This is a genomic window from Leclercia sp. 1548 (assembly GCF_050435045.1).
In the GTDB taxonomy this organism is placed as follows: domain Bacteria; phylum Pseudomonadota; class Gammaproteobacteria; order Enterobacterales; family Enterobacteriaceae; genus Enterobacter; species Enterobacter adecarboxylatus.
In genome coordinates, this window is the sequence record NZ_JBNDJP010000002.1 from 859738 (window position 1) to 902559 (window position 42822).

37 protein-coding genes and 2 pseudogenes (1 of these 39 only partly in view) are annotated in these 42822 nt (G+C 54.3%); 33 read left to right on the forward strand and 6 right to left on the reverse strand.

The annotated features are described in order from the left end of the window. A protein-coding gene (pspF, locus tag ABIE02_RS09395) for a phage shock protein operon transcriptional activator (RefSeq protein ID WP_164540546.1) crosses the window boundary here: on the reverse strand, positions 1-493 show its start. Its footprint begins 500 nt before the window's first position; 493 of the gene's 993 nt are visible here — the first part of the coding sequence; it begins with the start codon at positions 491-493; its stop codon lies off the left edge, out of view. Positions 494-644: 151 nt separating this feature from the next. On the opposite strand from pspF, the gene pspA reads away from it, so the two are divergent. The 15 genes from pspA to ABIE02_RS09470 all read left to right on the forward strand — a co-directional run bounded on the left by pspA (position 645) and on the right by ABIE02_RS09470 (position 15072). After that, positions 645-1313, forward strand: a complete 669-nt coding sequence (gene pspA / locus ABIE02_RS09400; RefSeq protein WP_336994528.1) for a phage shock protein PspA — start codon at positions 645-647, stop codon at positions 1311-1313. A gap of 54 nt (positions 1314-1367) precedes the next feature. Further along, on the forward strand, positions 1368-1592 hold the full coding sequence (pspB, locus tag ABIE02_RS09405) for an envelope stress response membrane protein PspB (RefSeq protein ID WP_032611139.1): 225 nt from the start codon (positions 1368-1370) through the stop codon (positions 1590-1592). Next, positions 1592-1951 (forward strand): envelope stress response membrane protein PspC, encoded by a 360-nt coding sequence (gene pspC / locus ABIE02_RS09410; protein WP_059307726.1) that lies wholly within the window; start codon positions 1592-1594, stop codon positions 1949-1951. The genes pspB and pspC overlap by 1 nt, the downstream gene beginning before the upstream one ends. A gap of 14 nt (positions 1952-1965) precedes the next feature. Next, positions 1966-2187: a phage shock protein PspD gene (pspD, locus tag ABIE02_RS09415; RefSeq protein WP_032611137.1), complete on the forward strand. Its 222-nt coding sequence runs from the start codon at positions 1966-1968 to the stop codon at positions 2185-2187. A 185-nt stretch (positions 2188-2372) separates the two neighbouring features. Beyond that, entirely contained in the window at positions 2373-4070 is a 1698-nt protein-coding gene (locus ABIE02_RS09420; RefSeq protein WP_336994529.1) for a sugar phosphorylase, read from the forward strand. Between the two features lie 14 nt (positions 4071-4084). Next, the gene (locus tag ABIE02_RS09425; RefSeq protein WP_336994530.1) at positions 4085-5377 is read left to right on the forward strand and encodes an ABC transporter substrate-binding protein; all 1293 of its coding nucleotides are present in this window, start codon (positions 4085-4087) and stop codon (positions 5375-5377) included. 22 nt (positions 5378-5399) lie between these two features. Beyond that, positions 5400-6281 carry a carbohydrate ABC transporter permease gene (locus tag ABIE02_RS09430; RefSeq protein ID WP_032611134.1) on the forward strand — a complete coding sequence of 294 codons (882 nt, stop codon included), beginning with the start codon at positions 5400-5402 and terminating at the stop codon, positions 6279-6281. Then, positions 6268-7110, forward strand: coding sequence for a carbohydrate ABC transporter permease (locus ABIE02_RS09435; protein ID WP_032611132.1), 843 nt, complete (start codon positions 6268-6270; stop codon positions 7108-7110). Before ABIE02_RS09430 ends, ABIE02_RS09435 begins: the two co-directional genes overlap by 14 nt. A 28-nt stretch (positions 7111-7138) precedes the next feature. Then, entirely contained in the window at positions 7139-8191 is a 1053-nt protein-coding gene (locus ABIE02_RS09440; protein ID WP_270735400.1) for a zinc-dependent alcohol dehydrogenase, read from the forward strand. A gap of 17 nt (positions 8192-8208) precedes the next feature. Further along, positions 8209-8997 (forward strand): sugar phosphate isomerase/epimerase family protein, encoded by a 789-nt coding sequence (locus ABIE02_RS09445; protein WP_336994531.1) that lies wholly within the window; start codon positions 8209-8211, stop codon positions 8995-8997. Positions 8998-9008: 11 nt separating this feature from the next. Next, the gene (locus ABIE02_RS09450; RefSeq protein ID WP_336994532.1) at positions 9009-10067 is read left to right on the forward strand and encodes a Gfo/Idh/MocA family protein; all 1059 of its coding nucleotides are present in this window, start codon (positions 9009-9011) and stop codon (positions 10065-10067) included. After that, positions 10061-12340, forward strand: a complete 2280-nt coding sequence (locus ABIE02_RS09455) for a glycoside hydrolase family 65 protein (protein ID WP_336994533.1) — start codon at positions 10061-10063, stop codon at positions 12338-12340. Before ABIE02_RS09450 ends, ABIE02_RS09455 begins: the two co-directional genes overlap by 7 nt. Further along, the gene (gene pgmB, locus ABIE02_RS09460; RefSeq protein ID WP_191152565.1) at positions 12330-13007 is read left to right on the forward strand and encodes a beta-phosphoglucomutase; all 678 of its coding nucleotides are present in this window, start codon (positions 12330-12332) and stop codon (positions 13005-13007) included. Before ABIE02_RS09455 ends, pgmB begins: the two co-directional genes overlap by 11 nt. A 2-nt stretch (positions 13008-13009) precedes the next feature. Beyond that, positions 13010-14092, forward strand: coding sequence for an ABC transporter ATP-binding protein (locus ABIE02_RS09465; protein WP_059307732.1), 1083 nt, complete (start codon positions 13010-13012; stop codon positions 14090-14092). A 65-nt stretch (positions 14093-14157) separates the two neighbouring features. Continuing rightward, positions 14158-15072 carry an OmpG family monomeric porin gene (locus ABIE02_RS09470; RefSeq protein ID WP_155166878.1) on the forward strand — a complete coding sequence of 305 codons (915 nt, stop codon included), beginning with the start codon at positions 14158-14160 and terminating at the stop codon, positions 15070-15072. A 33-nt stretch (positions 15073-15105) separates the two neighbouring features. Here the strand turns inward: ABIE02_RS09470 and ABIE02_RS09475 are convergent, their stop codons facing one another. Then, entirely contained in the window at positions 15106-16116 is a 1011-nt protein-coding gene (locus ABIE02_RS09475; protein ID WP_117385517.1) for a LacI family DNA-binding transcriptional regulator, read from the reverse strand. Between the two features lie 154 nt (positions 16117-16270). Here ABIE02_RS09475 and ABIE02_RS09480 point away from each other — a divergent pair, with 154 nt between their 5' ends. From ABIE02_RS09480 to tyrR, 3 genes are all read left to right on the forward strand, one after another. Then, positions 16271-17668, forward strand: coding sequence for a YcjX family protein (locus ABIE02_RS09480; RefSeq protein ID WP_130588727.1), 1398 nt, complete (start codon positions 16271-16273; stop codon positions 17666-17668). Next, entirely contained in the window at positions 17665-18714 is a 1050-nt protein-coding gene (locus ABIE02_RS09485) for a YcjF family protein (protein ID WP_059307736.1), read from the forward strand. The genes ABIE02_RS09480 and ABIE02_RS09485 overlap by 4 nt, the downstream gene beginning before the upstream one ends. Positions 18715-18842: 128 nt before the next feature. Continuing rightward, the gene (gene tyrR, locus ABIE02_RS09490; RefSeq protein ID WP_059307737.1) at positions 18843-20384 is read left to right on the forward strand and encodes a transcriptional regulator TyrR; all 1542 of its coding nucleotides are present in this window, start codon (positions 18843-18845) and stop codon (positions 20382-20384) included. Between the two features lie 39 nt (positions 20385-20423). Here tyrR and tpx read toward each other — a convergent pair whose 3' ends face one another. Then, positions 20424-20930, reverse strand: a complete 507-nt coding sequence (gene tpx, locus ABIE02_RS09495) for a thiol peroxidase (RefSeq protein WP_032611112.1) — start codon at positions 20928-20930, stop codon at positions 20424-20426. A gap of 105 nt (positions 20931-21035) precedes the next feature. On the opposite strand from tpx, the gene ycjG reads away from it, so the two are divergent. Next, complete coding sequence (gene ycjG, locus ABIE02_RS09500; RefSeq protein WP_032611111.1) at positions 21036-22001, forward strand: L-Ala-D/L-Glu epimerase; 966 nt, start codon at positions 21036-21038, stop codon at positions 21999-22001. On the opposite strand, the gene mpaA is transcribed toward ycjG, so the two are convergent. Continuing rightward, positions 21992-22705 carry a murein tripeptide amidase MpaA gene (mpaA, locus tag ABIE02_RS09505; protein WP_059307738.1) on the reverse strand — a complete coding sequence of 238 codons (714 nt, stop codon included), beginning with the start codon at positions 22703-22705 and terminating at the stop codon, positions 21992-21994. The two genes, ycjG and mpaA, sit on opposite strands and share 10 nt — an antisense overlap. Positions 22706-22890: 185 nt before the next feature. Between mpaA and ABIE02_RS09510 the strand changes: the two genes are divergently transcribed. Beyond that, positions 22891-24507, forward strand: a complete 1617-nt coding sequence (locus tag ABIE02_RS09510; protein ID WP_032611109.1) for a peptide ABC transporter substrate-binding protein — start codon at positions 22891-22893, stop codon at positions 24505-24507. Positions 24508-24780: 273 nt separating this feature from the next. Here ABIE02_RS09510 and ABIE02_RS09515 read toward each other — a convergent pair whose 3' ends face one another. Continuing rightward, positions 24781-25686 (reverse strand): SDR family oxidoreductase, encoded by a 906-nt coding sequence (locus tag ABIE02_RS09515; protein ID WP_059307739.1) that lies wholly within the window; start codon positions 25684-25686, stop codon positions 24781-24783. Between the two features lie 96 nt (positions 25687-25782). Between ABIE02_RS09515 and ABIE02_RS09520 the strand changes: the two genes are divergently transcribed. Beyond that, a complete protein-coding gene (locus tag ABIE02_RS09520; protein ID WP_059307740.1) occupies positions 25783-26652 on the forward strand; it encodes a helix-turn-helix transcriptional regulator in 870 nt (289 codons plus the stop codon). On the opposite strand, the gene ABIE02_RS09525 is transcribed toward ABIE02_RS09520, so the two are convergent. Continuing rightward, entirely contained in the window at positions 26620-26781 is a 162-nt protein-coding gene (locus ABIE02_RS09525; protein WP_390614024.1) for an SDR family oxidoreductase, read from the reverse strand. The two genes, ABIE02_RS09520 and ABIE02_RS09525, sit on opposite strands and share 33 nt — an antisense overlap. An 857-nt stretch (positions 26782-27638) precedes the next feature. On the opposite strand from ABIE02_RS09525, the gene tssB reads away from it, so the two are divergent. The 12 genes and pseudogenes from tssB to ABIE02_RS09585 all read left to right on the forward strand — a co-directional run. Next, complete coding sequence (tssB, locus tag ABIE02_RS09530; RefSeq protein WP_032611104.1) at positions 27639-28130, forward strand: type VI secretion system contractile sheath small subunit; 492 nt, start codon at positions 27639-27641, stop codon at positions 28128-28130. Between the two features lie 42 nt (positions 28131-28172). Further along, positions 28173-29708 carry a type VI secretion system contractile sheath large subunit gene (tssC, locus tag ABIE02_RS09535; RefSeq protein WP_032611125.1) on the forward strand — a complete coding sequence of 512 codons (1536 nt, stop codon included), beginning with the start codon at positions 28173-28175 and terminating at the stop codon, positions 29706-29708. 13 nt (positions 29709-29721) lie between these two features. Continuing rightward, positions 29722-31062, forward strand: coding sequence for a type VI secretion system baseplate subunit TssK (gene tssK, locus ABIE02_RS09540; protein WP_059307742.1), 1341 nt, complete (start codon positions 29722-29724; stop codon positions 31060-31062). After that, positions 31059-31712 carry a type VI secretion system protein TssL, short form gene (tssL, locus tag ABIE02_RS09545; RefSeq protein WP_032611102.1) on the forward strand — a complete coding sequence of 218 codons (654 nt, stop codon included), beginning with the start codon at positions 31059-31061 and terminating at the stop codon, positions 31710-31712. Before tssK ends, tssL begins: the two co-directional genes overlap by 4 nt. A 3-nt stretch (positions 31713-31715) precedes the next feature. Continuing rightward, a pseudogene (locus ABIE02_RS09550) lies at positions 31716-33431 on the forward strand (OmpA family protein). A gap of 5 nt (positions 33432-33436) precedes the next feature. Further along, on the forward strand, positions 33437-33928 hold the full coding sequence (gene hcp, locus ABIE02_RS09555; protein ID WP_032611100.1) for a type VI secretion system effector Hcp: 492 nt from the start codon (positions 33437-33439) through the stop codon (positions 33926-33928). A gap of 160 nt (positions 33929-34088) precedes the next feature. Further along, a complete protein-coding gene (tssH, locus tag ABIE02_RS09560) occupies positions 34089-36728 on the forward strand; it encodes a type VI secretion system ATPase TssH (RefSeq protein ID WP_336994535.1) in 2640 nt (879 codons plus the stop codon). Beyond that, positions 36728-37288 carry a hypothetical protein gene (locus ABIE02_RS09565; RefSeq protein ID WP_059307745.1) on the forward strand — a complete coding sequence of 187 codons (561 nt, stop codon included), beginning with the start codon at positions 36728-36730 and terminating at the stop codon, positions 37286-37288. Before tssH ends, ABIE02_RS09565 begins: the two co-directional genes overlap by 1 nt. Continuing rightward, complete coding sequence (locus tag ABIE02_RS09570) at positions 37282-37824, forward strand: putative T6SS immunity periplasmic lipoprotein (RefSeq protein WP_071886442.1); 543 nt, start codon at positions 37282-37284, stop codon at positions 37822-37824. The genes ABIE02_RS09565 and ABIE02_RS09570 overlap by 7 nt, the downstream gene beginning before the upstream one ends. Next, a complete protein-coding gene (locus tag ABIE02_RS09575; RefSeq protein WP_130588733.1) occupies positions 37811-40333 on the forward strand; it encodes a type VI secretion system Vgr family protein in 2523 nt (840 codons plus the stop codon). The genes ABIE02_RS09570 and ABIE02_RS09575 overlap by 14 nt, the downstream gene beginning before the upstream one ends. A gap of 17 nt (positions 40334-40350) precedes the next feature. Beyond that, entirely contained in the window at positions 40351-42585 is a 2235-nt protein-coding gene (locus ABIE02_RS09580) for a hypothetical protein (RefSeq protein ID WP_059307746.1), read from the forward strand. A gap of 10 nt (positions 42586-42595) precedes the next feature. After that, a pseudogene (locus ABIE02_RS09585) lies at positions 42596-42822 on the forward strand (formylglycine-generating enzyme family protein); the annotation flags it as partial.

Genomic DNA, 42822 nt, shown 5'->3' on the forward strand with positions numbered 1-42822 from the left:
GCTCCTGCTCGACCATCTCCGGCAGGTTGGCGTTGGTGGCGCAGACCAGACGAACATTGACCTGCAACGGCTGACTGCCGCCCACGCGCTCCAGCTCGCCGTATTCAATCACGCGCAGCAGTTTTTCCTGCACCAGCATCGGGGCGGTGGCCAGCTCATCGAGGAACAGCGTACCGCCATCGGCGCGCTCGAAACGTCCGGGGTGACGACGCTGCGCCCCGGTAAAGGCCCCCGCCTCATGACCGAACAGTTCGGTATCAAGCAGGTTTTCGTTCAGTGCGGCGCAGTTCAGGGAGATAAAGGGGCCGTCCCAGCGCCCGGATAAGTAATGCAGGCGGTTGGCAATCAGCTCTTTCCCGGTGCCGCGCTCCCCGATGATCAATACCGGTTTATTCAGCGGTGCCAGGCGGGAAACCTGCTCCAGGACTTCAAGAAAGCTGTTCGCTTCCCCTAATAAAGTATCTTTAAATTCAGACATGATGAAATTAACCATTTAGTGGTGTGATTCACTAAGCGAGAGTAGAGTGGAACGGGTGAAAAAGCAATCACCTCTCATAAAATCAATAAGATAAAAAACTGGCACGGGAATTGTATTAGCTATGCAGCAGGGCTTAGCCCGATAACAGAAATGTGAGGATTCAATTATGGGTATTTTTTCTCGTTTTGCCGACATCGTGAACGCCAACATCAACTCGCTGCTGGAAAAAGCGGAAGATCCACAGAAGCTGGTGCGCCTGATGATTCAGGAGATGGAAGATACGCTGGTGGAAGTACGTTCAAACTCCGCCCGTGGGCTGGCAGAGAAGAAGCAACTTTCTCGCCGCATTGAACAAGCGACTGCCCAACAAAGCGAATGGCAGGAAAAAGCCGAACTGGCGCTGCGTAAAGATAAAGACGATCTGGCCCGTTCGGCGCTGATCGAAAAACAGAAGCTGACTGACATCGTCGCGACGCTGGAGCAGGAAGTTACGCTGGTAGATGACACGCTCACCCGCATGAAAAAAGAGATTGCGGAGCTGGAGAACAAACTGAGCGAAACCCGCGCCCGCCAGCAGGCTCTGGCGCTGCGTCACCAGGCAGCCAGCTCTTCACGCGATGTGCGCCGTCAATTGGACAGCGGCAAGATCGATGAAGCCATGGCCCGTTTCGAGTCATTTGAGCGTCGTATCGATCAGATGGAAGCCGAAGCCGAAAGCCACAGCTTTGGCAAACAGAAGACGCTGGATCAGCAGTTTGCCGATCTGAAAGCGGATGATGAAATCAGCGAGCAACTGGCCGCGCTGAAGGCCAGAATGAAACAAGACAATCAATAATAATACCTGCGGCGCCAGCTGGCGCCGCCACTCATCGTAAGACAAGGAGTAGACATGAGCGCGCTTTTTCTTGCCATTCCGCTAACCATTTTTGTGCTGTTTGTATTGCCGATCTGGTTATGGCTGCATTACAGCAACCGTTCTTCCCGGGGCGAGCTGTCGCAAGGCGAACAACAGCGTCTGGCGCAACTGACCCAGGAAGCGAATAAAATGCGTGAACGTATTCAGGCGCTGGAAGCGATCCTGGATGCGGAACATCCGAACTGGAGGGATCGCTAATGGCCGGACTGAACCTGAATAAAAAATTGTGGCGTATCCCCCAGCAGGGGATGGTACGCGGCGTCTGCGCCGGCCTGGCGCACTACCTCGACGTGCCGGTAAAGCTGGTACGCGTGGTGACGGTGCTCTCCATTTTCTTTGGTCTGGCGTTTATTACCCTGGTGGCCTACATCATTTTATCTTTCGTGCTGGACCCTATGCCTGACAGCGCGATGAGCGATGAGAATGCCCCAACCAGCAGTGAACTGCTGGACGCGGTGGATGCCCAACTGTCGGCAGGCGAGCAACGCCTGCGTGAGATGGAGCGGTATGTCACCTCTGACACTTTCTCGCTGCGAAGCCGTTTTCGTCAGCTTTAACTGAGAGAACTCATATGAATCAACGCTGGCAACAGGCCGGACAGCAGGTTAAGCCGGGCCTGAAATTCGCAGGGAAGCTGGTTTTACTGACTGCACTGCGTTACGGCCCGGCAGGCGTCGCGGGCTGGGCCATTAAGTCTGTTGCGCGTAAGCCGGTAAGAATGTTACTGGCTGTGGCGCTGGAGCCCATGCTGAAGAAGCTGGCAAACCGCGTTTCCCGTCGTTACTTCTCCTGATCTCCCTATTACCTGAGCCCTTTCCTTTATATGGAGAGGGCAGGTAGCATTTCTCTGATTTCCTGCTTTCTTTGCGGCAGTTCACAATAATGCGCTGAGCTGCTTTGCGAATCCCTTTTTCTCCTTGCTTGTCCGTTGACAGATATTTTTCATGGGAGTAGATTGCCCTCCGTGGGACCGCTACCATGGAAAACAATGTGAACGCTAAAATTAAGAGTTTAATAAACTTTGTTTACGGAGAGTCTTTTTCTGAGGCGCATTTAAAGGTGCTGCTTGAGAAAATTGACAACGCTGGGTCTGTAATTACGGGAAAGAGTAAAGCAGGCTGGGATGAAAAAGATATCGTCCTGATTACTTATGCCGATCAGTTCTCTGCGCCAGGGGAGAAAGCTCTCCCGGTTTTTACCCGATTTTATAATGAGTGGCTCTCTCGCTCATTTTCTCATGTCCATCTTCTGCCTTTTTACCCCTGGTCTTCTGACGATGGTTTTTCCGTCATCGATTATCATGAAGTTGCACCTGAGACGGGTTCGTGGCGTGATGTCGCGGAATTAAAAAAGTCAGCCAGCTTGATGTTTGACTTCGTTTGCAATCATATGTCGGCGAAAAGTAAATGGTTTGAAAATTATATTAACCAGACGCCGGGGTATGAAGATTTCTTTATTTCCGTCGATCCTGAAACCGATTTGTCCGCAGTGACACGGCCCCGGGCTTTACCCCTTCTGACACCTTTCACGCTTCATGATGGCAGCGTCCGCCATCTCTGGACCACCTTCAGCGAAGATCAGATCGATCTCAATTTCGCCTCTCCTGAAGTGCTGATTGCGATGGTGGATGTGCTGCTGCATTACCTTATGGAAGGGGCTCGTTATATCCGCCTGGATGCCGTCGGCTTTATGTGGAAAATCCCTGGAACAAACTGCATTCATCTGGAACAAACGCATCGCCTTATTCAGCTTTTCCGCGCCATCACGGACAGGGTGGCTCCAGGTACGGTGCTGATTACGGAGACAAACGTTCCGCATAAAGACAACATCTCTTACTTTGGTGATGGTGAAAATGAAGCGCAGATGGTTTATCAGTTCTCTCTGCCTCCGCTTGTGCTGCACGCCGTCCATTGTCAGGATGTCCGGGCGCTCTGTCAGTGGGCGTCATCGCTGAAGCTGCCTTCCATGAAAACCACCTGGTTTAACTTCCTGGCTTCGCATGACGGCATCGGCCTTAATCCTTTACGCGGAATTTTACCGGAGTCAGAGATCCTCTCGCTGGTAGAGAAATTGCAACAAGAAGGGGCGCTGGTTAACTGGAAAAATAATCCTGATGGCACCCGAAGCCCCTATGAAATTAATGTGACCTATCTCGATGCGTTAAGTGCGAAGGAGAGTGAGGATAATGAGCGCATCGCCCGATTTATTCTTGCTCATGCTGTTCTGTTAAGTTTCCCGGGCGTGCCTGCAGTGTATATCCAAAGTATTCTGGGTTCACGTAACGATTATGACGGGGTAGAGCGGCTGGGGTATAACCGCGCCATCAACCGGAAAAAATACCGCGTCGGTGAAATAGATGCCGAACTTGAGGATAACAAGAGCCTTCGCCATAGCATTTACCATCGACTGACACAATTGATTGCGATTCGTCGGACAGAAAAAGCCTTCCATCCAGACAGTCAGACGATTTTCGAAACGTCAGGCGCGCATGTTTTCAAAATTATTCGTACTGCGGATAATGGCGAGCGCATTACTGCATTATTTAATTTCAGCAATCACCAGCAAAATATTCATTCAGATATTGAAACCGGAAGGGAGTTAATCGCCGGAGAGGATATTCGTAGTACGACTCTGTCCCTAAATCCATGGCAGGTCATGTGGATTAAAGAAAACTAAAAAGGACCTAAAAAATGAAAATGCCCAGAATTGTGCTGATATCAGCACTGGTTTCGTGCGCCCTGTTATCAGGTTGCAAGGAAGACCAACAGTCTAACGTCACCATTGAGTTTATGCACTCGTCTGTCGAACAGGAGCGACAGGCGGTTATTACAAAACTGATTGAGAAATTCGAGAAAGAGAATCCGACCATCAAGGTGAAACAGGTGCCGGTGGAAGAGGATGCCTATAACACCAAGGTGATTACGCTGGCCCGTACCGGCGCCCTGCCTGAAGTAATCGAAGTCAGCCACGATTACGCCAAAGTCATGGATAAAGAGCAGCTGCTGGATCGTGCTGCTATTAGCGAAGCCATTAATGCCGTGGGCGAAAACACCTTCTACGACGGGATCCTGCGCGTCGTTCGCACTGAAGATGGCGAAGCCTGGACGGGTGTGCCGATCAGCGCCTGGCTTTCCGGCGTCTGGTACCACAAGGACGTACTTGCGGCAGCGGGTCTTGAAGAGCCGAAAAACTGGGAACAGCTGCTGAAAACCAGCCAGATGTTGAACAATCCGGCCAGTAAACATTACGGCATTGCCCTGCCTACTGCTGAAAGCGTGATGACTGAGCAAGCGTTCTCGCAGTTTGCTCTGTCGGGTGGTGCAAACGTGTTTAATGCCAAAGGTGATGTCGAAATTAACACGCCGGAAATGGCCAAAGCGCTGGCGTTTTATAAAGAGCTGGCGGCGACCACCATGCCGGGATCGAACGATGTTATGGAGATCAAAGACGCCTTTATGAATGGCTCTGCGCCAATGGCCGTCTACTCCACCTACATCCTGCCGGCTGTCTTCAAAGACGGAAATCCCGCCAATCTGGGATTCGTCGTCCCGACTGAAACCTCCTCTGCGGTCTACGGCATGGTCACTTCGCTGACCATCACTACCGGTCAAACCGAAGAAGAAACCAAAGCGGCAGAGAAATTTGTTACCTGGATGGAACAGGCTCAAACCGCCACCGACTGGGTCATGATGTCCCCGGGCGCGGCATTGCCGGTGAACAAGCTGGTGGTCGGCACCGAAACCTGGAAAAACAACGAGGTGATCAAGGCCTTTGGGCAACTGCCTTATGAGCTGATCGCGCAGTTCCCGAATGTGCAGGTGTTTGGCGCCGTGGGAGATAAAAATTTCACCCGCATGGGCGACGTGACGGGTTCCGGCATCATCAGTTCCATGGTGCATAACGTGACGGTGGGGCAACAGGATCTCAGCGAAACGTTAAGCAATAGCCAGACGCGACTGACTGACCTGATTTCACAACGATAGGAGCGCACTGCGGAAGGGAATTATGAAGACGTTGTTTTCTGGTCGATCAGATATGCCTTTCGCCATGCTGCTGTTGGCCCCCAGCCTGATTTTGCTGGGGGGCCTTGTGGCCTGGCCGATGATTTCCAACATTGAAATCAGTTTTTTACGCTTGCCCTTAAACCCGCGAGTCAGTGCGGTGTTTGTCGGGTTCGATAACTACATCCGTATTTTGAGTGACGCGGCGTTCTGGCATTCGCTGTGGATGACCTTCTGGTATACGGCGCTGGTGGTCATAGGTAGCACCGGGTTAGGGCTGGCCGTTGCCATCTTCTTTAATCGGGAGTTTCGCCTGCGCAAAACGGCGCGTTCTCTGGTGATCCTCTCTTACGTAACACCGTCGATCTCACTGGTGTTTGCCTGGAAGTACATGTTCAACAACGGCTATGGGATTGTGAACTATCTGGGCGTGGATCTGCTGCATCTGTATGACCAGGCGCCGCTGTGGTTCGACAACCCAGGCAGCAGTTTTGTCCTGGTGGTGCTGTTCGCCATCTGGCGCTACTTCCCGTACGCGTTTATCTCGTTCCTCGCGATATTGCAGACCATTGATAAGTCGCTGTACGAAGCGGCTGAAATGGACGGCGCGAATGCATGGCAGCGTTTTCGCATCGTCACATTGCCCGCGATTATGCCGGTACTGGCCACGGTTATCACACTGCGAACCATCTGGATGTTCTACATGTTTGCGGATGTGTATCTGCTCACCACCAAGGTCGATATCCTGGGCGTCTATCTCTACAAGACCGCCTTTGCATTCAATGATCTGGGTAAAGCCGCCGCAATTTCTGTCGTGCTGTTCGTGATCATCTTCACCGTCATTTTGCTCACCAGAAAAAGGGTAAATCTCAATGGCAACAAATAAACGCGTCCTGGGCCGGATTGGTTTCTACCTGGGGCTGGCGGTATTCCTGATTATCACGCTGTTCCCGTTCTTCGTGATGCTGATGACCTCGTTCAAGAGCGCGAAAGAGGCGATATCGCTCCATCCGACCATTCTGCCGCAGGCGTGGACGCTACAGCATTATGTCGACATCTTTAATCCGCTGATCTTCCCGTTTGTGGATTACTTTCGGAACAGCATGGTGGTGTCGTTAACCTCGTCGGTCATTGCCGTTTTCCTCGGCACGCTGGGCGCTTACGCACTCTCCAAACTGCGTTTCAAAGGGCGCGCGACGATCAACGCGAGCTTTTACACCGTCTACATGTTCTCCGGGATTTTGTTGGTGGTACCGCTGTTCAAAATCATTACCGCATTAGGCATTTATGACACCGAACTGGCGCTCATCATCACCATGGTGACCCAGACCTTACCGACGGCGGTATTTATGCTGCGCAGCTATTTCGACACCATCCCGGACGAAATAGAAGAAGCCGCGATGATGGATGGCCTGAACCGCCTGCAAATCATCTTCCGCATCACCGTGCCGCTGGCGATTTCCGGGCTGGTGTCGGTCTTTGTCTACTGCTTTATGGTGGCGTGGAACGACTATCTGTTTGCCTCCATTTTCCTGTCCAGCGCCAGCAACTTCACCTTGCCTGTCGGGCTGAACACCCTCTTCAGTACGCCGGATTACATCTGGGGTCGCATGATGGCGGCATCGCTGGTGACGGCACTGCCGGTGGTCATCATGTACGCGCTGTCTGAACGTTTTATTAAAAGTGGTTTGACCGCCGGTGGCGTTAAGGGCTAAGGCGGCCGATTTTAACAAGGAGTGAATCATGAAGAAGTTAGTTGCGATCGCGCCGCGCGTGGCGGCGCTGGTGGACTATGAAGATCGTCCTGTGGCGGCACATGAAGTCAAAATTCGCGTCCGTTTCGGCGCGCCGAAACACGGCACCGAAGTGGTGGATTTTCGTGCGGCGAGTCCCTTTATCGACGAAGAGTTTAACGCGGAATGGCAGATGTTTACCCCGCGTGAAGAGGGCGCAGCCCGCGGGATCGAGTTCGGCAAGTTCCAGTTAGGCAATATGGTCGTGGGCGAAATCATTGAATGCGGCGAGGATGTGACGGAGTACCAGATCGGCGACAGCGTCTGCTGCTACGGTCCGCTGCAGGAGACGGTGATCGTCAATGCCGTAGACAACTACAAACTGCGCAAAATGCCGCAGGGCGCCTCCTGGAAAAACGCCGTTTGCTACGATCCGGCGCAGTTCGCCATGAGCGGTGTGCGCGATGCCAACGTCCGTGTGGGCGACTTTGTCGTTGTGGTCGGTCTGGGTGCCATCGGACAGATTGCCATTCAGCTGGCAAAAAAAGCCGGGGCGTCAGTCGTCATCGGTGTCGATCCTATCGAACATCGTTGTGAGATCGCACGCCGTCATGGCGCGGATCACTGTCTGAACCCAATCGGTACCGATGTTGGCCTGGAAATCAAAAAACTGACCGGTAAGCAGGGCGCGGACGTAATCATTGAGACCAGCGGTTTTGCGGATGCGTTGCAGTCTGCGCTGCGCGGACTCGCCTACGGCGGAACGATCTCTTACGTTGCGTTCGCTAAGCCGTTTGCCGCGGGTTTCAACCTCGGTCGCGAAGCGCATTTCAACAACGCAAAGATTGTCTTCTCCCGCGCCTGCAGTGAACCCAACCCGGATTACCCGCGCTGGAGCCGTAAGCGTATCGAAGAGACCTGCTGGGAATTGCTGATGAACGGCTATCTGAATTGTGAAGATCTGATCGACCCGGTCGTGACCTTCACCACCAGCCCGGAAAGCTATATGAAGTATGTCGATCAGCACCCGGAACTCAGTATCAAAATGGGCGTCACTTTTTAAGCTAAGGACAGCAAATAATGAAGATCGCAACACAAAACCAGGCCTTTTTCCCGACCAACATTATGGAGAAATTTCAGTTCATCAAAGCGATGGGTTTTGATGGCTACGAAATTGACGGCAAACTGCTGGTCGATAACCTCGATGAAGTGAAAGCCGCAATCAAAGCCACGGGTCTGCCGGTGACGACGGCCTGCGGCGGCTACGACGGCTGGATTGGTGACTTCATTGAAGAGCGTCGTCTGAACGGCTTACAGCAGATTGAACGCATTCTTGAAGCGCTCGCTGACGTGGGCGGGAAGGGCATTATCGTTCCGGCGGCCTGGGGGATGTTTACCTTCCGCCTGCCACCGATGACTTCACCGCGCAGCCTCGACGGCGATCGCAAAGCGGTAAACGCTTCCCTGCGCTGGCTGGACGAGGTGGCTGCGCGCACCGGGACCACCGTCTACCTGGAGCCGCTAAACCGCTATCAGGACCACATGATCAACACCCTGGCCGATGCCCGTCGCTACATCGAAGAGAATGCCCTGAAGCACGTGCAGATCATCGGCGATTTCTATCATATGAACATTGAAGAAGATTCGCTAACCGATGCGCTGCACCACAACCGCGATCTGCTGGGGCATGTGCATATCGCGGATAACCATCGCTATCAGCCGGGAAGCGGCAACCTGGATTTTGCCAGCCTGTTCGATCAGTTGCGTGCCGATAACTACCAGGGTTATGTGGTGTATGAGTGCCGTGTTCGTGCCGACGATCCTGCGCAGGCTTATCAGGATTCCCTCACTTATTTGCGTGAATGCTAAGGATGACGAGCGTGATGAGTGCTTCAACACCTTCGCCCCTGCGCGTCGCCATCATTGGTGCCGGGCAGGTCGCGGATAAAGTGCATGCCTCGTATTACGCCACGCGCAGCGATGTTCAGATGGTGGCTGTCATGGACAGCCGCCTGGAGCAGGCACAGGCGTTCGCGGAACATCATGCTATCCCTGCGGCATGGCAGGACGCACAAGAGATGCTACAGGCGGTTAAACCGGATGTGGTGAGCGTTTGTTCCCCCAACCGCTTTCATTTTGAACATGTCATGATGTCGCTGAATGCCGGGTGTCATGTGATGTGTGAAAAACCACCCGCCATGACGCCACAAGAGGCCGATGAAATGCGCGTCGCGGCCCGCCGGGCGGGCAAAGTGCTGGCGTATGATTTTCACCATCGTTTTGCACTCGATACGCAACTGCTGCGTGAGGCGGTGCTGAGCGGAACATTCGGTGAAATTTACTTCACCACGGCGCAGGCGCTGCGCCGCTGCGGTGTACCCGGATGGGGCGTTTTTACCAACAAATCGCTGCAGGGGGGCGGCCCCCTGATTGATATCGGTATTCATATGCTGGATGCCGCGATGTATGTGCTGGGTTTCCCGCAGGTAAAACGCGTCACGGCGCACAGCTTTCAGAAGCTGGGCACCCATAAAAACAGCGGCCAGTTCGGCGCGTGGGATCCTGCGCAATTTACCGTTGAGGATGCCCTGTTTGGCACGATCGAATTCTGCAACGGCGGCATCCTGCGTCTGGATACCTCCTTTGCCCTGAATATCCGCGAGCAGTCGATCATGAATGTCGCCTTCTGCGGTGAGAAGGCAGGTGCAACGCTGTTTCCGGCCCATATCTACCAGGATGACGCTGGTGTGTTACAGACCCTTACCCAGCGTGAAGAGGCTGACGACCAGCGGCATTTACGCAGCATGGATGCCTTTGTTCGTCACGTGCTGGGGGAGCCGGTCATGATCGCCGATGCGGAGCAGGGGCTGGTGATCCAGCAATTAGTTGCCGCACTGTATGAATCCGCCGAAAAAGGGGAAAGCGTGACGTTATGCTGAACCTGTCTGTATTAACCGATCCGGGCTTCTGCCCGCACAGCCTGAATAAATACGCGTCCATTATGGCCTGCGGTAACGGCTATATGGGCATTCGCGCCACGCATGAGGAAGATTACACCCGGCAAACCAGAGGGATGTACCTTGCTGGCCTCTACCATCGCGCGGGTCGTAACGAGACCAACGAACTGGTTAATCTCCCGGATGTTATCGGTTTTGATATCGAGCTGGATGGCAAGAACTTCAGCCTGTTATCCGGTGAGATCCTGAGCTGGCAACGCGAGCTGGCTTTTGCCAACGGCGAGCTGCGTCGCAGCGTCGTCTGGCGCTCGCCTGAAGGGAAAGACTACCGGCTGGAAAGCCGCCGTTTTGTTGCGCTGGATCCTCTGCCGTTAGTGGCAATGCAACTCGCCATCACGCCACTGGATGCCTCCGCGCAGGTGGGTTTGAAAACTGGCATCGACGCCACTCAAACCAACAGCGGCAGGCAGCATCTGGATGAGATGTCGGTGAGGGTATTTGACCAGCACTATATGCAGGGGATTTACGAAACACAGGACCATGCATCTGATGTGGTGATCTCCGCGTTCTGTCGCCTTTCAGCAGACAGCGACAGTTGCTTCACCGCCAAAAATCGCCGCGTCCAGGTTCACCATGCGCTGACGGTTCCCCGCGGGGAGACCGTCACGCTCGAGAAACTGGTGTGGGTGGCTCACCGCAGCGACAGGGCGCTCTCCGTGGAAACCTTCGCCCGTCATGCGCTGGCCGAACTTAAAGCCTGTGCCAACAGCGGTTACGCCTCTTTGCTGGCGCGTTCAGCCTGCGCCTGGGAGAAGGTCTGGCGCAATTGCCGGGTGGAGGTGGCATCCACGGAACACCAGGACCAGATGGCGCTGGATTACGCGGTCTGGCATTTGACAGCCATGACGCCTTCCCATGACGAACGATGCAGCATCGCGGCCAAAGGGTTGACCGGTGAGGGCTATAAAGGCCACGTCTTCTGGGATACCGAAATATTCCTTCTGCCTTTCCATCTGTTCAACCGTCCGCAGACAGCACGCAGTCTGCTGCGTTACCGCTGGCTGAACCTCCCGGGCGCACGCGCGAAGGCCCGTCGTAACGGCTGGCCTGGTGCGCTGTTCCCCTGGGAAAGCGCAGCAAGCGGGGAGGAAGAGACGCCAGAGTTCGCGGCGATCAATATTCGCACGGGGGTACGCCAGAAGGTGGCCTCCGCGCTGGCCGAACATCACATCGTGGCAGATATTGCCTGGGCCGTCGTCGCTTACTGGCAGGCGACGCAGGATGACGCCTTTATGCGTAATGAAGGGGTGACGCTGCTGATGGAAACCGCGTCGTTCTGGATGGGGCGGGCCACCGACGTCAAAGGGCGTCTCGAAATCCATGACGTGATTGGGCCGGATGAATACACGGAACACGTGAACAACAACGCTTATACCAACTACCTGGCCTGGCATAACGTCGCCAGCGCTTGCCGGTTTATGTCGATGTTTAACCGTGAAGATGTGCGTTTTACGGAAAAGGCCGCCGATTTTCTGACGCGCTTATGGCTACCGGAAGCCAATGCCGACGGTGTAATCCCACAGGATGATACCTTTATGGCAAAACCGGCTATCGACCTGAGCCGCTACAAAGCGCAGGCGGGGAAACAGACCATCCTGCTGGACTATTCACGCGCTGAAGTGAACGAGATGCAGATCCTTAAGCAGGCGGATGTGGTCATGCTCAACTACCTGTTGCCGGAACGCTTTACCTCACAACAGTGTGCCGCCAATCTGGCGTTTTACGAGTCGCGCACCATCCACGACTCGTCGCTCAGTAAAACCATCCACGGGATTGTCACCGCGCGTTGCGGGGATACGGAAGGGGCTTACGCCTTCTGGCGTGACGGTGTTGCTATCGATCTGGGTGACGATCCGCACAGCAGCGATGACGGTATTCATGCCGCCGCGACCGGTGCTATCTGGTCTGGCGTCGTTCAGGGATTTGCGGGTGTACAGATTGTGGACGGGGAACTGCATCTGGCGCCGAAACTTCCTGCCCACTGGCAAAAACTCATTTTCCCGTTGCGCTGGCGGAACGCAAACATGCGCTTCACCGTTGAAAATGAGGCGTTAACGGTTGAGACCTCGGCACCTGTCACCTTAACGCTATGGGGCAAAAACCTTAGCGTAACGGGGGCGCAGGCTTTTGCTTACATGGACTTTATGACATCTGTTACTGGGACCGCTACCACGGAGGGAAGCCATGATGCTTAAGGCGGTTGTATTCGATCTGGATGGCGTGATTACCGACACTGCGCACCTCCACTTTCTGGCCTGGCGTACCGTGGCGCAGGAGATTGGCATATCCATTGACGAAACCTTCAATGAAGAGCTCAAGGGAATTAGCCGCATGGACTCCTTGCAGCGGATCCTGCGCTATGGCGGGAAAGAGGGGGCGTTTAACGAACAGCAACGCCTGGCGCTGGCGGCTAAAAAGAACGCTCTCTATGTCCGGTCGTTAGCCTCGCTGACGCAGGACTCGCTGCTGCCGGGGATCCGCGAGGTGCTTGCCGGGATCCGGGCGGCGAATGTCAAAACGGGCCTCGCCTCCGTGTCTCTGAATGCCCCGGGAATATTGCAGGCGCTGGGTATAGACCATGCGTTTGATTTTTGCGCCGATGCTTCCCGCATTGCCCGTTCCAAACCGGACCCGGAGATTTTCCTTGCCGCCTGTGCGGGACTGAATGTCTCTCCACGGGAGGCCATCGGTATTGAAGATGCCGCCGCGGGTATTCAGGCAATCAACGCGGCAGGAATGTTGTCGGTGGGGATTGGGCCTGGCCTCGATGAGGCGGGAATACAACTTCATTCAACGCGGGAACTGACCTGGAAATGCCTGACAGATTTCTGGGCCTCGCGGACGGTACTGATAAGGAACTAACAATGGCTCAACTCTCCCTGAAACACATTCAGAAAATCTATGACAACCACGTTCACGTGGTGAAGGATTTCAACCTCGAAATTGAGGACAAAGAGTTTATTGTCTTCGTCGGACCTTCAGGATGCGGCAAATCGACGACGCTGCGCATGATTGCCGGGCTGGAGGAGATCAGCGCTGGCGAGCTGGTGATCGACGGCGTGTGCATGAACGATGTTCCGGCTAAATCCCGTGATATCGCCATGGTTTTCCAGAACTACGCGCTCTATCCGCATATGACGGTCTACGACAACATGGCGTTTGGCCTGAAGATGCAAAAAATCGCGCCAGCGGTGATCGAGGAGCGGGTTAACTGGGCAGCCCAGATCCTGGGCTTACGCGACTACCTCAAGCGCAAGCCTGGGGCCTTGTCCGGTGGCCAGCGGCAGCGCGTGGCGTTAGGCCGGGCGATCGTCCGGGAAGCCGGGGTGTTCCTGATGGATGAACCGCTCTCAAACCTCGACGCCAAGCTCCGTGTACAGATGCGTGCTGAAATCAGCAAATTACACCAGAAGCTTAACACCACCGTGATTTACGTCACCCACGATCAGACGGAAGCCATGACCATGGCGACCCGTATTGTGATCCTGAAGGACGGTATCATTCAGCAGGTTGGGGCGCCAAAGCAGGTGTATAACGAGCCGGCCAATATGTTCGTGGCTGGCTTTATCGGCTCCCCCGCGATGAATTTCATTCGCGGTGCGATAGACGATGGTTATTTCGTGACCGAAACATTACGTATGGCTATACCTGAGGACAAGCTTGCGGCTCTGAATACGGGAGGTTATCAGCGTAAAGCCGTGGTATTTGGCATCCGGCCGGAAGATATTGTTACCCCTCAAAGCGGACATGAAAGCATTAACGCCAAAGTCAGCGTAGCTGAACTGACCGGGGCTGAGTTTATGCTTTATGCCAGCGTCGGCGGGCATGAGCTGGTTGTCCGCGCCGGTGCGGCGAATGACTATGCGGCAGGAGATAATATCGGTATCCAGTTCGATATGAATAAGTGCCATTTCTTTGACGCTGAGACTGAAATGGCTATTCGATAATAAGCGTGTTGGCCGGAAATGCGAATTTCCGGTTTTTTTCTGTTAATAATGAGGGAATATTTTTAATGAGTACTCTACTAAAAAGTGCTGCGCTTGTTCTCTGCGCAGGGGTTAGCTACGCACAAGCAACCGAAACGGCGAAACAGTGGGAATTTAATATTGGGGCCATGTACGAAATTGAAAACGTCGAAGGCCAGGGCGAAGATAAAGATGGGTTATATGAACCATCCGTATGGTTTAATGCAACCTGGGATGCATGGACGTTCTCGCTTGCCATGTATCAGGAGGGCACGGTTGAGTATAGTAGCATGACACGCGGCAGTTATTTTGATCGTCCAGAATTCGAATTGCGCTATCGTTTTATCGGTACCGATGATTTGACGCTCGGCCTGACCGGCGGTTTTCGTAATTATGGCTACCACTTTAAAGATGAGCACGGCGCTAAAGACGGCAGCGCGAATATGCAGCGCTATAAAATCCAGCCTGACTGGGATGTAAAATTAACCGATGACTGGCGTTTTAGCGGCTGGTTAGCCATGTATCAGTTTGCTAACGATCTTGAAAAAACAGGCTATGCTGACAGCCGTGTTGAAACGGAAACCGGCTTTACCTGGACCATTAACGATATTTTCTCCGCGAAAATAAATTATTATTTAGAACGCGGATTTAATATGGATGGTTCGCGTAATAATGGTGAATTTGCTACCCAGGAGATTCGCGCCTATCTGCCTGTTTCAATGGGGCAAACCACGTTAACGCCTTATACTCGCCTGGGTCTGGACCGCTGGTCGAACTGGGACTGGCAGGACGATCCTTCCCGTGAAGGGCATGATTTTAACCGGCTGGGTCTCTTGTATGCCTATGATTTCAACAATGGTTTATCCATGACGCTGGAATATGCCTATGAGTGGCAAAACCACGATGAAGGCAAGAACGATCGTTTCCACTACGCTGGTGTTGGCGTAAATTACGCGTTCTGACAGGCTGCTTACCAGGGGCTACGGCCCCTGGTTTTAACGAACGGAGTCAGCAAATGAAAAGTGGGTTTCAACCAACACTTTATGGGAGGCGGGTTTACCTGCAATACGGTTGAACAGCAGATTGCAACTCTCTTCACCCAGTCTGCGGGTTGGGATATCAAACCCCCCGGGAGCAGGTGTCAAAATGAGAGAGAGCATGGGATCACTGTAACCCGCCACTGCAACCTGTTCCGGGAGGGCCACATTTAACGCCTCCGCTGCACGATAAAGACTGAGCAACTTCATGCTGTCGGTGGCAAATACCGCATCCGGTGGCGTAGCTGATGAAAGTAATTCCCGGGCGGCCGACAGGGCACTCTCGTGAGTATATCCCCCATCAACGATCCACGCCGGGTTAATAGCAATATGATTTTTTTCCAGGCTGGCTTTATAACCTGCCAGACGATCAATAGAAACGTGGTAATCAAGCGGCGCGTGCAGGCAGGCTATTTTGCGTCGGCCGGCCTTAATAAAGGCCTCTGTCAAGGTGGCACTGTCGTGAAAATTATCGGTATCGACAGAGTAGATATTTTGAAATTCACCCACGACTTTACCGATTACCACCACCGGTACGCCATACGCGTCCAGCGTTGAGAAAAAGGATTCATTGGCCGGAGAACTTAGCATGATGATCCCTTTAATCATCTTTTGTTTTATTTTGTTCACGCATTTCAACAGATCGTCTTCACTGCTTTTGGACGTTTGCAAAATGACGTCAAACCCTTCCTCTTCTGCTTTTGCCGTAATGGCATGAAGGACATCTGAGAAAAAAGGATTGCCTGCAGTCGTTTTCGTTGAGCGGGTCGAAATAACCATGATGGCGTCAAAGCCAGAAGAGGTGAGAGCGCGGGCAACCTTATTAGGCTGATAATTTAATTCTTCAATCGCCTTCAACACTTTTTCCCTGGCTTCAGGGGAAATATTCGTTTGCTTATTCAGTACCCGGGACACGGTTGATTTCGAAACGCCAGCAACTCGCGCAATATCATAAATGGTGGGTGACATACACCTTACTCGCTCCGATAGACGGCAATGCGGGTCATCTTACTGGAGAAAAAACGGCAATAGCAATAATTATGAATTGATAATCAACGATCTGCCCCAATTTACTGTATTCTGAAGCAAGTTATTCCATACTGTCAGGCAATGAAGGACCGAGATGAAGCGATTTAAAAGTGAACTCAATTCTCTGATCAATCGTGGGGTTGACCGTCATTTGCGCCTCGCGGTCACCGGCCTGAGCCGCAGCGGTAAAACGGCTTTTATTACGGCGATGGTCAATCAGCTCCTTAACCTGCATGCCGGGGCGCGTTTACCCTTGCTCAGCGCCGTGCGCGAAGAGCGTCTTCTTGGCGTGAAGCGTGTGCCGCAGCGTGATTTTGGCATACCCCGGTTTACTTACGATGAAGGGTTGGCCCAGCTGTATGGCTCTCCGCCCACCTGGCCAACGCCGACCCGTGGCGTGAGCGAAATCCGCCTGGCGCTGCGCTATCGTTCGAACGATTCGCTGCTGCGTCACTTTACAGAGACCTCCACCCTCTATCTGGAGATTGTCGATTATCCTGGCGAATGGCTGCTCGATCTGCCGATGCTGACGCAGGATTACCTGAGCTGGTCGCGGCAGATGACCGGTTTATTACAGGGACAACGCGCGGCCTGGTCAGCCCGCTGGCGTACCCTGTGTGAGGGACTGGATCCACTGGCACCCGCCGACGAAAACCGACTGGCGGCCATCTCGGAAGCCTGGACCGATTACCTGCATCAATGCAAGAAAGAGGGGCTGCACTTTATCCAGCCGGGCCGCTTTGTGCTGCCAGGGGATATGGCAGGCGCCCCGGCGCTGCAATTTTTCCCATGGCCGGACGTGGACGCCTTCGGTGAATCGAAGCTCGCCCAGGCGGATAAACAGACCAACGTCGGGATGCTGCGCGAGCGTTTCAACTATTACTGTGAAAAAGTGGTGAAAGGGTTCTATACCAACCATTTTTTACGCTTCGACCGCCAGATTGTGCTGGTGGATTGCCTGCAGCCGCTCAACAGCGGGCCGCAGGCCTTCAACGATATGCGCCTTGCGCTCACCCAGCTGATGCAAAGTTTCCACTATGGACAGCGCACGCTGTTCCGCCGCCTGTTCTCGCCAGTCATCGACAAGCTGCTGTTTGCCGCCACCAAGGCGGACCACGTTACGGTGGATCAGCATGCCAATATGGTCTCGCTGTTACAGCAACTGGTGCAGGATGCATGGCAAAACGCGGCGTTTGAAGGTATCAGCATGGATTGTCTGGGACTGGCCTCGGTGCAGGCTACCCAGAGCGGATTGATTGACGTCAATGGCGACAAGATCCCGGCGCTGCGCGGTCATCGTCTGAGTGATGGTGCGCCGTTAACAGTCTATCCCGGCGAGGTGCCTGCCCGGCTGCCCGGCCAGGCGTTCTGGGAAAAGCAGGGCTTCCAGTTCGAAGCCTTTCGCCCGCAGGTTATGACGGTCGATCAGCCGCTACCGCACATTCGCCTCGATGCCGCGCTGGAGTTTTTAATTGGAGATAAATTGCGATGACCGAACCCTTAAAACCGCGTATGGATTTTAGCGGTACGCTGGAGCAGGAACAGCAGGAGGCCTTCAAGGCCGCCCAAACCTTCAATACGACCCAGGCAGAACAGTTTTCCCCGGTCGTTTCCGATATGCTCCCCGCCGAAGAGGGGCAAGCTGAAGCCGTGGTCGAAGCGGCGCTACGTCCTAAACGCAGCCTGTGGCGCAGAATGGTGAGCGCCGGGTTGGTAGTTGCCGGTGTCACGGTTGTCGGGCAGGGCGTGCAGTGGGCGATGAATGCCTGGCAAACCCAGGATTGGGTGGCGCTGGGCGGTTGTGCGGCCGGGGCATTGATCGTCGGGGCAGGCGTAGGCTCCATCGCCACCGAGTGGCGCCGCTTATGGCGACTGCGCCAGCGCGCACACGAACGTGATGAAGCCCGTGATTTGATGCAGAGCCACGGCACCGGCCACGGACGGGTGTTTTGCGAAAAACTGGCGAAGCAGGCCGGGCTGGATCAGTCTCATCCGGCACTGCAACGCTGGTATGCCGCTATTCATGAAACGCAGAATGACCGGGAAGTGGTCTCGCTGTATGCCCATCTGGTCCAGCCGGTGCTGGACAGCCAGGCGCGGCGGGAGATTAGCCGCTCGGCGGCTGAGTCGACCCTGATGATTGCCGTCAGCCCGTTGGCGCTGGTGGACATGGCCTTTATCGCCTGGCGCAACCTGCGTCTCATCAATCGTATCGCCGCCCTGTACGGCATTGAGTTGGGCTATTACAGCCGTCTGCGTCTGTTTCGCCTCGTGCTGCTGAATATGGCCTTTGCCGGAGCCAGTGAGGTGGTACGTGAAGTAGGCATGGACTGGATGTCGCAGGATCTGGCCGCACGTCTCTCGGCCCGCGCTGCCCAGGGAATTGGCGCCGGATTGCTGACTGCAAGACTTGGGATCAAAGCGATGGAGTTGTGCCGTCCTCTGCCGTGGACAGCGGAGGATAAACCACGCCTGGGCGATTTCCGCCGGGAATTGATTGGTCAGCTGAAAGAAACCCTCAACAAAAAACCGCAGTAGTTACATCTTCTCGCACAATATTCCGTCATGAGGTTCACAAGCTGTCAATATTTGTTGACAGCTATCTTCCCGATTACCAATATCTGGCTTATCATTTCAGGGTTACTGGCTTATAGAGTGATTTTCCCATGCGTCTGGAAGTATTTTGTAAGGACCGTCTCGGCCTGACTCGCGAGTTACTTGATCTCCTTGTTTTGCGTAGCATTGATCTGCGTGGCATCGAGATCGACCCAATCGGGAAGATTTACCTGAACTTTGCCGAAATTGCATTCGATACCTTCAGCAGCTTAATGGCCGAAATTCGCCGTATCGCTGGCGTTACGGATGTGCGCACCGTACCCTGGATGCCCTCCGAGCGTGAACATCTGGCCCTCAGCGCGCTGCTGGAAGCGATGCCGGAGCCGTTCTTATCATTGGATTTGAAAGGCAAAATCGACCGGGCTAACCTGGCGAGCTGCCAGCTGTTTGCCCAGGAGCAGGACAAGCTCAGCAGCCACAATGCCGCCCAGTTGATCCCCGGCTTTAACTTCCAGCGTTGGCTGGAGAGCAACCCGCGATCCACCCACAGCGAGCATGTGATCATCAACGGGCAGAACTTCCTGATGGAACTCACCCCGGTCTATCTGCAGGGCGACAACGACGACCGCACCCTGACCGGCTCAGTGATCATGCTGCGCTCGACGGTTCGCATGGGGCGTCAGCTGCAAAACCTGTCCAGCCAGGATGTCAGCGCCTTCAGCCAGATCATCGCCGTCAGCCCGAAAATGCGCCACGTGGTGGAGCAGGCGCGTAAGCTGGCGAATCTGACGGCACCTTTGCTCATCACCGGAGAAACTGGCACCGGCAAAGATCTGCTGGCTCATGCGGTGCATCAGGCAGGCCCGCGCGCGGGCAAACCCTATCTGGCGCTGAACTGTGCTTCCATCCCGGAAGATGCTGTTGAAAGCGAGCTGTTCGGCCACGCCCCGGAAGGCAAAAAAGGCTTCTTTGAACAGGCCAACGGCGGCTCAGTGCTGCTGGATGAAATTGGCGAAATGTCGCCGCGGATGCAGGCCAAACTCCTGCGTTTCCTTAACGACGGCACATTCCGCCGGGTGGGGGAAGATCATGAGGTGCATGTGGATGTGCGTGTGATCTGTGCCACTCAGAAGAACCTGGTTGAGCTGGTGCAGAAGGGCGTCTTCCGTGAAGATCTCTATTATCGCCTTAACGTACTGACGTTGAATATTCCGCCGCTGCGCGATTGCCCGCAGGACATCATGCCGCTCACCGAGCTGTTTGTGGCGCGCTTTGCCGATGAACAAGGCATCCCGCGACCGAAGTTTTCAGCCGATCTCAACACCGTTCTTACCCGCTACGGCTGGCCGGGCAATATTCGACAGCTGAAAAATGCGATCTATCGCGCGCTGACCCAGCTTGAAGGCTATGAGCTGCGGCCGCAGGACATTTTGCTGCCGGATTATGACGCCGGTACGGTGGCGGTGGGCGAAGAGGCGATGGAAGGCTCGCTGGATGACATTACCAGCCGTTTTGAACGTTCGGTATTGACGCAGCTGTATCGTAACTACCCTAGCACGCGTAAGCTGGCGAAAAGGTTGGGCGTTTCCCATACCGCCATTGCCAATAAACTGCGCGAGTACGGTCTGAGCCAGAAGAAAGGCGACGAGTAAAAACAAAAAAGCCTCCGCAGGGAGGCTTTCTTTTTGGTCTTACGCTTTCAGCGCTTCCAGCGCAGCAGCATAGTCCGGCTCGGTGGTGATTTCATTCACCAGGTGACTGAACACGACAGTGTCGTTTTCGTCGATTACCACAACCGCGCGAGCAGCCAGGCCTTTCAGGGCGCCTTCAGCGATGCCCACACCGTACTGCTCCAGGAATTCCGGGTTGCGCAGGGTGGAAAGGGTAATAACGTTGCTCAGGCCTTCTGCACCGCAGAAACGGGACTGGGCGAACGGCAGGTCAGCGGAAATGCACAGCACAACAGTGTTGTCCATCTCAGTCGCCAGCTGGTTGAATTTACGCACAGATGCGGCACACACGCCGGTATCGATGCTTGGGAAAATGTTCAGCACTTTACGCTTGCCGGCGAACTGGCTCAGCACGACGTCAGACAGATCTTTTGCCACGAGCGTAAACGCCTGCGCTTTGCTGCCAGTCTGAGGAATGGATCCTGCAACAGAAACCGGGTTGCCCTGGAAATGAACGAGTTGTGACATAGTTATCTTCCTGTTTACATATAGTTAACGTCGCCGTTAGTGTATGTCATCAGCCAATATCACAGCAAACCCTATTTACGCGAAGCCGCTATACAGGAGTGAGTGATGAGAACTCTCAAGGTTTATGAAGAAGCCTGGCCATTGCATACGCCGTTTGTCATCTCCCGGGGAGCCCGGAGCGAGGCCTGCGTGGTGGTAGTCGAAATAGAGGAAGAGGGTGTCAAAGGGGTGGGGGAGTGTACGCCTTATCCGCGATATGGTGAAAGCATCGCCTCGGTGATGGCGCAGATCATGGCCCTGGCACCAGAACTGGAGCGCGGGCTTAGCCGTGAAGCCCTGCAAACCCTGTTACCACCGGGCGCGGCACGCAATGCCGTTGACTGCGCCCTCTGGGATTTAGCCGCGCGCCAGCAGGGCATCCCGCTGGCGACCCTGGCCGGAGTCACATTACCGCAAACGGTAGTGACCGCGCAGACGGTGGTGATCGGCGAACCCGCGCAAATGGCCGCCAGCGCCAAAGCCCTGTATGCCGCCGGGGCGCGGCTGCTGAAAGTGAAGCTGGACGATCGTCTGATCAGCGAGCGCATGGTCGCCATTCGCGCTGCTGTGCCCCAGGCCACGCTGATCGTCGATGCCAACGAATCCTGGCACGGCGAAGGACTTGCCGCCCGCTGTCAGCTGCTGGCGGATCTGGATGTCGCCATGCTTGAACAACCCCTGCCTGCGGGTGACGATGCGGCGCTGGCGAATTTTATTCATCCGCTCCCCATCTGCGCCGACGAGAGCTGCCATACGCGCGAAAGTCTGCCCACCCTGAAAGGGCGCTACGAGATGGTGAATCTTAAGCTGGATAAAACTGGCGGGATCACCGAAGCGCTGGCGCTGGCCGCCGAAGCGCGGGAGAACGGTTTTGCACTGATGCTCGGCTGTATGCTCTGCACCTCGCGTGCCATTAATGCGGCTTTGCCGCTGGCGGGCGAGGTACAGTTTGCCGATCTGGATGGCCCGACCTGGCTGGCGGTGGACGTTTCACCGGCGCTGCATTACACCACCGGCGTGGTTCATCTCTGAGGCTCCCAGCGCAGCAGATCGGTCATTGCTCTCAGGTACTTCTCGCTGGCCTCGTCGGACGAGATTGGCGGGAATTCGGCGGTGATACAGTGCAGGCTTAAATCAGCGCACCAGCTGCCGAACGACCCCGGTGTTTCATAACCGACGCTGGTAACCAGCGGTAGCGAAAACGCATCCGCCAGCCAGCGCCCCAGTGCGCTGTGGGCCGGATCTTCAATGCAAGCCAGCGGATCGTGAAACGACACCACCCAGGCAGGATGCAGTTTGTGGATCAGGTGGCATAGCGCCTCCGTTTCCGGCTCCGAGCCGGGTTTTTCACCGGTCAATAACACCACATCCCTGTCCTGGGCCGCACTGTTCCAGCGGTAGACCGTCTCACCTTCCCGCCAGTTTGCCGCCGGGAAGTTTCGGTTTAAATCCACGCCACGGGCATTGGCGCGCAGCCCCAGCTGACAGCCGTCCGGGTTGACGGTGAGCACGACATGGTGGCGACGCAGCTCAGGCGCCAGAGTGCGCAGGGCGCAGGAGAGGGTCACGATCGAGGAGTTTTCATCCCCGTGCGTTCCGGCAATGATCAGGCCGCTGTTACGATCGGCCTGCGGCGCAGGGAACCAGATCAAGGGCGCGCCAAGGAATGAACGGCCATAATGTTCAGTTCCGGGCGGGAAAGCGCCACGTTCCGTTCTGGGGCGAGTGAGGGACATAGACGTTCCTGAATCAGAGTTATACTACTGGCAGTGTTGTGCAAAATACGCGGTTTATCAAATAGTTTCAGCGTCGGGGCAAAATCGGCAGATATCAACTTTCCGACGGAAGTTGTTTGCATTTCCCTGTTCCGAAACAAATAATTACGCATCTGCTTGTTACCCATCATTTCAAAGGGGATCTCATGAAGCATCCGGTTTCGTTGATTTGTTCTGCCCTGTGGTTGTGTGGCCTCTCTTCTTATTCGTTTGCTGCGGATGTTCCCTCCGGGACGACACTGGCGCCAAAGCAGGAGCTGGTGCGTCATATTAAAGATGAACCCGCCTCGCTGGATCCTGCCAAAGCGGTGGGGCTGCCTGAGATTCAGGTGATCCGCGATCTGTTCGAAGGCCTGGTCAATCAGAATGAAAAGGGCGAACTGGTGCCGGGGGTGGCCACAAGCTGGCAGAGTAATGATAACCGCGCCTGGACCTTTACCCTGCGCGAGAACGCCAGATGGTCTGACGGTACGCCTGTCACCGCACAGGATTTCGTTTATAGCTGGCAGCGCCTGGTGGATCCGCAAACCACGTCCCCCTTCGCCTGGTTTGCAGCGCTGGCCGGGATTAGTAATGCGCAGGCTATCATCGACGGCAAGGCCACGCCGGACAAACTGGGCGTGACCGCAGTGGATAACAGAACCCTGCGCGTTCAGCTGGATAAACCGCTGCCGTGGTTTGCCAACCTGACGGCGAGCTTCGCCTTTTATCCCGTCCAAAAAGCTAACGTGGAGAGCGGCGCGGAGTGGACCCGTCCCGGTGCGCTGGTGGGTAATGGCGCATACATCCTGAAAGACCGGGTGGTTAACGAGAAACTGGTCGTCGAGCGCAACAGCCATTACTGGGATAATGACAAAACGGTGTTGCAGAAAGTGACCTTTATCCCGATCAACCAGGAGTCGTCCGCCACCAAGCGCTATCTGGCGAACGATATCGACATCACCGAGTCATTCCCGAAAAACCTCTACCAGAAGCTGTTGAAAGACATTCCTGGGCAGGTTTACACCCCGCCGCAGCTGGGCACCTATTATTATGCCTTTAACACCCAGAAAGGCCCGACGGCGGATGCCCGGGTGCGTCTGGCGCTGAGCATGACCATCGATCGGCGGATTATGGCCGAGAAAGTACTGGGTACAGGCGAAAAACCGGCATGGCACTTCACCCCGGACGTGACCGCAGGCTTTACCCCTGAGCCATCGCCTTTTGAGCAGATGAGCCAGGAAGAGATGAACGCGCAGGCCAAAACGCTGTTGCAGGCGGCGGGTTACAATGCCCAGAAACCGCTCAAGCTAACGCTGCTGTACAACACATCGGAAAACCACCAGAAGATTGCCATCGCGGTAGCATCGATGTGGAAAAAGAACCTGGGTGTCGATGTGAAGCTGCAAAATCAGGAGTGGAAAACCTATATCGACAGCCGCAATACCGGCAATTTCGATGTGATCCGCGCCTCATGGGTGGGGGATTATAACGAGCCGTCAACCTTCCTTTCGCTGCTGACCTCCACGCATACCGGCAACATCTCGCGCTTCAACGATCCGGCGTATGACAAGGTAATGAATCAGGCGTCGCTGGAGACCACCGTCAAGGCCCGTAATGCAGATTACAATACAGCGGAGAAAATCCTCGCGGAGAAAGCGCCTATTGCGCCGATCTACCAGTACACCAATGGGCGTCTAATCAAGCCCTGGGTGAAAGGGTATCCCATCAACAACCCGGAAGACGTGGCGTACAGCCGGACGATGTATATCGAGAAGCATTGATGGGCAGGATCGCCTTTTAGACTAAAGTGACCTCTCCTAAAAACGAAACTGGCGCGATTCTTCGCGCCAGTTTCTCTTTCAGTCGCTGAAAAAGACTTGCAGGCCTATCTTGCCAGGCAACATCCACAGGACGCTGTTCGGCTGACTGACTTTATCAGCAGGCTCACTGGACATGGAAGAAAAGAAGAACTGTCGCTGGCAGGCGTCGAAGGTACATCGTTCCTTCTGCCAGACCAGTATCCGGCTCCCCAATGGTGGAGCCGGGAAAAAGAACTATCGAGACGCTAACAGCGGTGCGTAATCCATGTTTTGCAAATCCTCCAGCAGGCCGGGGCCAGTGGGGTGCCAGCAGAGTTGCTGGCGGGTCCAGTCAGATGACGCGCGCAGATCCATGGCGGCAAACAGCGCAAACCAGCCAAAATGTGCATCGGCCTCAGCCGCAGAGAGCGAGATCTGAGGCAGACCGAGCTTATCGGCGACCACCTGCGCAATCTGCCGTGTGGCAACGCTTTCTTCCGCGACGGCATGGTAGCGCCTGCCGCGTTCGCCCTGTTCCAGCACCTGCACATACAATCGGGCGACATCGTTGACGTGTGCCGCCGACCAACAATTATTGCCTTCGCCAATACAGGCTACGGCACCTTTTTCAGCAGCGTGTTGAATGTAGTGTGTGATCAGCCCCTGGCGGGTAGTGTCATGCACCTGCGGCAGACGCACCACCCGCACATCCACGCCCTGCGCCAGTAGCGCATCGCCTGCCACTTCAGAGGCCACGCGAGAATTATGGTTATCAGGTTTAAATTGATCTTCACGCGCCAGCGCTGTGGAGCCGTCATTGCCCATACCCGTGCCGGAGGTGATTATCAGCGGACGATCGCTCCCCTCCAGCGCCTGGCCCAGCGCATGAATAACCCGCCGGTCTTGTTCACAGTTCTCGACGAAACGGTGAAAGTTATGGTCAAACGCGGTATGGATCACCGCATCGGCGCGCTGCGCGGCGGCGGCCAGGGTTTCAGGCTCCTCCAGCGTACCGCGATGGACGTCGGCCCCCGCGGCCTTAAGTGCCTGCGCGCTGCTTTCCGAGCGGGCGAGGCCCGTCACCTGATGGCCGGCTGTCACCAGTTCAGCCAGAATCCGCGAACCGATAAACCCGCTCGCACCTGTCAAAAATACTTGCATAATCCACCTCCAGATTGGGTTGCCATCCAGAGTAGCGCTATAGTGAAACGGTAAAAGTAGGGACCTTATCAGGGTATAAATCTTAACAGGATAACGATGATGCCGATGACAATGCAGTCGCTGGGCGATTTTCTGCGGACGCGACGCTTGCGCCTTGATCCGACAGCGTTTGGTTTTATCGGCGGCAGACGGCGTACGCCGGGGTTGCGCCGTGAGGAGGTAGCGCAGCTTGCCCATATCAGTCCCACCTGGTACACCTGGCTTGAACAGGGACGCGGCGGTGCGCCGTCGCGTGAGGTGCTCAACCGTATCGCCAGTGGGCTGTGCCTGACGGGGCCCGAGCGCGAGCATCTGTTTATTCTGGCTTTCGGTCATCCGCCAGAAACGCATTTCACGCTCTCCACGGATATCACGCCGCGTCTGCAACGGGTGCTGGAGGCGTTCGGCGTTCCGGCGCTTATCAAAACCATCACCTGGGATGTTATCGCCTGGAACCGCGCCGCCGCCTGCGTGTTGACCGACTATGGGCAGCTACCGTATTCACAGCGTAACGTGCTGCGTCGGCTGTTTCTCGACCCGCAGGTACGTGAAATGCAGGCCGACTGGCAGACGGTGGCCCGGCTGGTGGTGAATGCCTTTCGTGCCGACGTGGCGCGGGCGGGGGAATCGGCAGAAACGGCGAGCCTGATTGGCGAGCTTTGCAGTCGGAGCCCCGAATTTGACCTCCTGTGGCGCAGCAACGATGTCGCCAGCCACGGCGAGGGCATAAAGCGCATTTATCACCCACAGGTGGGGGCTATTGACCTGGAATTTTCAACCTTCATGGTCGAGGGGCGGCCCGATCTGGCGATGCTGATATTTAACCCGGCCAATAACGAAAGCCGTCGTAAAATTGACGAGCAGGTAAGACAATCGCTGTCTTATGGCGGCGCGTCAGACCGCCATAATGCTACCGTCCACGAATAGCGCTTCACCTGCAACAAATCGACTCTCGTCAGAGGCCAGGAACAGCAACGCTGTAGCCACTTCATCCACCTCTTCGAGCCGTTCGAGCGACGCCGTATTTTTAACCCCTCTCGATACCGTCATTGGCATGCAGATAAGATTGCATGGCGGGGGGTGAAGAACACCCCCGGCGAAACCTGGTTCACCCGAATCCCGCGATCTTTCAGACCGGGAGTCCGAGAGCGGGCAAACGAGCGGATGGCGGCTGTGTGGAACGCGCGGTTACTCGCCTTTGCTGAAGGAAGTCGGGCAGAGGATTATGATGGCGATCCGTTCAGCGCCATCATAATCGGAATGTGCCATACCTCCAGCTTGTGCGCGGGTAAGGAGCGCAGCACCCGCGGCCCGCATGAAACATGAAGCGCAGAATTGGGCGAGTCGATAGCGCTCATCATTGGAGTAATGACGCCGCAATGCGCGTGGGTAAAGATGTGGGGTTCCTGTAGCCACTGTATTAAGGCGGCGGTGTTAGGGTCAATCGCGCCCTTGTACGATGCAGACATCAGCGGTGGTATTATGGTGAATGGCGTTGCGCCCGGTAGCCCTGGTCTGCCAGATGATATCGGCCCGAAAATCGCCTTTAAGACTAAGATAGTCTCGGCTAAATCGAGTTAAAGAGAAAATGATAATGCATGATAGCGTGGGTTATCATGTCTGCACAGGTATCAATAAATTTCATCCATTTCCATTGAAGTAATACAATCTAAATATGATATTTTATTCCCGAATAGGATTGGCTACATTTTATTAAGGCACGAATGATCATGGCGATGAATATATATCGGTTGTTTAATAAGGTTCACCGCCGGTTATTAGTGGTAATATTTAAAACAATGTCTACTTTTGGACTGTGAGTGAGTTGATTCATTGTAATCACTTGTTCTAATATCACCTGCGCAAAAATGAAGTTTTACTTAATAACTATTCCTTAAGGAAAAGGGACTGCTATGGCTGATACATTTCAGAATGAAGTGCCCAAGGCACGTATAAATCTCAAGTTGGCTCTCCATACGGGGGGCGCGCAAAAGAAAGTTGAGCTACCGCTTAAGCTCTTGACCGTTGGTGATTTTAGTAATGGCAAAGAAAACAGGCCGTTATCTGAACGCAAAAAGGTTAACATCAATAAAAATAACTTCGACAGTGTACTTTCAGAATTTAACCCGGAAATTAACCTGGCCGTGCAGAACACTCTGGCTGGCGAGGGGGTAGAAGAAAATATCCGCCTACATTTTTCCAGTATGAAAGATTTCGAACCCGAACAGGTTGCCCGTCAAATTCCTCAGCTTCGCGCGATGCTGGCAATGCGCAATTTATTACGCGATTTGAAATCCAATCTTCTTGATAACGCCACTTTCAGAAAAGAGCTTGAGAAAATCCTTAAGGACCCGGCGCTGTCTCAGGAATTACGTGACGAAATGAGTGCACTTGCCCCGAAATAAAATTTGGGCATCTCTTTTAATGGATTAACCGGGAATATGCTGATGTCTGTAAATACTGAAACTGGCTCTGCTCAGGGGCAAACCACCGTACTGGAAAAAGAGGGCGTTTACGCCTCCTTGTTTGAAAAAATCAACCTCACCCCGGCATCGAGCCTCGGGGATATTAATGCGTTTCTGGATGATGCTGCGCTCGCTGATGCTTCTGCAGGTGAACGCCTGACGGCCGCGATGCAGGTATTTATGGACTGTATCCGTAAATCCGGTCAGCCAGTGGAAAAGCTCGACAAAACGCTGATTGATCACCACATCGCGGAGCTGGATTATCAAATCAGCCGCCAGCTGGATGCGGTGATGCACCATCAGGAATTTCAGAAGGTGGAGTCCCTGTGGCGCGGCCTGAAACAGCTGGTCGACAACACTGACTACCGTCAGAACGTCAAAACAGAAATTCTGGATGTGTCGAAAGACGATCTGCGTCAGGACTTTGAAGATGCGCCTGAGCTTATCCAGAGCGGTCTTTACTGGCACACCTATACCGCCGAGTACGACACCCCAGGCGGCGAGCCGATCGGCTCGGTCATTTCCTCCTACGAATTTGACGCCAGCCCGCAGGACGTTGCGCTGCTGCGTAATATCTCCAAAGTGTCTGCCGCGGCGCACATGCCGTTTATCGGCTCCGTCGGCCCGAAATTCTTCCTGAAAGAGTCTATGGAAGAAGTGGCTGCCATTAAAGATATCGGCAACTATTTCGATCGTGCCGAGTACATCAAATGGAAATCCTTCCGCGATACCGACGACTCCCGCTATATCGGGCTGGTAATGCCGCGCGTACTGGGACGCCTGCCTTATGGCCCGGATACCGTGCCAGTGCGCAGTTTTAACTATGTTGAACAGGTAAAAGGGCCGGATCACGAGAAATACCTGTGGACCAGCGCATCATTTGCCTTCGCCTCTAACATGGTTAAGAGCTTCATCAACAATGGCTGGTGCGTGCAGATCCGTGGTCCGCAGGCCGGTGGTGCAGTGAAAGACCTGCCGATCCATCTGTACGATCTGGGTACCGGCAACCAGGTGAAGATCCCTTCTGAAGTGATGATCCCGGAAACCCGCGAGTTTGAATTTGCTAATCTCGGCTTCATTCCGCTGTCGTACTACAAAAACCGCGATTACGCCTGCTTCTTCTCAGCCAACTCAACCCAGAAACCAGCGCTGTACGACACCGCCGATGCGACCGCCAACAGCCGTATCAACGCGCGCCTGCCGTACATCTTCCTGCTGTCGCGTATTGCGCACTACCTGAAGCTTATCCAGCGCGAGAACATCGGTACGACGAAGGACCGCCGCATGCTGGAACTGGAGCTGAACACCTGGGTGAAAGGGCTGGTGACGGAAATGACCGATCCGGGCGACGAACTGCAGGCGTCACACCCGCTGCGCGATGCGAAGGTAGTGGTAGAAGACATCGAGGACAATCCTGGCTTCTTCCGCGTGCGTCTGTATGCCGTGCCCCACTTCCAGGTGGAAGGGATGGACGTGAACCTGTCGCTGGTCAGCCAGATGCCGAAAGCGAAAGCATAAGGCAGGAGCAGGGATGAAAATCTTTCGCCCGTTATGGGAAGACGGGGCCTTTCTGGCCCCGCAGCAGTTCCAGCAGCAGTCACGTTGGGATGCACACGTTGCGGATACCGTTGCGCGGATGGTGTTGGCGCACCCTTGGGGTGTGCTGTGTGCGGAGTTTGATGACAGCGCGCTCACACTCGCAAGGCTTAATGCCGTCCGTATGGCGGTACGCTTTGCGGATGGCACGCTGATAGATACAGACCTGGCGGATAACCTGCCGCCGGTCTGTGATTTATCCGCGACAGGGCTGGAGAGTGTTGAGGTGCTGCTGTGCCTGCCGCTGCTTAGTGCGAATGGCGGTAATCTGGACGACGGGTGCGACAGTGCCCGTCCACGTCGCTGGCAGTCAGAGCGAGTGACAGTCCAGGAGCTGGCTGGCCATGAGCGCAGCGATCTGGCTGTACTGCGTCATGCGCTGACGCTGCGTCTATCCACCCAGGAAAATGCAGCCTATCTGACCTGTCCGGTGGCCAGAGTCACCCGTAATGTGCAGGGGCTGTGGAGCCTGGACAGAGATTTCATTCCTCCAATGCTTTCGCTGTCGGCAAGTCCTGCGCTGGTCAGCGAACTGGGTGAACTCTTGCACCGCCTGCAGGCCCGCCGCAAGCGTCTGATGGCGATGAGACGGGAAAGTAATAAACGGATGGCGGACTTCGCAGTGGCGGATGTCTCCCTGTTCTGGCTGCTGAATGCGCTCAACAGTGCGGAGCCGGTGCTGACGGAGCTGCACCAGACACCATCCCGCCATCCCGAGTTGCTGTACCGTGAACTGGCAAGGCTTGCCGGTAGTCTGCTGACCTTTTCTCTCGAACATAACGCCGACGATATCCCGCTCTACCGGCACGATACCCCGGAAGATGTATTTCCGCCGCTGTTTACCCTGCTGGATCGTCTGCTGGAAGCTAGCCTGCCGTCCCGCGTTGTTGCCATTTCGCTCGAACAGGGCGAGGACAGAGAAATCTGGCGCGGCAGACTGCACGACGCGAGGCTGCGTGAAGGGGCAGACTTCTATCTCTCGGTGCGCTCCTCCATGCCAAACCACGAACTGCAGACGCGCTTCCCTCAGCTGTGCAAGGCGGGTAGCCATGACGACGTATCTGAAGTCGTTAACATTGCACTGAGTGGGATGGTGATTAAACCCCTGAGCCACGTCCCGGCAGCCATCCCGGTGCGTCTGGAAAACCAGTATTTTGCGCTCGATCTTTCTACTGCGGCGGCCCGCGCGATGCTGGATGCCGGAAACTGTACCTTCTATACGCCGGAGTCGCTCGGTGACGTGAAGCTGGAACTGTTTGCGGTGCTGCGCTCATGAACATGATGAATCTGGATTTGATCAATAAAACGTTTTATCCGGGCTGGCTGATGGTCAGCCAGTTGCGCAGCGGGCAGGAGATTCAGGACGGTGATGCGCTTTACCGTCGCGCCTGCCGCTGGGTCGCGGAGGCCCGCGAGGCTTTAACGGACGGGGGATACAGTGCTGGCTCTTGCGATCGCATGCTTTACGCTTATTGCGCCCTGCTGGATGAGAGCGTGCTGAACCGCGACAGACAGGACGATGGTTACCGTAAGTGGCGCAAGGATCCGTTACAGGCGCGGTTCTTCAGCACCCTGAATGCAGGGGAAGAGCTGTGGGAGCTTATCCGCACCGTTCTGCGTGAACCCGCGCCAGATAACGCGGTGCTGACCTGCCTGTACCGGACCCTGCAATTGGGCTTTGTCGGCCAGTACCGTGATCAGGACGACGAACGGCGGGAGGACGTGGTGCGTGCACTCAGCGAACGCGTGCCGCCTTTTGCGCTGACTGAGGACGCACCGGTAGTTGTGCGGGCATCGCGCCTGCGCAGCGGACGACGGCTGTACTGGCTGGGTTGGGCTGCAGGTATCGTGGTGCTTGCCGCGCTGTGGCTTATCTTCTCATCATCCCTGGCTCAGATGGTGGCCCGGATTGCAGGGCAGGGCTAGCGAATGCGTGAACTCTCCCGTGGTTTGCTCACGGCGTTAGCCCTTCTTCTGGCGCTGTGGTTGGTGCTGGGATTCTGGCCACTTTCGACCAGCAGTCGACTCGCGTTGAGCCTGTGTATTCTGCTGGCGGGCGTTGTGGCTTTCTGGCGTCAGTGGCGGCTGCATCTGCAGTGCCGGGCCATCAGTGAAACGATAACGGAGCACAGCCTGCCGCCGGAAGATTTTCAGGGTGCGGTGGTGCTGGTATGCGGCGATACCACCTCCTTGTTTTCCGGTAACACGGTCTGGCGTGAAACTCGCCACGGCTGGTATCTGCAGGTACAGAGTGCTGAGGCATTGCCGCTGCTGGCGCAGCATCTGGCTGCTGTTCGTCCGGCGCTAGTGTCACAGGTTTCGGTAATGCTGGCGATGACACCGGAACAGCACATTTCAGAAGAAACGTGTGCGCAGGCGCTTCGCCACTGGCGACGTAGTATCGTCCGGTGCCGAACCTGGCTGAACGGCCTGCCGCCTATCTGGGGTGTGGTCTGGGTGTCACCGCCTGTTCAGCATTCGGATGAGGTGCTGTGGTTTACCGTCACGCCTGACCTGCCTGGCATACGTGCTCGCCAGAACGGCCAGGTTGCCCTGCCGGTAACTGGCTGGCAGCAGGAAGCTGTGGGGGATGACGTCCGTCTGGCTAATGTGCTATGGCTCGACAGCGTGCTCAGGTTGAGCAACACGCTTCTCTTTCGGCCGCTTCGCACGCGTCAGGAGGAACTCCCCGCCTGCAATCTCTGTGCTGTTGGCATCTGTCTGACTCCTGTAGTCGGGGTATCGGAAAACCTCTGGTCGCGTCAGATAGCAGGAACAACCACATTACCTCCGTCATGTGGCGCAGCGGATGACTTGTTACCGCTGCCTGATCTGTTACTGGCGTCGTTGCCACGCCATCACGGCGTGAGCCGTCGGATGCAGGATACCCGGCTGGCCGGTGCTATCTGTTTTGTTTTTCTCGCGCTGGCAATGCTGGCCTCCTTTATTAATAACCAGCGCCTGGTACGCAGCGTGGGTGACCACCTTGCCGTCTATCACCGTCTCAGCGGCACGCCGCCCGCACCGAAACTGCAGGCTCAGCAGCGCCTGCGTGCGGATAGCCGTCTTTTGGACAACTGGTTACGTCGCGGCGAACCGCAGCGTTACGGGCTGGGTTTGTATCAGGGGATGCGGCTGATCCCCCCAGTTGAAGCGGCCATTAGTGACTAGGCACCGCCACTGCCACCGCGTCCGGTAATTAAGAAAGTCGTGCAGGGCCCGCAGACCGTCCGCCTCGACAGCATGTCGCTGTTCGACACAGGCAAATGGGCGCTGAAACCTGGCTCGACAAAACTGCTGGTGAACTCGCTGGTGGATATAAAGGCGAAGCCCGGCTGGCTGATTGTGGTGGCTGGTCATACCGACAGCACCGGCGATGACAAATCCAACCAGGTACTGTCCCTGAAACGCGCTGAGTCTGTCCGGGACTGGATGCGCGATACCGGTGACGTACCGGAAAGCTGTTTTGCAGTACAAGGCTATGGTGAAAGCCGCCCGGTCGCAACAAATGAGACGACGGAAGGCCGGGCGCTTAACCGCCGTGTCGAAATCAGTCTGGTGCCACAGGCAAATGCCTGCCAGTTACCGGGCGAAACCCCCGCGTCATCTCAGGATGATGACGTATCAAAACTTAAAATGGAGTAATTAACATGGCAATTCCTGTCTATCTGTGGCTGAAAGACGACGGCGGTGCGGACATTAAAGGTTCCGTAGACGTTAAAGACCGTGAAGGCAGCATCGAAGTGGTTGCACAGGAGCATAACCTGTACATCCCGACCGACAATAACACCGGCAAGCTGACCGGCACGCGTATCCATACGCCGTTCCTCTTTACCAAAGAAATCGACTCCTCCAGCCCGTACCTTTACAAGGCTGTGACCACAGGTCAGACCCTGAAATCGGCCGAATTCAAGTGGTACAGAATCAACGACGCCGGCCAGGAAGTGGAGTACTTCAACACGAAGCTTGAGAACGTGAAGCTAGTGAAGGTGAATCCGAAGATGCACGACATCAAGGATCCGGCTTTCGAGAAGCACAACCATCTGGAACAGATTGAGCTGCGCTACGAAAAAATCACCTGGACCTACAAAGACGGCAACATCATTCATTCCGATTCCTGGAACGAACGCACCACCGCGTAATGACCCGGGCAGACGGTTTTCCGTCTGCTTTTTTTGCTGAGCGCCTGTCATAACGGGCGTTCAGCAAAAAACATACAATCCGCCTGCCTGACCTGATGCGCTTTGGTAAGTAAACAGCGAGGGGCGGTAGCGTGCCCGGAACTGATAAAGAGAGAATCTCATGGAAAATCCAGCCGTTCTGTTACGTCGTCTCAACCCTTACTGCGCCCGCGCGATGGAAGGCGCCGCCTCCCTGTGCCAGACCCGCGCACATGCGGAAATTCTGCCCGAGCACTGGCTGCTGAAACTGCTGGAACAGGGCGAGGGGGACATCACAGTGATTGCCCGCCGCTACGAGTGGGATATGGATGCAATATGGCAGGATTTGCTGGCCTTTCTGGATAAACTCCCGCGCTCGGTGCGCAGCCGTCCGCAGCTCTCGGACAGTCTGCAGACACTGATGCAGAACGCGTGGCTGCATGCCTCGCTGGCGGGTGAAACGCAGATCCGCAGCGTTCATCTGCTGATGGCGGTGGTGGAAAAGCCGTCGCTGGTTCGCTGCGACGGCCTGTGGCCGCTGACCACCACCGGGCAGAGTCAGCTGGAGCGCCTGCGTGGGCTGCTGGACGCACAGTCCGACGAACGGGAGGAAATGCAGCAGGAAGCGGCGCTGTGCAACAGTGATGACGTGGCGTTTGTGGGCCGACCGGTAAATGCGGATATAAAAGAGGGAGAGCTCAGCCCGGCGCTGCAGAATGCCCTAGATAAATTCACCCTCGACGTCACCGCCCGCGCCCGCGAAGGCAAAATCGACCCAGTGTTCGGCCGCGACAATGAAATCCGCCAGATGGTGGATATTCTCTCCCGTCGCCGCAAGAACAACCCGATTCTGGTGGGCGAACCGGGTGTGGGCAAAACCGCGCTGGTGGAAGGCCTAGCGCTGCGTATCAGTGAAGGCAATGTCCCGGACGCGCTGAAGCCTGTCTCGGTGCGCACCCTCGACCTCGGCCTGCTGCAGGCGGGCGCGGGCGTAAAGGGCGAGTTCGAGCAGCGCCTGAAAAACATCATTGAGGCGGTGCAGCAGTCGCCGCTGCCGGTGCTGCTGTTTATCGACGAAGCCCACACCATCATCGGGGCAGGTAATCAGGCGGGCGGCGCGGACGCAGCCAACCTGCTCAAGCCCGCCCTGGCGCGCGGGGAACTCAGAACCATTGCCGCCACCACCTGGAGCGAATACAAGCAGTACTTCGAGCGCGACGCCGCGCTGGAGCGGCGCTTCCAGATGGTAAAAGTCGACGAGCCGGACGACGACACCGCCTGCCTGATGCTGCGCGGCCTGAAGTCCCGCTACGCCGAACACCACGGGGTGCATATCACCGATGAAGCGGTAAAAGCTGCTGTCGCCCTTTCAAGACGCTACCTGACGGGCCGCCAGTTGCCGGACAAGGCGGTGGACCTGCTGGATACCGCCTCCGCGCGCGTGCGCATGAGCCTCGACACTATCCCGGAGCCACTGACCCGGCTGAAGGCGCAGCTTACTGCGCTGAACATGGAGAAGCAGGCGCTGCTGAAGGATATTGCGGTGGGAAACCGCACCCATGCTGAACGTCTGACAGCGATTGAGCAGGAGGAGATCCGCATCATCCTCGAACTCGACGCGCTGGAAACCCGGTACGGCGAGGAGCTGAAAATCACGGAACACTTGCTGGCCTGTCGGCAGGACATCTCCCGCCAGGCAGAAATCGCGGCGTTGCAGGAACAGCTCAGCGTCGTGCACCAGGGCAATCCGCTGTTGGGGCTGGATGTGGACACCCGCACCGTGGCGACGGTGATCGCCGACTGGACCGGCGTGCCGCTCTCCTCATTGATGAAGGACGAGCAGACGGAGCTGCTGAGCCTGGAAAATAATCTGGCGAAACGCGTGGTTGGCCAGGACGCGGCGCTGAACGCCATTGCGCAGCGCCTGCGCACCGCCAAAACCGGCCTCGCGCCGGAGAACGGCCCGCAGGGCGTGTTCCTGCTGGTCGGCACCAGCGGCACCGGCAAAACCGAGACCGCGCTGGCGCTGGCGGACGAGCTGTTCGGCGGCGAAAAATCCCTGATTACCATCAACCTCTCCGAGTACCAGGAGCCGCACACCGTCAGCCAGCTGAAGGGGTCCCCGCCGGGCTACGTGGGCTACGGTCAGGGCGGTATCCTCACCGAAGCGGTACGCAAGCGCCCGTACAGCGTTGTGCTGCTCGATGAAGTTGAAAAAGCGCACCGGGACGTGATGAACCTGTTCTACCAGGTGTTTGACCGCGGGTTTATGCGCGACGGTGAGGGGCGCGAAATCGACTTCCGCAACACGGTGATTCTGATGACCTCCAACCTCGGCAGCGACCATCTGATGCAGCTTGTACAGGAACAGCCAGAAGCCACCGGCGGCGATTTGCACGAATTACTGCGCCCGATCCTGCGGGATCACTTCCAGCCTGCGCTGCTGGCGCGCTTCCAGACGGTTATCTACCGCCCACTGGGCCAGGCGGCGATGCGTACCATTGTTGGCATGAAGCTGAACCAGGTGAGCAAACGCCTGGCGCGCCACTATGGCATGAAAACCGTGATTGCTGACAGCCTGATGGACGCGCTGACGGACGCCTGCCTGCTGCCGGATACCGGGGCGCGCAACATCGACAGCCTGCTGAACCAGCAGATTTTGCCGGTGCTGAGCCAGCAGCTGCTGACGCACATGGCGGCGGGGCAGAAGCCACAGTGCCTGACGCTGGGCTGGGATGAAGATGGGGGGATTGTCATAGAGTTACGGCAGGCAGGCGAATAATGACCATCCACGATAAAGAAAAGGACAAAGAAAAAAAGGATAAGAAAGAAGGAACGCTGCGGTTACTGACTTCAGGAGAGATCGCGCTAGCGAAGTCTGTATTCAGATCAACGATCCCTTATCATAAAGTTTGGATCCATTTTGACAGTTATCTTCCTTTTGGGTTGCAGGATCAATATACGGCGATGGCTCCGAATGGAGAAATTTATTTCCGCGAGCACTACCGGGAAGATTATTCACACACTGTTCCTTTCTATCAGCATATGTTTATCCATGAAATGGCACATGTCTGGCAGCGAGAAAAGGGATTGAATGTCATCGGGCGGGGCCTGGTCAGTTGGGCAGTAAGTTACCACTATGTACTGGATAGCCGTTATTTGAGTGAATACCCTATGGAGCAGCAGGCACAAATTATCGCTGACCATTTTATTCTGAATGCTGAAGGATACACTAAATGGTGTGATCTCAGAGATCAGGATGTCATTACGCTTGATGGGAATATCAGCGAGCCGATTATCCGGCAACTGTATCAAAATACGTTGCGGGGGTTTCCATGGTAAAAATTGGCCGGCAACATCATTTTTCAGCATTTCTTTTTTTATTCTCCCTCCCTTTACTGACGGGATGTCCTGGGGATCGATGGCGATTCGACGAAGAAACAACAGTCAGCATTATGGGGGGGAATATCTGTTTTGCTGTGCCGGATGCAGAAGACTACCAACCGGTCAATATTGCAATTAATCCAAGAGGGACTCTGCCGAGCCAGGAGAATATTATCTTTCGCCCGGCTCTAAGAATAGAAAATAGCTATCTGTGTCTCCCCCCATCTTTTTATCTTTTTCCGGATAAGGGGCAATATATAATCAGCTATGTCCTGCGTTCAAAACGTCATGAGGACACGCCGCGCAGAATGGTCGCCGGGATAGAAATTCATAACAAATGTATTTTCGCTATTCCGCTTACTGACATGGAAGCGGTGAGGCCTTATGGAGAGTTGAGCAACAATAATGCTCAGGATGATCAGCGCAGGCATTATGGTTCCTGCGAGCCCCCTTTTGAATCTGTTCATGGAATGAATAATAATGAATCTGACTGATGCGCTGCAGAGCGTTTTATCTGCATCAGGAACACTGAATCGCTACCGGCTTGATATTCCCTCTTGTTCGTCGCCCCTGGACGTTGAAGAGTTCAGTGGAACTGAAAGTATGAGCCGGATGTACAGTTACGACATTATTTTTACCAGTACAAACAAATATCTTGATGCCAGCCAGTTGCTGCGTAAGCCGGCCACTCTGACAATGGGCGGCGGTTTACTTGAGACTCTGACGGAGCAGAAAAAAGTACACGGTGTTATTACTGATTTCCGAAGATTGTCCGGCTCTGCAGACCAGACGCTATACCGTATCACGCTAAAACCTTTTCTCTCCCTGTTGGACAAGCAGCATCGCTCCCACCGTTTTTTCGTCAATAAATCGGTGCCGGAGGTGGTGGAGCAGGTGTTGCAGGAGCATGGCCTGCACGATTGGGAGTACGAGTTTAACCTGAAGCAGAGCTACCCGAAGCGCGAGCAGATAAACCAGTACCAAGAGAGCGACCTGATCTTTATTCAGCGCTTGCTGGCGGAAGTGGGGATATTCTACTTCTTCACTTTACAGGAAGATGCCCAGACGGAAGTGGTGCACTTTGCCGATGCGCAGCGGGCGCTAATTTTCGGCAAGCGACTTCCGGTGAACAGCCCGTCCGGGATGAGCGACAGCGGCGCGGAATCGGTGTGGGGGCTTAACGTCGCCCACAACGTGGTGGAAGCGAACGTCACGGCGAAAGATTACAACCACCGTGACGCGCAAAGCGTGCTCCAGTCCGCCCCGGCCGATATGACGCTGGGCGACGGCGAGGGGATGACCTATGGCGAGGTGTATCACTACCGGCTGCGCCACCTTGAGCGCGGCGACAAGTTTGAGCCGCAGGCAGAAACGGCCAACTTTTATGCCCGCCTCGACCATGAACGTTTTCTGGCGGAGCAGGTTCGCATCATCGGTAAAAGCACGGATGTAATGCTTGCACCGGCTCAGGTACTGACCATCACCGACAGCCTGCCACCGACGCTGCCAGAAATACTCCAGGAGCCATTATTGCTTACCGCCGTCGGGTTCACTGCCAGCCGTAAGGACGCACTCCAGGTAACCCTACTGGCGGTTCCCTACAGCGAGACGCTGTGCTGGCGTCCGCCACTACTGCCGCGCCCGAAGGTGACCGGCACCATGACTGCGCGGGTCACCAGCGCAAAGGCGAATGATATCTATGCATGGCAGGACGCATCCGGTCTCTATCGGGTGAAATTTGACGCCGACCGGGATGACAAGTCCCAGGGCCAGGAAAGCATGCCGGTGCGCCTGGCCAAACCTTACGGCGGTGACGTGTACGGCTTCCACTTCCCGTTAATTCAAGGGACAGAAGTAGCGATTGCCTTCCATGAAGGCGATCCGGATCGTCCGTATATCGCCCATGCCCTACACGACTCCCGCCACGTTGACCATGTGACTGAGAAAAACAGTACCCGCAACGTGATCCGCACGCCGACGAACAACAAGCTGCGGATGGAAGACAAGCGGGGCGAGGAGCACATCAAGCTCAGTACCGAGTATGGTGGCAAGACGCAGCTGAATCTGGGACATAACGTGGATGCCGGGCAGAAACTGAGGGGGGAAGGATTTGAGCTGAGAACTGACTCGTGGGGAGTTATCCGTGGTGGAAAGGGTGTTTTTATCAGTGGTGATGTGCAGCCAAATGCACAAGGTGAAACCCTTGATATGGCCGCCGCTGTTGCACAATTACAAAGTGCGTTAGAACTGGTTACTGCGCTGGCTCAAAGTGTCGCGGTGTCTGGGGCTCTTAATGCGGACCGTTCATCACAACATCAGCTCAACCAGGCTCTGAACCAGTTAAAAGAGGCGGGGATTCTGGCATCAGCACCAGCAGGAATTGCATTAACAACGCCCAAAAATATCCAGTTGTCGTCCGGGCATACATTGACGGCTACAGCAGGCGAAAATATAGATATGAGTATTTTCAAAAGGCTAACCGTCGCGGCAGGCGAGGCGATAAGTTTATTTGCTCAGAAAATGGGTGTAAAGCTATTTGCTGCCAGAGGCATTGTAGACATACAAGCACAAACAGATGCGATACGTATTCAGTCTGATAAATCTATGAATCTTAATAGCATTAATGATGAAATAGTATTGAATGCTGCGCAGGGAATAACCCTGACCAGTACTGGGGGGGCATATATAAAAATTAAAAATGGCTCTGTTGAAATTGGTGCGCCCGGAAAAATTGATCTAAAAAGCGCCAGCATATTATGGGGGGGAGCATCTTCACTTGAAAAAACCCTTCAACCTATGGTGGTTGAGGATCCTCAATTTAAATATCCTATGAATGAACGATTCCAGATTTTAGATAAAAACACAAACCAACCAAAAGCGTTTATATCCTATCGCATAGAAACTAGTGAAGGCACAACCCTTCGTGGTATGACTGACGAAAATGGTTACACACAATGCCATTATGGATTTGATTCTAAATCTATTAAATTGTTTTTTGAATAAATAAGGACGTTTTAACTATGAATGAGCAGGAAGCTCCAGTTGCCGAAGGTACGTTAAATAAAAAAGAAGAGAGTGCTGTTGTAGCACATCACGAATCAACATTGATTTATTTTAGTGCTGAAAAAGAAGACCTCATCCTTCTTAATGAAAAAATTGCATTTGATCTGGAGCAACATGCCAAAAAGCTAATGATATTGGTGGATAAAGTTCATAAAGCAAAAGAGATATATTCATCGGCAATTGAAGCTTATGGGAAAATGATGTCTCATCCTGACAGAGTTGCTGAACTTCCTCAGCTTGAAGCTAATATATCAGAAGCGGAAAAAAAGTTAGCAGATAAGAAAGAAGATTTACAAAAAGAGCTAGGAGATTTTGAATCAGAAGGTGCTGGTTACAAAGATATTGTCGAGCTGATACCGATAAAAACAAAAAAACAACAAGGAGCCCGTCAGGGTATCGGGAGTCGTTATGTATATGTAAAAAAATCTTACATTGACAATTTGGGTACTGGAAATATACACCGGGTCAGTATACGCGGGCGTGACCGTGCTTCTGCGAAAGAAAGCATATTTAATCGTGATCAGAATGGAAATATAAAAAGTATAAATACACAAAAAATAAAAGAACAGTTAAGGAAAATTGAAGCTGAAAATAAAGGGGTTGTTTTATTTGAAGTCAAAGATATTGGTAAGATAGATAAGACATTATGTGAATGGGCTGATTCCTGGAACAATAGTTTGCTAATGGAAAAGGAAATCGGTCAGAGCATTGATGTATCCCTTGGCGCACAATTTTTGCGTTTTACATCTAATACTGGCGCATCAGGAGAATGGGATCCCTATAACGGAAAACTAACAATTAAAGGTGAGCATAGCACAGTTCTGTCAGTTGCATCAGGAACGGCCAGTGCAAAATTTTTTATGCCGGATCGTATTGGTTGGGCTTTGAAGATGTTGCCTCCTCCCGGAAAGACTAAAGTTCTCAATATGGGCATGTGGCGAATGTATCTGGAGACATCTCTTATCGGTTTTGCGGGGGCATCACTACAGGTTGAGGCACAAGTCCAGGTAACAACCATTGGCGCAAAACAGGTAATTATAGGGGATCGTGAAGGGCGCCTGCCTCGATTCAGTAATCGACATTCTTCTACAGGCGCCGCGTTTCATCGAGCCAGAGAAAAAAACGAAGAAGGTGCATCTGCCAGTGCTGAAATATTTGCCGGGGCCCGTGCAGAATTTAAAATGAAAGGTGGGGTTCAGTGGTTGCAGCCTGTAGAGCTAACGGTCCATCAGGGAAAAACAGGAGATGATGCCAAAGAGGCCGCCGAATTTGTTGACTTTTGTTCCATTACAGAAGCGATAGTCGGAATGGTGGGATTTGGTGCCGGCGGTAAGTTTCAGTGTGACTTTATCAATGGACGCTTCTGTTTCAGCATTGCCGCCAGCCTGTGTTTAGGCGCAGGTGCCAAAGGTGCTTTTGAAGCAGAAGTTGACTACGATAAACTTTACGATTTTGGGGCCTGGTTGGTTTACCAGCTATATGGCCTTGATTATTCTTTTTTTGAGGTGATTTCAGAACGTGCATTTGAGGCTTTTACAAAGATAAGTGTTTTATATTTAACCGAGGTAAAAGATAAACTCGAGGCAGAATTGAAAACTTTTCAAGCGGATGTGGATAACATTAAATTGGAGTTCGTTGAATTTGTCACTTCGTTCGAAAAAGGTATGGTTGAATCGAAAAAAAGGAACGAAATTGCTAATCGTATTTTATCTAATCCTAAGTATTTATTAAAAATAACCCCTGAGGCTAAGGGTATCTTAATTTATTTACTCACGCGTCATGGCTTTAACGATCACAGGGATTTAGATAATCGGGTTATGCTTGATATTTATCATGATCGTAAAGAGGCTATATTAACCATCCTGGATAGCATCCAAACTCAACGTGAATGGTTTCAGGTTTTTAGCCATTGTAACGTAGACGGGAGTGATTTAGCTTCAGGTAATGCTGCATTAAGATACATGGTTGCTCAAAGGAAAATAAATGAGCTAAAAGAGTTTCTGCAGGAGGGAGTCAACAAGGATAAAGAAATGGATAAAATATACAAAAGGTTAAAGATGAGACCTTCCTGGGGCTATGCGCTTGCCATGAATAATACTGCATTTTATAACTTATACAGGATGAATAATCTTTTTTACCCTAAATCCATGATATTTAGCCCTGTAAGCGACAGTAACGTTATTGAAATTTAAAAAGGTATATATGAAAGATGCAATAAGAGCAGGTTTAATGTTGCTGGCAGTTTTGCCGCTGATTTCATGCGACCAGCAGAAACAGGCGGCAAAAGTTCCGGAGAAGCCTGGCGCAGAACTCTCAAGTTTTATCGCTGAGATCAAAGAAAATCTTGTCTATGTTAAAGGCGGTGAATTTCTGATGGGTGATTATGGTGAGCAATACGGACCGGAACATTTACCCTATGACGCCAGACA

Bases quoted from the DNA above. Each gene is read 5' to 3' on its own strand.
- ycjG (WP_032611111.1), top strand. From the start codon at position 21,036: ATGAGAACTCTCAAGGTTTATGAAGAAGCCTGGCCATTGCATACGCCG.
- tssK (WP_059307742.1), top strand. From the start codon at position 29,722: ATGAAAATCTTTCGCCCGTTATGGGAAGACGGGGCCTTTCTGGCCCCG.
- ABIE02_RS09520 (WP_059307740.1), top strand. From the start codon at position 25,783: ATGATGCCGATGACAATGCAGTCGCTGGGCGATTTTCTGCGGACGCGA.
- pspA (WP_336994528.1), top strand. From the start codon at position 645: ATGGGTATTTTTTCTCGTTTTGCCGACATCGTGAACGCCAACATCAAC.
- ABIE02_RS09480 (WP_130588727.1), top strand. From the start codon at position 16,271: ATGAAGCGATTTAAAAGTGAACTCAATTCTCTGATCAATCGTGGGGTT.
- ABIE02_RS09445 (WP_336994531.1), top strand. From the start codon at position 8,209: ATGAAGATCGCAACACAAAACCAGGCCTTTTTCCCGACCAACATTATG.
- tssB (WP_032611104.1), top strand. From the start codon at position 27,639: ATGGCTGATACATTTCAGAATGAAGTGCCCAAGGCACGTATAAATCTC.
- ABIE02_RS09470 (WP_155166878.1), top strand. From the start codon at position 14,158: ATGAGTACTCTACTAAAAAGTGCTGCGCTTGTTCTCTGCGCAGGGGTT.
- ABIE02_RS09515 (WP_059307739.1), bottom strand. From the start codon at position 25,686: ATGCAAGTATTTTTGACAGGTGCGAGCGGGTTTATCGGTTCGCGGATT.
- tpx (WP_032611112.1), bottom strand. From the start codon at position 20,930: ATGTCACAACTCGTTCATTTCCAGGGCAACCCGGTTTCTGTTGCAGGA.
- pspB (WP_032611139.1), top strand. From the start codon at position 1,368: ATGAGCGCGCTTTTTCTTGCCATTCCGCTAACCATTTTTGTGCTGTTT.
- pspD (WP_032611137.1), top strand. From the start codon at position 1,966: ATGAATCAACGCTGGCAACAGGCCGGACAGCAGGTTAAGCCGGGCCTG.
- ABIE02_RS09565 (WP_059307745.1), top strand. From the start codon at position 36,728: ATGACCATCCACGATAAAGAAAAGGACAAAGAAAAAAAGGATAAGAAA.
- ABIE02_RS09510 (WP_032611109.1), top strand. From the start codon at position 22,891: ATGAAGCATCCGGTTTCGTTGATTTGTTCTGCCCTGTGGTTGTGTGGC.
- ABIE02_RS09475 (WP_117385517.1), bottom strand. From the start codon at position 16,116: ATGTCACCCACCATTTATGATATTGCGCGAGTTGCTGGCGTTTCGAAA.
- mpaA (WP_059307738.1), bottom strand. From the start codon at position 22,705: ATGTCCCTCACTCGCCCCAGAACGGAACGTGGCGCTTTCCCGCCCGGA.
- tyrR (WP_059307737.1), top strand. From the start codon at position 18,843: ATGCGTCTGGAAGTATTTTGTAAGGACCGTCTCGGCCTGACTCGCGAG.
- tssH (WP_336994535.1), top strand. From the start codon at position 34,089: ATGGAAAATCCAGCCGTTCTGTTACGTCGTCTCAACCCTTACTGCGCC.
- ABIE02_RS09430 (WP_032611134.1), top strand. From the start codon at position 5,400: ATGAAGACGTTGTTTTCTGGTCGATCAGATATGCCTTTCGCCATGCTG.
- ABIE02_RS09435 (WP_032611132.1), top strand. From the start codon at position 6,268: ATGGCAACAAATAAACGCGTCCTGGGCCGGATTGGTTTCTACCTGGGG.
- pspC (WP_059307726.1), top strand. From the start codon at position 1,592: ATGGCCGGACTGAACCTGAATAAAAAATTGTGGCGTATCCCCCAGCAG.
- ABIE02_RS09575 (WP_130588733.1), top strand. From the start codon at position 37,811: ATGAATCTGACTGATGCGCTGCAGAGCGTTTTATCTGCATCAGGAACA.
- ABIE02_RS09425 (WP_336994530.1), top strand. From the start codon at position 4,085: ATGAAAATGCCCAGAATTGTGCTGATATCAGCACTGGTTTCGTGCGCC.
- ABIE02_RS09570 (WP_071886442.1), top strand. From the start codon at position 37,282: ATGGTAAAAATTGGCCGGCAACATCATTTTTCAGCATTTCTTTTTTTA.
- ABIE02_RS09580 (WP_059307746.1), top strand. From the start codon at position 40,351: ATGAATGAGCAGGAAGCTCCAGTTGCCGAAGGTACGTTAAATAAAAAA.
- ABIE02_RS09525 (WP_390614024.1), bottom strand. From the start codon at position 26,781: ATGCCAATGACGGTATCGAGAGGGGTTAAAAATACGGCGTCGCTCGAA.
- ABIE02_RS09465 (WP_059307732.1), top strand. From the start codon at position 13,010: ATGGCTCAACTCTCCCTGAAACACATTCAGAAAATCTATGACAACCAC.
- hcp (WP_032611100.1), top strand. From the start codon at position 33,437: ATGGCAATTCCTGTCTATCTGTGGCTGAAAGACGACGGCGGTGCGGAC.
- pgmB (WP_191152565.1), top strand. From the start codon at position 12,330: ATGATGCTTAAGGCGGTTGTATTCGATCTGGATGGCGTGATTACCGAC.
- ABIE02_RS09485 (WP_059307736.1), top strand. From the start codon at position 17,665: ATGACCGAACCCTTAAAACCGCGTATGGATTTTAGCGGTACGCTGGAG.
- ABIE02_RS09455 (WP_336994533.1), top strand. From the start codon at position 10,061: ATGCTGAACCTGTCTGTATTAACCGATCCGGGCTTCTGCCCGCACAGC.
- ABIE02_RS09440 (WP_270735400.1), top strand. From the start codon at position 7,139: ATGAAGAAGTTAGTTGCGATCGCGCCGCGCGTGGCGGCGCTGGTGGAC.
- tssL (WP_032611102.1), top strand. From the start codon at position 31,059: ATGAACATGATGAATCTGGATTTGATCAATAAAACGTTTTATCCGGGC.
- ABIE02_RS09420 (WP_336994529.1), top strand. From the start codon at position 2,373: ATGGAAAACAATGTGAACGCTAAAATTAAGAGTTTAATAAACTTTGTT.
- tssC (WP_032611125.1), top strand. From the start codon at position 28,173: ATGTCTGTAAATACTGAAACTGGCTCTGCTCAGGGGCAAACCACCGTA.